This is a genomic window from Rhodococcus sp. LW-XY12, from assembly GCF_019317345.1.
Lineage (GTDB): Bacteria > Actinomycetota > Actinomycetes > Mycobacteriales > Mycobacteriaceae > Rhodococcus > Rhodococcus pyridinivorans.
Genome location: NZ_CP079229.1, coordinates 1 through 57671, shown reverse-complemented (window position 1 = coordinate 57671; position 57671 = coordinate 1). Strand labels below are relative to the sequence as shown.

Sequence of the window (57671 nt, the reverse complement as noted above, 5' to 3'; positions counted from 1 at the left end):
GGCGGGGAGCAGCACGGATCGGGCGACTTGGACGGTGCGGGCCAGTTCCGCCACGAAAGCCTTGTGTCCAGCCTTGTCGAAGAAGCGGAAGGTCAGGGGTCCGGCTTCCACATCGACCCAGTGCACGTGGCGTCGACGCTCGGGGGAGAACGCACCGCCGGGCACGACGCTGGTCTGGGGAACCTGCGACCAGTTCACCGTGACCAGGTGCTCGTCGGAGGCGAACCGGTCGGGGCTGAGCATGAAGTGCTCGGGCAGTGCCATCAAGTAGCCCCCGCTCTGCGGACGGCGCAGCACAGTGATCAGCACGCGGGCCACGGCCGGGTCGGTGAAGACCATGCGCACGGCTCCGAAGGTGACGAACACTGCGGCGCTGGCGGTCAGCGCGCTGGTCACGTCCACGCGGACCTGCTGGTGTTCTCCGGCGATCATGATGGTGCTGCGGGTGGTCAGGCTCGGAAAGATGCTCGGTTTCTGCGACGTCATGGGTGCGCTCCCTGCGCTCGAAGTAAGAACCACCGGCCGGGGCCGGCTGTTCTTGTGCCCTTCTGGCAGGGAGATGACGACCGGCATCAGGGCCGCGGGAGTGCAATCCCTGGGACGAAAAGTTCCGGGGGAGCGCAGCGGGGGAGGAAGTTTTCGGGCCGTCAGGCCGCGGAGCGCCCAGGGGTTGCGCGGAGCGGACCGCCGGTCACAATCGGATGGCCAGAAGGGCACACCATGAGTTCTTGTCCCGGGCGCAGCGCAGCGGAGCTCGATTCGGTGGACACCGAAGGTGGCCCTGACGCGGGGGAGTAGAGGTCGACCTCGCCTGTCGTTGCCGGTACGGAGCTCTCTTTGGTGCTCGGCGTGCTCGACGAGAGGAAAGCCGTTTCGAGGCTTGTCGTCGAGTGCGCGCAGCACTCACCGAGAGAGGTCGGGTCCGGTTTCTCGGGTCGGTCCGGTGTCAGGGGGAGCAGCGGACGTTGAGGGGTTCTCGCCTCGGTTCTTGCTGTTGAGCATCTGCTCGACCGAGCGGGGATGGCCGAGGAGAGCGGCGGCGATGTCGGCGGCCACCGACGCCGGGAGATCGGAGGCAGGATTTTCCTCGCCCTGGGTCGCGGTGGGGTCGGCAAGACTGCTCAGCCAGTTCCGCGCTCGATCGAGGGAGAGGTCCTTGTTCTCGGTGTAGGTCGGTGGCCACTCGATTCCGCTGTCGATGCGGGCGCGGATGTCGGCGGCTCGCACGAGTTGTTCTGCGACCAGGGCGGCGACGAATTCGTAGTCTTTCTCGCGGCCGGCGATCGTTTTCGACACGCACAGATCCACTGGGTCCAGGCACAATCCGGTTCGGCCGTAGAGGGTGGAGGTGTCGTCGTCGACGATGAAGTGGACGAGGCGGTGTTCCCAGTGTCGGGGCAGGACTACGACGTCTTTGTGGATGCCTTCGACGTAGAAGCCGAAGGACATGTGGAAAGGGGAGCCCTCGCCGAGTCGGGCATCGAGGAGCAGCAGCTTGTCTTCGACGGCAGGTGGATCGGTGATCCCACTCAGGGGCAGGATGTCGACTTCTCGCGAGAGGAAGGCGGCCGGAGGCAGGGCGGTGGTGTCGAAGCTGCCGAGGATCGATTGGGAACCGAGCACGATCACGCGAGGTTCGTCGAGGTTGGCGCACGCGGCCCTGATCGCCCGTCCGAGTTCGTCCCGGTTCACCGCTGCGCAGTAGCTTTGAGTCTGGTGCCGAATTCGGTGAGGACGCGGCGACGTTCGTCATCGCTGAGCAGAACCGACAGGGGGGACAGGTTGCGCATTTCCCGGCTGGTGTCGTCGTCCGTCTCGACGATCCGGCGGATGTCATCGATGTCGTTGGTGCGGACGATCATGTCCCATCGGTCCAGGTAGCGCTCCATCAGTGGGCTCCGGTTCACCTGACGGCGGATCGTTTGCAGGCTGCGGCGCACCGGTTCGGTGTCGACCGACAGACCGGTGGTGATGATCTTGTCGAGCACGGCGGACTGCACGAGCTGCTGACGCACAGTCTTCGGTGTGACCACGCTCATCTGTCCACCTCCTCGGCTCGAACCATCTGCGCCCTCTGCACGGATCGCTCTCATGATAGTGCGTGTATACAGCAGTTTCACCCTGTTGTTGCTCGCTGCAACACTTCCGGGTGGTGCTCGGTGATGCACGGCGGGCCAGCGATGACGGTCCACTTTCCTCTGCAGAACCCTGACCGGCAGGCGCGGCGGGGGGTGGATGCACCATGGCGTAGATGCGAGTGTCGGTGGCGATGCTGCGGCACCGCCAACCGCCAACTGCGTATCGGTCTAGAAGTCGAGGTCGAGGGTGGGTCGGCTGCGAGGCGCGTCCACGGGTGGAATCACGGGGTCCGGAGTGGAGGTGTTGGCGGTGAAGTCGTGGACAGAGCGTGGGTGCGCAGACATGGCGGCGGTGATGGCGCGCAGATCGACGCCGTGGTCGATGATCGGGCCGGCGGGATCAGGATCGGCCGCGTCGGTGATCGCCATGTCCAGCACCTCGCCCGTCAGGCGGGTGTCGCCGGTCTGCATGTACTCGAAGCGTCCCCAGACGAACTGCTCACGCAGGTCCCCAACCAGCGGGTTCTGCTTCAGTTCGGCCTTGCTGACGGCCCGGAAACGGTCGGTGTCGAGCCTGTAGCCGGCCTCGGCGGACAGTTGCCGGAAAAAGGAGAATTGAGTACGGGTGTTGCCCTCACGAAATGGATGGACGAAGTTTATCCGCAGCCACACTGTGGCCAGTTCTCCGATGAAGTCGCTGCGGGCAAGTCCGCGCAAATTGTCTTTAACAGCGATGCGGTCGAGAACGACTTTAGCGGCTTGGGGGACTTCGCGGGCCTTGAAATACTTGTGCGGAATTTCGGTGACGCGGTTTTGCCCGTTGCGGATGGCGGCGACGTCCGGCCCCCACTTGACCATCGGCCAGTCCTGCGGGGCAGTGCGCAGTTGCCCGGCCCAAGGGTAGATGTCCTGAAACAGCTGGTAGTGGGTGCGCTGGAAGTGGTCCAGGTCGTAGCGGCCCGGAAGGGGACGGTCGGCGAGTTCTTGCATCCGCGAGTAGCTGACGGCACCTTCGACGCGATGCACGACCTCGGCGTCCGGGATGCCGTGGGGCCACTTTTCCGATCGCAGCAGCAAATTTTTCAGGACGGCGCGGCTGGGGTCGGGCATGTCGTCCGCGTTCCATTCGATCGTCTCGGGAATGAAGTAGTCCAGCCACTCTGGTGAATATCGCGGGGTCATATCAGTCGATGTCGTATCCGGCCTCCCGGGCGATGATTTTGGTGACTTCTTCGACCGTTTTGGTGCCCCGGATCAGCTCGACCAATAATTCCTTGTCGCCGTCGCTCATCTGGCGGCCTTCGATCGCCATGATGGGTTCCATTGCGGCGAGGGCGGCGCGAGCTTCGGATTCGGTCTTGCGTGGTGTCACGGATTCCCCTTGGTCGGTGGTGGCGGTGGGGCAGAGCCTTGGGGCCGGTTCTGCCCCACCGGTGATGTCGAGCCTAAAGGCGAGGTCAGACGGCGCGACCGTCTTCGTATCCGCCGTCGCATCCGGCTTCGTACCGGCGCATCGGATCGGTGTACTGCGGCTGGTCCGGCCCGGTGCGGCGCGGATCGATCGGACGTAGCGGGCGCAGGTCGCCGGCTGCCCGCAGTCCCTTCTCGAGCATCTCGTCGAGCACGAAGGTGTCCTCGGCGAGCGCCACCGTCTCGGTCGGGTCCACGATCGCCTCGTCCGGGTCGATCACCGTCTCGGTCGGCTCGACGACAGCATCGGTGTCCGTTTCGTCACCCACCACTATTTGGTCGTCAACTCCGATTGCCGTGTCGGCAAGTGTTGTGGTTTCCGTCGTGGTGGTGAGACGTTCGCGGCGTTCGATGCCGACCTGGTGGATCGCTTCACGGCCGATGTTCTGCTCGGCGGCGAACTTCTCGACCGCTCGGGTGGCGATGCTGAAGGCTTCGCCGCGGGTGTTCACGGCCTCGCGGTCGATGCCGCCGTTACCGTCCCAGGCTTCGAGGTGCCATTGCCGCTCGTCCCAGCGCACTCGCGCACCGGGCCGGCCGCTGCCCGAGTCGAAGCCGTACTGCCAGATCGCTTCGGTGTCGTCGAGGGCCACCCACGGATCGGCCTTGCGGTTCGCCTCGCGCATCTCGGCGCCGTCGAGCCATGCTTGCCGGGCTGCGGCCATGCGCTCGGGCACCGAGGCGATGAGCTCGGCCTTGCTCATGTTCCGGTGTTCGGCCCACGCATCGGTCGGGTTCAGATCCAGAGTCCACTGCGGGTACTGCCCGTCCGCAGCCCGGCGCTGCTGGTCTTCGCGGACTCGGCGCAACGCCTCGGGGGAGTTCTCGCGGGCGTTGACTTCGAGCCGCAGTTCCTCAGCCCGCAGCTTCGCGGCCTCGAGTTCGGCCGTGTCGGTGAAGTCGAGTTCCGGCTCGGCCTCGGCCTCGGCGAGTCGGCGACGGTTGTGTTCGATCCGCGACTCGATGGTGGTGATGTGCCGGTCGGCGCGATCGGCGATCTTGCGGATCGTGGACAACATTCCCTGGGCGCCGGTGGAGCGTTCGAGGACGTTGAAGAACCGATCCCGCTCGTACCAGGCGGTTTCCTCACCGACGGTGACGGAGAACTGGCCGAGGGTCTGGCTGTAGCCCAGGCTCAGCGGCACCCCGCCGATGACACCGAAAACCTGCTCGTCGTTGCTGCGGGTCACCTCGTCTTTGAGCCGGATCAACGACCCTCGCAGGGCATCGGCCAGCTCCGCCGTCTGCGAGTCGGGGATCGCCTTGTCGGGGAACGCCCACGTGCGCTGGGCACGGTCTTCGATGCCGCTCCAGGCTGCGAGCTTGCCGGCGACCTCACGGACCTCGGGCAGTCGCTTCTCGTCGGCGGTGATCGACCGGCTCAGTGCCCGGATCGCAGCATTGCGGGCCGCGTTGGCGCCCCGCACCGCATCGCGGCGGGCTTCGAGTTCGGCGACCTTCTGGTCGGCTTCGACCTGCTCGACGAACACCGGATCACCTGTGGCTGCGGCCTTGCTCTGCGCCCACGAGACGGTCAGATCTCCACCGAGGTCTTCCATGGTGGGCGGCACATCGGCCTTGCGGATCATCGCCACGAAGTTCGATTTGCGGGCGACGTACTGGTACATCATCGCGTCGTAGGAGCGGCGGGCGACCATGTTGACCACGCTGACGGTCTCGTGGACGTTGCCCTGGCGGATGATGCGGCCGAGGCGTTGTTCCATGTCCGCGGCCGTCCACGCCGGGTCGAGGTTGATCATCTGCTTGAGTGCCCGTTGGACGTTCAGGCCGGTGCCGCCCTTCTTGGTGGAGGTGAGCAGCACCCGGATCCGCCCGTCGGCGCAGGCTTGCACCAGGCGGGCCTTGGCCTTGGGGTTGTCGTAGTCGTGCATGAACGCGATCTCTTCCCGTTTCATGCCTCGGGCCACCAGGGCGTCGCGTAGTTCGGTGTAGAGATTGCGGGCCTTGGGGCCGGCTCCGGCCTTGGGGGTGCCGCGGTCGCAGAACACCAGCTGGAACACCCCGGTCATCTCGGGGCCGTACTTGTCGGCCGGGATGCGCAGGTCGGCGTGGTCGCGGTGGACCTGCCAGATCAGGTCGGCGGCATGCTCGACCCGGCTGTGCTGCGGATCCGGTGCACCCAGGTTCGCCAATGACGGATACATCGTCAGATTCCGCCCGTCGGTGGCGATCTTGAGGCTGTTGTCCAGATCCATCCGATCGCCCTGGATCTGGGACATGCGCACATCGAGGTCGGCCATCGCGTCGATCGAGTCCTGGCCCATGTCGAACTCCACGATCTTCGGGGCTCCGCCGTCGAGGACGGGCAGGCGCACCGGGATCCGATCGGAGGTCACCACGTCCCGGAACTGGTCGAGCATCGCCACCAATTGCGGGACGTTGGCGTATTCGGCCATGCGGGTTTTCATCTGAATGCGGGTGGCGGTGGTGTTCATCTCCGGCACCGACACCGGCTTGGCGAAGGTACCCGCCCAGTTGTCGATCCGTCCCAGGCCGGCCTCGTGCAGCAGGTCCGGGCGCAGGTACTTGGTCATCACCCAGATTTCCGACAGCGAATTGCTGATCGGAGTGCCGGTGGCGAAGGCGATCGCCTTGGCCGGCGCGTGCGCCATCCCCTGCTCGGCGCCCAGGGCGCGGGCCTTCTCCCGCAGGTACTTGGCCTTCATCTCCAGGTCGGTGGCTCGCTGGGAGCCGTTGGTGACCGCCAGATCGGCGCTGTTGGACGGGCGTGTGAGGTTCTTGTAGTCGTGGGCCTCGTCGATGAACAGGAAGTCGGCCCCGGACTGTTCGAAGGTCAGTCCTTCGTCGGTGGCCTTGGCCGCGATGATCTTCTCGACCCTGGCCTCGGCGTTCTTGATCGCCTGCTCGATCTGCTTGACCGTGAACTCCGCGCCTTGGCTGTTGGCGGCGTCGAGGGCGTCGCGCAGCTCACCGAGTTCGCTTTCGAGGTACTCGATCTGCGCTTCGCGGCGCATGGCGATGCGACTGAACACCGACTGCGGCACGATCACCAGGTCCCAGTCCCCGACGGCGCTCTGCCCGACGAAGCGTTGCCGGTCATCGCGCCCGTCCAGGTCGGCGGCGACGAGGATGTTCGCGTTCGGATAGGCGTCGCGGGCCTCGACCGACCACTGTCCGAGCAGGTGATTGGGCACCACGATCCACGGCTGGCGGATCTGCCCGAGCCGTTTGGCTTCCATGCACGAGGCGGTGATCGTCAGGGTCTTGCCGGCCCCGACGACGTGGTCGAGCAGGATCGTCTCGTCGTGCAGGAACCGTGTCACGGCGGCGGCCTGGTAGTCGTACGGCGTGTACTTCGGGTTCATGCCGGGAAACGCCTTGCCGGTCGCGTCGTGGACCGGCTTGACGTAGGAGTTGTAGCGCTCGTTGAAGATGCGGGCCAGGCGCACATAGCGGTCGCCGTCCTCCCACAGCCATTTTTCGAACCGCTCCTGCAGGGCTGCGGCCGAGGCTTGTGCCTGCTCGGTGAGCTTGACGTGGAACCGCGGCTTCGGGGAGCGTTCGAGCTCGTCGCCGGTCTTGTTGACCTGGACCGGTTTGTTGTTGGCGAGCAGCTCGACCATCTTCACGCCCGGCAGCCGGGCACTGCCGTACTTGTCCGGGTAGCCACCGGAGAATTCGTGGCGGCTTTTCTGGTCGGTTTTGATCTGCCAGTTTCCGCTGACCTGATCGTGTTCGACGGTCAGCCGGTCCGGGCGCAGCCCGAACTCCTCGACCAGAAACGCGCGGTAGTCCTCGATCGGCACCCAGGTCGCGCCGATGCGCACCCCGATCTCGGCGGGATCCACATCCGGCGGCACCACCTCTGCCAGTGCCTCCACCAGCGGCGCGTAGCGAGGATCGTCGCCGGCTTTGATCGTCGCCCGCGCCAGCTTGTCTCGCACCTGCCCGGACAGGGCCACGGTGGCCAATTCCCACCGGTCGGCGTCGTGCAGGGACGGATAGATCTTCCCCTGAGCCTGCTCGAGCGCGTCCTCGACGGACATCTTCAGCAGCTCGGCGACTCGCTGCGGCGAGATGTGCCCGAGCTCGTCGAAGCTGATCGCCAGCGCTTCGTCGACATCGGCGGCGCTGGCGGCCTTGTCCTTGAACGGGGTGGTGTCCTCGGTGAAGATCGCCGTCTTGGTCGCCACTGCGTCGCTGCCGTCGAACTTCGACTGGAAGTTCTCGATGGCCAGCACCATGCCCAGGCGTGGATCCCGGGCGATCGCGCCTTGCAGATGCGCGGAATAGCGGCGCGGTTGCGGCTGCTCGGACGCCTTCTCGTACAGCTCCTCGTACACCTCGTCGGGGATCGACCCGGTGTAGGGGCCGGCATCCTTCGGATCCAGCCCGTCGGCGAGGGCCTCCTCGCGACCGGTCTTGATCCGCCACTCGGCGATCGCCTTGTCGAGGCGGGCGGCGATCTTGTCTTCCGACAGCGGGGTCGGTTCGGTGAGCTTGAAGCGGTTCAGCGGCCCCCACGTGCCCACGTAGCGGTCGTAGAGGCCACCGAGGCGGGCGCGGATGACGTCGCGGTCGGCGACGGTGGCGGTGCGCGAGCGGCTGGCCTCGGCCAGCTCCATCACCGTCTCACCGAGACCGGTGATGACCTTCCACTGCTCGGCCAGGTCCTTGCCGCGGCAGCCGACCTCGGCCCAGCCGCGACCGAGGGTGAACTGCTCGAAGCGGTCCTCGGTCTCGTTGAAGCGCATCGCACCGGGCAGCACCTCGTGGGAATCGAGGTCGGCGCCGGTGCGCAGCCCCGGCGTGGTGAACGCTTCGACCTGCGCCGGAGCGGGGGCCGGGGCGGTGAATCCGAGTCCGCGATCGACGGCGTGGTCGATGATCGGGTCGAGCTGCTCGCGCAGCTGCGTCGCCAGCGGCTTTGTGGTGGTGGGGGCAACGCGCAGCGACGATCCGGCGTACATGCCGCCCCCGACCGTCAGGGTGCCCAGCACCCGCTGCGGGTACTTCTTGAAGTATGGGTTGATCCAGGTGTGGGCGGCTTCGCCGGTCTTGGCGTCGATCGGTTCGACCTGGACGGCGGGCTGTGCCCATTCGAGGGTGTCCTCGGTGGGGGTGGCGCCGTCGTCGCGGCGGCGGAATACCAGCACGTCGGTGACCACGTCGGTGCCGGCCTGCCGGTCGAATGCCCCGGTGGGCAGGCGTACCGCCCCGATTAGATCCCCCTTGGCGACGATCGCGGCGCGTTCTTCGGCGCGGCGGGCATCGGAGGTGAACATCGAGGTGACCACCGCGACGTAGCCACCGGGAGCGGTCAACGCCAGTGATTTGGCGATGAAGTGGTTGTGGATGGACAGACCGTCTGCGTTGTGGATCGGGTCGACGGGCGCGAACTTGCCGAACGGTACGTTGCCGATCGCCCCGGTGAAGGTGTTCTCGGGGGCGAAGTTGCGCTCGAAGCCGTGGTTGCGGATCTGCTGCGAGGGATACAGGTAGTGTGCGATTTTCGCGCTGATCGGCTCGATCTCGACGCCGACCATGCGCACCGACTCCGGTGCGGTGCCGACGAAGTGGCCGGCCCCGCAGCCCGGCTCGAGCACCACGGCGCCGTCGGGCAACCCGGCCCGCGCCACCGCCCGCCACAGCTCCGCCACCACCGCGGGGTCGGTGTAGTGCGCGTTCAGGGTGGTCTGACGGGCCTGGGCGAAGCCCTTGTCCCCGAGCAGGTCCAGCAGCTCGGCGTGCTCGTTACCCCACTGCGCGAGGATCTTCGCTCGGTTGTCGAAGATCTCCGGGATCGCTCCCCAGCCGGACCACTGCGCCAGCACCGCCTGCTCGTCGGCGGTGGCCGGTCGCTGCTGCTGGTCGAGGTGCTGCACCAGACGCAGAGCGGCGATGTTCGCCCGTGCCCGGGCCTTCGCCCCGCTGGGGACGAGCACCTCGGTTCCGAGGGCGAAGTCCTGCACCGCCGCGGCTGGGGCGGCAGGGCGGGCCACCGCGGCGTCGGCACCGTGTTCGGCGGCCGGCGCGCTTTCCTCGAGGCCGGTCTCCGCGACCATCTCGGGCGCGGTCGGCTGGTCCGCGGCCGCGGTGGCCGGTAGCTCGCTGCTGGCTGCGGCGGTGTACTTGGCGGCGGCGGTGCGGGAAACCCAGATGTGTGCGCCGGATTTCTTACGGACGCGCACCAGCTGGCGCTTGTCCCGCCACAGGGGACTCGACAGCGGCTCGCCGTACTCGGTCTCGGGAACAACCAGCTCGTCGGTGTCCACAGCCGGGGTCCTGGGCGCCGCCTCATCGGTCGAGGCGGCAGCCTCCGGCTCGACGGTCGCCGCCGGAGGGGTCGCGGCGGGCGCGGCAGGTTCTTCCTGCTCCAGAACCGGCTCGGGGGCCGGATCGGTGATCGGCCTGGCGTGGCCGACCATCAGGTGTTCGGTGAGCACCCACGAGGTTGCGGACGTCTCGAGGGCAGGGTCGGTGACGGTCGGGGTCGACGGCTCGGTGGGAGCGGGGTCGACCTCGTCGAAGATCACCGCGCCTGCGTCGTCGATCGCAGGCGCTACGACTCGGGGGGACGGCGGTTCGGCCTCCTCGCGCTGCGGTTCTGCTCCCGCGTCGACATCGGCCTCGGCCTGTGGGCCGATCTCGGCGGTGTTCTGCGGGTCGAGCTGCTCGCCGTCGTGTTCGGCGGCGAGCACGGTGCGGGCTTCGGCGATCGCGTCCCGCAGGGTCAGCTCGGGTCGGGGCCGGCCGTCGACGGTGGTGATGCGTTCTTTGCTGCCCGGTGTCCGCCCCAAGCGGATCGTCACGTGCCGGCCGTCCGGGTCGCCGATGACCACATCTCCGGCCCCGGCGAAGGTCAGATCGGCCGGGGTGAGGCTGTAGAGGTCGTCCCCGGCTGCCCGAAGCTCGCGCAGAACCTTCGGGTCCACATCGTGTTGAAGGGTCCAGGCCAGGTCGATGCCGTAGCGGTCGAGCAGGGCGGTTTCGGCCGGGAAGTCGCTGCGCAGCTGGTCGATGATGCCGCGCCGCACATCCTTGATGAGTGCGTGGTCGGCAACCGCGGAACCGGATTGGCTGTAGCGCCACAGCAGGTCCGCACTGGCGGCAGCGTGGTAGAACTCGTTGTTGCGGGCGTAGGCGATCGCCCTGGTCAGCACGGTGGCGCGGGCCTGGGCGTAGGGCCGGTAGGCCCGCTCGATCCACTCCGGGAGCGCGATGTTGCGGGCTTCGAGCAGCGCACCGATTGCCGCCCGGGCGTTGCGGCCGCAGGTTACGGAGCTGCTCTCGCCGCCGAGGGTGTAGTCCCAGCCCCGCATCGGGAAGTAGGCGACCTTGCTGTTCGGATGGTCCTTCAACGTCAGGGCGCAGTAGGCCGCCCCGTCCTGGAACTGGGCGGACAGCTCCGACGGGTCGGGTGCGGGCAGGTTCGGGATGATGTTCCCGCGCATCTCCGCAGCCAGACGCTCGGTGGGAATGTCCGCGGTGGCGGCGATCAGATCGGGGCGCTCTTCGGCCATGACCTCGAAGGCGGTCTCGATACCGATCTCGATGATCGGGGTGCGCGGGTACATCGGCAGCCCGACCCACGATCCGAGCAGCGGGTCCCGTCGGGCGTGCATGGTCATCCACGCCGTCCACTGCGCGGCGGTGCCTTGATCCCAGGTCAGCTCGGGACCGTGCACACGTTCCCATTCGGCGTAGGCCCGCTCATACAGCTCGTCCGGCAACCGGTGCTCGAGCAGTACCTTCGCTGCGGCCTGGCGCAGCGGGGGCGCTTCGCGGGCGGCCTCGGCGATCAGGCTCTTGACCTCGGAACGGGTCACGGCCGGCAAGTAGTCCGGGCGCCGGCCTTCGACCTGGGCGATCAGCCGCGGATCGACGGCGACCTCGGCGATCAGAGCCTGCCGTTCGCCAGCAGTGGCCTCGCGACGTGCCTGCTCGACACCGGCGAACCACTGGTGGCGGATCTCATCGCGACCCGTGCGGCTGCGCACCTTGCTGATCGCGGCGGCGACCTTCGGATCGGTGTCCGGCTGCGGCAGCGTCAGCGGATCGGCCGGGTCGTAGGCGGCGCGGCCCCTGTCCCACCACTGATCGGCCTCGACCGTGGCGGCGTGGTCGATCCCGTCCTGCACTGCGGCGACGTGCTCGCCGCGCTGCTCGGCGGTGGCCGGTTCGGCCGGCTCCTGGGTGTCGAGTACAGCCTGGGTGGTGTCGAGGAAGTCCTCGGTGAACGGACGCTCGACGTCGGCGCGGGCCTCGACGATCGCGTCGGCGACCTCGGTGGTGACCGGATGCTGTGTCGGCTCGCCGGTGCGGGCCTGCCAGTACGCCTCGGCAGCGCGGTGCCCGAGCTCGCCCCAGCGTTTCGGGTCGGACAGCATCACTCGGCACACCAGGAACTGCTCGTCGGTCAGCGAGTCGCGATCGGCCATCAGATCCGCGAGGGCGACCTGGGCCTTGACCGTGAAATGCCCGTCGGCCCACGCCAGGAACTGCGCTGCGGTGTTGACCTGCGGGTTGGCGGCAGCGTCGGCCTCGGTGTCCGGTTCGGCGAGGCGTTCGAGCAACCGGCGCTCGACTTCGGCCAGGGGGTCGATCCGCGGCCGCGGCTGCTGAGGCTGCTCGGCCTGCGGTTCTTCGCCCTGAGATGCCTCGGCAGCGGCCGGGGCAGGTGGTGTGGCCGGCTCGGCCGGTGTCGCGGCCGGGATGAACATCGGCCCTGCGGGACGGTCGGTGAACTGGGCGTTCGGCAGGTTGCCGGCCAGCATCGCCGCGATCAGATCGTGCGCTTGACCTTTGGTGATGCCGTCGTCGAGGACGAACGGCACGTTCGCCTCCGCTGCCAGACGCTCGATGGTGCGCAGTTGCCGCTCCGTTGCGGGATGCTCCCGCCAGGCCGGCTGCGCGGCGGCCACCTCGCGCACCGCCTGTTTGGGGACGGCCTCCGGGTTGATGCCCCAGGCGTGCAGCTCGTTGTGCAGCTGGTTCTCCTGCGCCCGCAGCTCACGCCAGCGTCCACGCAGACGGTCGAGCCGTTCGGTCAGCGTGGTGACGCGCTGACTGTTGGTCTCGATGCCACGGTCGAGTCCACGTTCCTGTGCGGTTGCGAGGGCGTTCTTGGCCTTGGCGAGGAGATCACCGAGCTTCTCCCCCTGTGTTTCCAGTTCGACGAGCTGGTCACGGGCCTGCGCCCACTGTGCCTGGATCAGAACGGCAGATCCGGGTCCTCCGGCGGGTTGCGCCGCATCTCGTCCTCGATCAGCTTCGTCAGCTCGTCGGCCAACCGGTCGCGGGAGGTCATCGGTACCGGCTGGTTGTCCTCGATCCGCTGTGCGATCAGGGACTTCGCCAACGTTCGGAACCATCCCGGCCTGTCCAGCCACACTCGTTCGACCACGCGAATTGCCGTCGGGTTCGGCTTCACGTTCCGTGTCCGCCAGCGATCCGGGTCCTGCGCCCTCCGGGCTGCTTCCCAGTCCTTGTCGAGTTCCTGTTCGGCCCACTGCTCGAACTGCTCCCAGTCCTGTCGGATCTCGGGGGTCACCTGCGGATACAGTTCGTTCTCGAGCACCATCTCCCGTGCTGCCCGCCATGCCGTTTCCTTGGCCTGTACCGCGTCCTGGTACGTCGCGTCTGGTGCCGGCGGGTTCGCCTGCTCGAACTGTTCGGCCGCGTCCTCGGTCAGCTGCTGCAGGCGCAGGGCCTCCCGGTCGATCCGTTCCTGCTCGGTCGCCGGATCGACGCCCAGCCACTCGGCCAGAATCCGCCTGGTCTCGGCCGCGATCGTCAGGTCGATCCCCTCGACCTGTGTCGCGAATTCCTCGCTCTGCGCCACTGCCCTGTCCTTCCTGATCTTCGGAACCGAATGCACCCTGCTGGGCGTTTTCGTCTGCCACGCGACCTCCTCGACTGCGCCCTGTCCGGGCGTAGCATCCCCATCCGACGGGACGACTCGTGAGGTCTATTCTACTAGGAACTCCGACATAAAACCACTTCTGACCTGCGGTTTTAGTGTTTTTGTTGGTGCTGGGTCCTACGGCAGTCGGGCGGCGCGAGGAGCAGCCGCGGCGGTCGCCAGAACGAACAGCAGCGGCAGAATCATCAGTCCGCCGAGGCCGGCGAGCACCGCCCGGCCGGTGCTTGCGTGGCGGCGATACGAGCGCCGTGCGCACACGATCGCACTGGCCGTGGCGAGCAGGTTGAACAACATCAGAACCACGAAGAAGTTCACAGCGAATCCTCTCGTCAGCTTGTGTTAGGTGCCGGGTCGGCCTACAGGTCGAACAGTGAGAACTGGCTCTTCGCGGCCTCGGTGTCGGTGTCGCGTTCGTAGCGTTGGGCCATCAATCGGGCGGTTTCCGGTGTGCAGCCGAGTTCCTGACCGATCGCGTGCCAGTCGGCACCCCCGGCGTTCATCTCCCATGCGGCGCGCAGTAGGTCGTCGTCCATGCCGCGTCCCCCTCTATCTCGGCTGGTGTTCAGTGCGTCCATTGTGCAATATTGCTGATTGGCCTACAAGCATGACGGACTCTCAGCTCCGAAAACACCAGCTCGAACATTCTGAGGTGTCTCGAACTGATAAGGAAACTCCCGTACTGGCCCTGTTCTGGCCGTTGGCCTGAGATGCACAAGCAATGCCGTCACAGCAATTCCACAAGTACGTACGCGAAGGATCGACTAGTGCCTGAGTAGGCCGATCACAGCAACGGGACGGGTAACGAGCACGCGAGGATCACTGCGGCAAAGCCTCTTACAAACCAGAAGGGGTCCGACGTGCTTGCCAACAAGGTTGACAGAGGCATCGTTCGGACCCCATACCGCGGTAACGCAGAGCGTCAGAGGCGGTTCCCGCTTAGGTTAACATGCGGCGGTGGAAAGACGCGTTTCGTGGATCTCGCAAGCTCGTTTTGAACCCTTCCTTGCCGCCGCCGACCAGGACGCGGAGCGCGCCTGGGCGCTCTATGAGTGGAACGCTAAGGTAGCTTCCGCCTTGTTCGAGTGCTTCCACCACACAGAAGTGCTTCTCCGTAACGCGATGATGCGCGAACTGGAGAAGACCCATCCTATGAACTACCCGTGGCAACGGGGTCCGAAAGCAATCGCCGATGCAGCAGACAAACGCAAACACCACAAAACCAAGGTGGCCTCACCGGACTCGATCATCTCCGAGTTGATGCTGGGATTCTGGAGAGAACTCCTTGCAGACTCGCCCGAGAACGACGAACTCTGGCGCCAGCACCTTCGTCACGCCTTCCCAGGGTCTTCGGGAACCAGACAATCCGTCTCCAAAGCCGTTTCAGACATGCATCGGCTACGAAACCGCTGCGCACACCAGGACTCACTTCTTGATTTCGATCCAGGTATCGAACTCAAGAAGCTGCTGTCCCTTGCCGAGTGGATCGACCCGGATGCCCGCGCCTGGATCGAGTCCATCGAAAGCGTCTCGAAAATCGCAGCGGCGCGTCCAGTTCCTCCCCGGAACAATGTCGTCATCGTAGGCGCCAGTGCCGAAGATGCGATCGCCATGTATGAGCGCGTCAGCGCCTACGTGTGTCCAGCAGATCGCAACTTCGCACCCATGGAATACATGGGTTTCTATGGAAACAAAAAGATCGAGCCATACTTTCCACGCATCCTAGAGATCATCGTACCTACCGTATGGAACAAGGACGAGCAAAGAAGGCTTTCTAATTCAGAATTCTCTCATGATAAGCATCTCGCTCGCGTCATGGGATATGGATTGAAGAACGGATGGGAGGCAGGAGAACAGTTCCAGGTTTTCCTGCTATCCGATCTCAAATCATCTGACACCATCAAGAGATCAACTCCGATTCAACACCACAAGAATGGACGCGGATCGGCGTTTGTACAGAACAAGCGATACCTTTCCCACACAGCACTTATGGCTGCAATAAACACCGACCATCTGACTTGAGAAGTCATCTAATCACGATCCCGAGCCTGGTTTCCCAGCCGCTCAACGACTTGCCGTGACAGATTCTGTCGTAGGCAATGGCATAGTGGTGCAGTGACCGAGAATCTTCTTCACAGTCTGCGCGAACGCGTACTGGACGAATCCGCACCTGTGGCTGGACTGCTCCGTGCATGCTTGATGCTCGGCGCAGAGACCGGGTCCGTGGACCTGCGACGCTGGGCAAGCAAGGAGCTGCGCGGGTATGACGATGGAGACGTCCCTGCCTATCGAAAGCTGGCACTCCCATTATTCGCCGACAGCGTAAGCGGCAATGTAGTAACAACGGGACAGCTGATATCCATTTTGCACGTTCCTGAGAAATATCGGGACCGCGTCCCTTCCGAGGTGGTCTTTCGCCAGTCAGTGGAAGAGCTCGAAGCTATGGCTACGAATGGCCCTGACACCCAGAAATTTACGAGCGACGTGTTACCCGCTGTCGCGGCAGCTTGGAGTACTGAAATTGGGGCTTTCCAAGAGATCACCAGCCTCTATTGGAAGGTAGGCCGAACTTCCATAGCCGGCATCGTCGGAATGGTTCGGACAACCCTTGTGGAAATGGTGGCAGATATGACGAAGGGCGTACCCATGAACGAGCTTCCCTCAAAGAATCAGGTCGATTCGGCTGTTCAGGTGAATCTCTATGGTTCTCAGGATCAGTACACAACCAACGTCGGCACGAATTCGGGCGTGATCGGCCAGGGTGCAGGGTCGCAGCAGACGCAAATGAACTATGGTGCGGTATCCGCTCAACTTGCCGAGTTGATTGCGCAGATGCGATCCGCCCTCGACGAAGTGCCAGACTCTGACGATCGAGCTGACGTCGAGCAAGCAATCGACGACTTCGAAGATGTCGTCACATCGAACGCCGAACCTGAAAAAGTACAGCGACGGGCACGTGCTCTCCAGCGCGTGGCCTCGGAAGTCGGCAGTGCCGTGCTCTCGGCAGCCGCAACAGAAGGCGCTCAACTCGCACTACAGGCCATAGGACTCGGGTAGGTGTTTCATTGGGCGTTGACTACTCCAGATGGCGGTACAGCGTCGGTGTCAACCCACTTATGTATGTCCATACTTCAATATTGCCGATTGGGCCACAAGGGTGACGGACTATACCGTGATTTCGGTGGGATTTGCTGCGGCTCGGGCACGTGCATGGCTTCGCTGCGCCAAGGACGCCTGGAGTTGTCTCTGGCCTTTCCTAGGATCGACTCGTATGAAACCCGTCAAGATACAGCTGCGCGAGCTGCCTTCCGACACTGAGCATCCTGATCGCAAGATGGCGGCTCACTGGTGGGACAACCTGGGGGAAGAGGAACGGTACAGGCTGATGGGAACCACCCTCATCTTCAGTGCCGCTTTCCAGGACCTGAAGGCACACACGAAGCTCTTGGCTCCGGGGCAATACGGCTGGACCGCGTACGACGAAGAGGCCGACCTCGTGGGCTACATCATCGGTGTGGTGAAAGAGGGAGTCCCGAAGGAGATGGGATTCGACTATCAGGTGGACCCCAGCCGACAAGGAATCGGAATCGGCCCGGCAATACTTCGGGAGATGCTGCGAGACTCGCAGTTCGCCCAGTTCGAGACCTTTTGCTGCACAGTTTTCCCGTGGAATGCGAAGAGTGTTCGGGTTATGGAAAAAGTGGGGTTCGTCCGACAGGAAGGTTCCGATCGGTACTACACCTACACGCGCCAACCGTCCTGACATCACAAAAGTGGCACGCTCGTCGTCGGTCGAGATTCGCCACCGAGTCAGGTGACACGGACAAGAACACGGCTGGCTCGTGCCCGTCGCTCTCTTTCTCGCTCAGCGGAACGAGCAGCAGCGGAACGCCGACGCGAGTCGGCCCTGACCTGGGGATCGACCTGGCGCGCAACGGTCGAGGGGTGCCATCGTCCGCCGCGTTTGGCGGGTATGCCGGCGTCATTGAGTCGGCGGGCGATCGTTCGCACCCCGGCTCCTTCGGCGGCCCATGCCTGCATTTGCCGAAGGACGGCAGCTTCTTCGGGATGCTCGAGGAGTTCCCCATCGACGACTCGCTGCCCGTAGGGGGGCGATCCTGTGGCGTATCCGCCTCTTTCGCTCTTCTGCCGTCGGCCTGATTTCAGGCGTTTGACGATCAATCCGCGTTCGAGCTGGGCAGCAGCTCCCATGACCTGTCGGACGAAGGTGCGCATCGGGTCGTCGTCGTCATCTGGGAGGTGTTCGCCTCGGTCTGCGGTGAAGACGCGCTTTCCGTGCGCCCAAACCACCGACAGGATTGCTTCCTGTTGGGTGAGGTGGCGGGCAAGACGATCGAGGTTGGGAGCGAGCAGAGCGTCGGCCTTCCCCTCAGCGAGTATCTGCAAGGCTTCGGACAGGCCGGGTCGTTCGTCGTCGCCGGCCTTGCCGGTGATCGCTTCGTCGCGGCAGATCTTCACGATGCGCATGTTGTGGACGTGGGCGTAGTTGCGGCAGTCCCGCTCCTGGACGTCGAGGCCGTAGCCCTCGAGTTGCCCTCCGGTGCTGACTCGCACCAGGACGACGACCCGGAGCGGACGCGATTCGAGGGGGGAGGTCACACTCTGAGTGTATCTATCTATAGGTATAGATAGAACAGTGCAGGTAGACAGCCTATGAGCGATTTGCAGGTAATCCTTGCGAATACAGCATGAGCACGTGCCTTTATGGCAAGGCGTTGTCGGAGCCGTCTCCTACACTCCGGGAGTGCTTCCGCATCCGAGAGATCTGCGCGCTCAGACCTGCTTCGAACATGAATGGTTGTCCGAAGACTTCATCGCTGAATCGCGCAGGGTATCGGCCGCAGCTGAAGAATCGGGGAACTCTCCAAGGAAGCATCACTTCGTCCCGAAGATGCATCTGAAGCGCTGGGCAATGAGCGGCAAGGTCCAGCGAACCGAGGTGGAGACACGATACGTGCACAACCCCCAGCCTTATGCGGAGGTCGCGCAGAAACCGAACTTCTATACCCTCCCGAGGACCGGCAGCACGATGGACTTCCCGATGAAGTGGGTCGAAACGCACCTCGGTCGCATCGAAACCGCCTGTACCCGCCATCTCGATGTCCTCGGCAACTGGACCGGAGTGTTCTCGGACGCGGCAGTGAAGCGCGATCTATCCGTCTTTTTGGGGTTACAGGTGACCCGCACGGTCAGCAACCGCAATCGCTACCTCGCTCTGATCCAGGCTCCTTCCCAGCAGAAACGTCGAGTGATGAAGCGCCTACATCCGCAGTTGACGTCTGCGCAACTGGATGAGGCTATGCAGAAGCAGCACTCCGACCCGAAAGAGGAAGCGCTACACCTCCTATTCGAGAACGTTCGATGGCCAGTTGCCCATGGTCTCTATCAGCGCGAATGGGCTGTCTACCGCACTGCCTCACCTATCATCACCTGTGACGATCCGGTGATCTTCGTCGCCGGCCCGCCCTTCGGAAGAGAACATTCCCTGGGAGCCGAAAGTGCAGCAGTGCTCTACCCGGTAGATCCGTTCCACGTGCTGGTGATGTTGCGCCCTGGGTTTTCCCACCGCGGCCCCTACCGCTTGAATCGCTCCGAGACCGAGAGCATCAACATCGAAGTGGTAGCTGGGGCCGATCGAGGAACATTCGAGCGTCCCGGTGACGCAATCGCCTGTGCCATTACCGTTCCTCCTCGACGTCAGCAACAGCTTGACGATGAAGCTGCTGCCTTACTCAGCGACTCCGAGCTCGATCGCTTGTGCATGCAGGACATAAGCCCCCGAAGTCGCTGGACTCAAGGATCCACGGGTCCTGCATGGCCACTTCCACGCTGGTATCGCTAAGTCTTGCTGCGAAGCGCGATCTCGGCCGTCTGAGATCCACGAATCTACTATGAAGACGCCGGGTGGATTCGAGTCTCGCGTTCACGTTGTATCTGCATATAGACCCCGGATCGGCTGAGGCCGAAGCGTTTCTGAAGTTGAGCGACGGACTCGCTGCCGGAGGCGTACAGCTCGTAGAGCTGGCGTCGTTGCTCGGCAGTGAGTTTCGGCTGTCCGCCCGGGTACCGTCCTGCAGCCTTGGCTTGCTCCCGTGGCCCTGTCAGGCGCAGCTCGTAGACCCCGGCCTCAAATGCGGGAAAGACGCTGGTGAACAACTCGAATGCGGTTCGGCCGGCCTCGGTTGCGGGATCGTAGACGGTACCACCGATGTTCAGTCGGGCCTGGCGTTCGCGGATCGTGGTGGTGACGTCCCCCAGCTCTGCGGCGGTGCGGGCGAGGCGTTCGAGGCCGGTGACCGTCACGGTGTCTCCGGGACAAAGGGCGTCGAGCATCGCATCGCGGTTCGGCAGGCGGTGCCGGGTGCCTTGTAGCCCGGTGTCGACGTGGATGTGATCGGATCGAACCCCCAGGGTGGTGAGCTGAGTGCGCTGACCGTCTTCGTCCGCTGTGTCACCGACTCGGGCGTATCCGATCATGCCTCCACTTTAGTTCATTCAGCAATGTTGCTGGCAGGACAGACTGGAGTGCACCACCAGGTAGATCGGAGTGTCCACCCTTCTGCAGTCTGTGCGACGTCGCCCCTACGGTCCGATCGCTATACAGCAGCGATGACGGTACCGGCCAGGCAATGTCAGCCGACGTGACCAGCAACTATTCGATGGCAAGCCGGTGCGGAGTCAGCGGCGCGGCAGCACTGCTCTTCTCCGGGATGCGGGGTCACCCCCTGCCGGGGCTTTCCGTCACACCTGACCGATGGACAGATACGCAAGTTGCGCTCGCAGGTTCTCGGCCGCCGCCTCCAGTTCGTGGACAGTGGCGTGCGTCGTCGAGCCAGCAACATCCGCGCCGGCCAACCGACGGTAGAGATCGTCGATCGCGGTCGATTGCGCTGCGAGCTGCTGGGTGATGCGGAAATCCTCGGCGAGCCGGTGCACACGGTCGAGGGCTAGCTCGATGAGGCGAAGCGCAACGGCCCGCTCGATGAGCGCAACTCGACTGTGTGCGAACGCAACCTGCCGACGATCCCACTCCTGCCGCACATAGGACTCCAGTGCGGCATCGGCCGGCACCTCCGGTGTCAAGCATCGAAGTTGCAGCAACTCATGAGCGGCGATTGCGAAAGTATGCAACTCCATGTGCAGGGCAACAACCGACCGGTAACCGGTGAGAACCGGGTGCTGCCAGGCCGGATGCTCGGCAACCCGATCGACAACTCCCTCAACGATTGCGAGCAACCGTGTCTCGTTGTTGTCGATACTTGTCGGCCACCGCAACTCGGATGCCGCCGACTCGACAACCCGCAGTTCGCCGGTACTCAGGCCGGGAGCGTTCCCACGCCACCAACGGCGTAGCGGGAGCTGGGTGTCGTCGATCGACCTGCTGACGCGGGCGACCTCTTCGAGCCCGCGTTGCACCGAGTGCGGCACCGAATTCCAGTCCAGCACGACCACGGTACGGGGCAGGCGTTGCGGATATCGCAGCTGTTCACCAACCCACTCGCGGGCTGCGTCGTGTGCGGGATCCGTCACAGAAGACCCTCCTCTGCCAGCGTCGCTGCGGGTGTTAGGCCGTAAGGGACTCCGGCTCGGGCACGAACTCTCGCTTCACCAGGCGGATGATGGTGGCCACGTCCCGTCCGGCGTTGAACAGCTCACGCGCCCGATCCCTAACACTTGCGCCGCAATATCCGTCCTCCTCGAGTGTCCAGATCGCGGCCTTGAAGGTGAAGGGGCCGTCGATATCGGACGATCGGCGCGTGCTCGTGGTAGCCGCGGCGGGATCGTCGCGGATGTCCGGCTTGCTGGAGGATCCGGTGGTCTGTGCCGTCTCGGTGCTGGGCTGCGCAGGAGTCGGGGCGCCTTGCAGCGCTCGTTTGATCGACGTGCCGATGAGTTCCTCGGTGGAGATCCCGAACTGTGTGGTTTCCTGTTCGGCCATTGCCTTGAGGAACTTGGTGAACGCACTTCCCCAGCACCGTCGGTTCTGACCAGTTGAGGCCATGGTCTTCCGGAACTGCTCGACCGCGAGGTCGAGGTCTACCCCCAGCTTCTTGGCGGCGGCACGGTTGGCGTTGTTGGGCTGCCACCGCGGATGCAACGGCATGGCCTTCGGGGTCCCCTCGCCGTTGCGGTGTTTCCGCTCGATCAACTTCTCCGAGAATTCATCAATCGGGGCGGCGCCGCCGACCGAGGTCTTTTCCGCAGAGGTCGGTTCAGCAGAGGTATTCAGATTGGTTGTTGGTAGATGGTTATTGGTGGATGGTTCTTGTTCGTCTGCGTTCTGCCGCGCCCCCCCGCTGCGCTGTGGGTCACGCTCCCCCTGCGTTGGAGCGCACCCCGGTCTGACCTGCGGAGATGCGGGTTCCATGTTCACGACGTAGAGGTTCGATGTCTGCGTCGTGTGCACCTCGTCGGGTTCGTCGAGAACCCAGTCCCGCTTGTCGTCGGGGTTGCGGAATCGGGAGCGGACGTCCTGGATGAGGCCGCACTCGCACAGTTCCGTGATGTACCGATCGGCGGACCGGCCCTGTGTCATCCCCAGTCGCGCGGCGAGGGTTTCCTTGCTCGGCCAGCACCGACCCGTCTCGTAGTCGGCGAACTTCTTCAGGTGCGCATACAAAGCCAAGGCTTGTGGACTGAGGTCGTACTCTTCGAGGACGGTGAGGTCGATCAGAACGAACCGCCGCGAGTTCTCCGGAGGAGAGTCGCTGGTCTGGCCCGACCGATCGGGAAAGGTGCTGCCGCTGCTTTCGGACGGGGCGGTGGTCATGTTGGGTCCTCTCGTGGAGGAAGACCGGAGACACGCCCGTCTTGGGATTGGTCCCAAAGTAGTCAGGTGTTCAAAGACCCTGTAGCATTACCGGTGTGTTAGGCCAGGTACGTGCTTCTACCTTGGGATCTCTCCCTTGAGAGTGTGTATCTGATCTTCAATTTGCTGGACCCCTCGGCTGCCAACCGGGGGGTTTCGGCTTTTTCTGGGGCTTAGCTCGCTTTCTGGCGGGTTTCGGCGAGGTAGTTGTCCACTGCCTGGCGGATCAACTTCGACACCGTGAGTCCTGTCTGGCGGGAGAGCGCTTCGAGCTCTTCGTCCACAACATCGGGGAATCGCACCGAACGACGTGGTGATTCGGGCGTTTCACTGTTCGGGTTCAGTCGGAGCTTTCGCTTGGTGTGAGGTGCGTACTTACGTGGCTTCGACTCCGTCGCCATACCTCTCCCCGTCCTCCCCCGACTCGCTGTGTGCGGGCATGACCCTACACCGCTGGGCCACAGTGCGTCGGACACTATTCGGGTTCGGCGTGTCGCGTCGTGCGCGAGATTCCAGCTGACCAGTCGTTGGGCTCCGGGAGGCTGCACCGGGCCAGCCTCGGTGCGCACCGAGGCCGGCCGGGTGGTTCAGACTCGCTCGGTTTCCCGGTTGCGCTCGCTTGCTTCGGCCGTGGGCAACGGTGGCACCGAAAATCCCTCGGCTTCGGCGGCGTCCCGGAACTGCCGCCAGCGGCGGCTGACGGTGGATTTGTCGATCTTCAACCGTTGCGCAACGTCGATCTGCTTCAGTTGCGGCTCGCTCACGAGCATCGACGCCACGATCTTGACGGTTTCGTGGGAGTCCGAATCTTCGAGGAATCGCAGCAACCCGTCCCGGGTCTGCGGATAGCCGTTGCAGGTCGCCCCATCGGAGCGAGGCAGGGTGTCCTCGGCAACGGCAACGGCAACGGCAACGGCGGTTCCTGCCCCGTCTGCATCGTTGCGTTCGGACGCCTTCGTAACCGGCAGGGGCGCAACCGCTTCCTCAGCGGGATGCAACTCCGGACGGCGCACACTCGCGGTAGTGCCGGTCTCGTGGTCCCAAGGGGTACCGAGGGCGGATGCTTCATCCTCGACGTTGACACGGTGTTGCACCGGATCTTCGTCCGTTGCGACGGCCCGGTGCTGGGCGCGTTCGTCGAGGACAACCTGCAACAGCATCGTGAACAGGTGGAACAACGCCAGCCACAACAGCGGGAAGATCGCCGCGATGATTGCCGCGATCCACGGGGTTTGCGGGATGAAACCGAGATCCTCCCCCGCTGCCACGCGGGCGAGGTTGCGATCAGCCATCTGCCACGAGTGGTAGGCGTTGCCGATCACGCTCAGTGCGACGGTGACGATCGCCAGTGCCATGCAGTACAGGCGGGCGTAGTTGTATTTGCCGGACACCCGGAAGATGACATAGCCGGCCGTTGCAGCCGCCTGTGCAACATCGATGGCAACCGGTGCCATCCACGCCCGCCCTGGTTGCACGTTGATCTCGATCGCCAGAGCGCGCAACGCATCAAACGAGAGGGTGAACGCCAGCGCTGCGAGAAACAACGCCATCGCTGCAACTGCTGCGATGGCCAGCATCTTCGAGTGGCTCATCGGCAGATTCCTGCGCAACGGGGCCTGGGACTGGGTTGTATCGTCGGACATGACCTGGGGATCTCCTATCTGGTGGTTTTCCTGGTCAGGGCGTCCTGCGGAGCGGCAATTCCTTGCAGGACGCCCGTCATTCCTGTGAATGCAAGCAAAACAGGCATTGAAAGCGTTGGTTGACTTCAGGTGTCAGCGAGCGGTCGACCGGGAGAAAGGGGCGCATCGACTCCCTCGAACGGTTTCCCGCCGTTGTGCAGTTCGGACCGTCGCCGGACTTCTTCCGCAATGGCCTTCTCGACGAACTGTGACCAGTTGCGGTCGGCTTCGGCTGTGCGTGTGGCGTTGAAGGCGAGGCGGGCCTGGGTGTACACCGTCGGGGCGATGTACACCGTCACCGCCTTGTTGCTCTGCTTCTTCTCGGGTTGCTCAGCAGGTTGCTCGACTGGTTGCGCGGGTGGTGCAACGTTGCGGTGCTTTGCCTGCAACCCGGACAGATCTCCCGTGACCTGTCGTGCGCCGGACGAGACGCGAGGCAGACCTGAGAGCTTCCGGCGCGGCTCGGTCACGATGCTGCCTCCTCGGCTTCTGCTGCGGTCATGCGGCGCACGACCTCTTCGGTGATGCCCACCAAGTCGTCCGCAACGGACGTGGAGGACTGGGGTGCGAGGGCTTGAGCTTGAGCCTCCCCGCGCAGGACCTCGTACCACTTGGGTCCGTTGCGAACCACGTCGTCGAGTTCGTGGACGAGCAGTCCCCGTTCTCGTGTTGCTGCCGCGGTGGCTTCGGAGTGCCGCACCGTCTTGTCGAAGATGGCGTCGGTGCTGCCACCGAATGCCTCAGCGATTGCGTCTCGAGCGTTCTGTTGAACTTTGGTTGCGGACGTGCCGACACCTGTGAGCACAACGCCGAGAAGGTCGAGGTCGGGATTGTCAGCGAGGACCGCATTGAGGCGGTTCATCACGCCGGCCATGCCCTTGCGGCTGGATGCATCGCTCTTGACCGGGATCAGAAGCCATCGTGCTGCGGCCGCAGCTGCCGTCTGCAACGCTTCGTCGCCGGGTGGGCAGTCCAGCAGGATCATGTCGTACTGGTGCGCGATCGGTGCCAAGGCCATTGCAAGGGCGAGTTTCGCTCCTGCTGGGTCTTTGGATGCTCTCGAGGTGAGTGCTGCTGTTGCTGCTTCGAGGTGGTGTCCGCCGGGAGCGACGTCCAGATTTGGCCGGACATCGCGAACCGGCTCGAGTGGGCCGCCGAATGCGAGTGCTTGCGCAAGGTTGCGTCCCTCGTCGTCGAGCTCGGTGTTGGTGTAGCCGAGATCCTCGGCGACGTTACCCTGAGGGTCGAGATCGACGAGTAGAACCTTGTAGTCGGAAGCGGCGAGTAGGCCACCGATATTGGATGCCAGTGTTGTCTTGAACACTCCCCCTTTGCTGTTGATGAGCGCGACGACTCGTCGTAGCGCCGCGGCGTCGCGCTTGAGGGACACCTTCTCGCGTGTGACCACTGCACTTCCCTTCCTGTCGTAGCAATCAATGCAGGTTTTGCTTCTTTTGCCAGCAAAACCGGCATTCCTGGTGAAGTCGGTGCCACCCCGAGGGTTGCAGGCGACTCGTCATTGCTGGCAATGAGGACATTACCAGGTATCACCATAATGCAAGTATTACTTGCATCGGGCAGACTTCGCGGCAATACCAGCATTGCTGGTATTGCGGACCCGCTGCTCAAGGAGGTGGAAAGGTGAGTCGGGGCGATCGCCCCGGCTCGGAGGATCCTGCGTGGTCGAGCAATTGCAAGTATTGATGGCGATGATGTCACTGTCGGCATTGGCGCCTTCCGTGCACGGGCCGGCTACAGCGAAATTGCCTGTAATGCCATTTCGATGGGACCTCCGCATCAATGCCAGTATTGCTGGTCCGGCTGGCCTTGCCGGGGCCTATTCGTGAACCTCGCGGTGGGGGGCGAAGGTGGATACCGGGGGAACCTGCGCATGCGGTGTCGTGCATCACGGGTACGGGGTGGTGTCAGTCGGTACGATACCGGCCGGTCGGGATCTCGGGATCCATCGATGTTCGGTCGGGGGCATCGGCAGTCGAAGCGATTGCTGTGACCGCTCGATTTGATGTATGTGCCGAGTTCTCTGTTGAGCGAATCGAGGTGCCGAGGTGGAGGAGGCGTCTATGGACCCGGTGGCGGGGGCAGTGAGCGAACTGCTTGCACATGCGCGGGGTGATGAAGCGGCCTCCGTTCTCGGTTTGGTGCCGACGATCGAGCGGATGCGCCGTCGTCCACTCGTGGTGACCAGGGACGTGGACCTTGGCCCTGGCGTCTTCGCGCTCTGGCGTAAATATCCCGACTGGGACGAGATTCACTACGCTCCGTGGGTTGCGGACTTGGACCGCGCGATCGGGCACGAGTTCGGCCACATCCTCATGGGGCATGAGGGACGCTCTGTCCACGACACGGCGCGCCGGACTCTTCCACCCGAATGGCACGGTATGGCTCGGATGATGCTTCGCGAGTGTGGACAGGGGAGTTGCTCCGATGAGCGTGTGCGCCGACTGGAGATGGAGGCGGAGGCATTCGGTTCGGAGTTGTGCCGGCGGATCTGGGGTGCCGGCATCGCCAGGTCGGCCCGTATTCGGTCGTTGCTCAATGAGGCGCTGTAGCGGTGTACTCGACGATTGTTCTGTCGGTGTTGTTGTGGTGGGTCGCTTTCACCAGGGTGCGCCGATGGCGTCAATCGCACTCGGTTCTGGCGCTCGGGATCGCGGTGGTCTTCGTCTGCATGGCAGCGCACACGACCGTCAACGTGGGGCCGGTCGATCGGTTCGTCAGCAACGCGATAGGCGTTGCCAATGCCGCATCGGCGGTGAAGCAAGGCCTCTTCCTGGGGATGTGTCTGGGGGCAGCGTTGCTCCTGGTGGCGCTGTGCGTCCATGACGCAGGTGCTCAACGCCGTTGGGTAGGACCCTTATCGCTGGGTACGGTCGGTGCGATTGTTGTGGCTGTGGTCCTGTTTCTCGGCGCAGCTGATGCTCCGCAGGCGAGAGATGGCTACCAGTTCGATCAGCTCTACGGTCATCTGCCGGGCTATGCGGAGTCCGCGGCCTTCGTGATGGTCGTAGCTGCTGTGCTGTGCACGATCATCACGGTGGTGGTGGTGCACGGCTGGGATCTCGGCACTCCCGCCGGACGTGGTCTGGCGATCGTGGCTGTGGGGGTCGCCGTTCTGTCGGTGTATGCGTGGATGCGCGCCGGGTACATCGTTGCTGCCCGTGCGGGGTGGGTTGAACCCTCCACCCACGTGTTCGATGTGTCGACCGAGCTGGCGCTGGTGGGGTCTGTGCTGACGATGCTGGGCTTTACGTGGGCGTCCATCGAGAGGTTCTTCATGGGCCGGTCGCAGCGGAGGGACTTCGCGGAGCTGTACCAGGTGTTGGTGAAGCAGCGCTGGCCCGGAGTCATGCGGGAATCGTGGTCTGCGCTCGTTCCGGCTCGGCAGGTATCGGATCGGGCGAGTGAAGTGCTCGACGCGCTGTCGATGCAGGCCGACGAGGACGGGCTTCCGGAACGGGGCAGGCCGGCGACACCGGAGTCGATCGCGCGATGGGTGTGCACCGGTGAATCCGGGGGCGTCGGGGTCGACGGGCTGCGACCCCCTAGCGGGACCGACACGGTGAAGTGGGTGCGGGCAGTCGGTAAGGCGTTCGAGGTGCTTCGCGCTTCCGGTGAGGTGGAGTTGCAGCGTTGAAGGATGTGGTAGCCAGAGGCTTGACCGAAATCGCTGCGCCCTGGACGGTCAATGTCGCATCGTGCCTGACGCTCGGCATCCTGATCGGACACCCCGGGTGGGGGGCTTTCGTCGCGCTGTTCGCCGGGGTGCTGCCGATGATGCTGATCGTGTGGGGGATGGTGCGCGAGCGCATCGGGAACCATCACGTAACGGAGCATTCGGAACGGCATGGTCTGATCCTCGCGATACTTGCCCTGGTCGTCACAGCTCTCGTGGTGCAGCTCGTCGCGCAGGGCCCGGTCGAGATGATCGCGTTGACGTGTGCGGCCATAGCGACTCTGGTCAGTGTCGCTGTCTGGACGAGCATGGTCGGCATCAAGGCGTCGGTGCACATGGGCGTGTGGTGCGGCGTCGTAGCGATTTTCGCGGTCGGGCTCAGCCCCTGGTGGTGGACAGGGCTTGCTCTCGCGCCGGCCATCGCCTGGTCCCGGATGCAACTGGGGCATCACACGAGCAGGGAGATAGCGGTCGGTGCGGCCACCGGACTGGCTATCGCCCCGTTGACCTACCTCGCGGTCGCGAACCTCGTCTCCTAGGGGCGCTTCGGTTCGTCGGTGCCGACGCCGGTGTCATAGGGGTTGTACGCGCGGGCGGCGGATGCCACGTCGTTCGTTCGTAGCGACTGCACCCAGGAGATGTAGCGCACGGCCTGCTCGAACGAGTCGTCGTCGGCGAAGTACTGGAGCGGGACGTGGAAGAAGTCGGCGAGGTCCTGGGCGACCTTGAGTCCGGGGTTGGGGCGCTGGCCGTTGAGCAGCATGGAGATGTAGCCCTGGGTGATCGAGCCGCCGTTGCGCCGGATGCCATCCACGATCTCGTTCATGGTGAACGGGCCTCGGTCTTTGGGGTGCACATTGTCGATCAGATAGCGGAGCTTTTCGGCGAATGTCGCCACGCCCACCTCCTCATCGGGAATCAACAACGGCCCAGGTGAACCGGGCTCGTCAAATCTACAACCACCCCGGCGGCGATCAGAATCGCCGCCAGGGGACTCCTCCGCGCCCATTGCCTATCACCACGGTAATATTACTATTGTGATAGAGACGTATGGGGGTTTCCGCTTGGTCGGTCAAACGTATGAACGCAGGTAAGGGTGCCGGTGGTGTCAGCGTGATCCGCCCGGTCTGCGGTGAGCGCGCATCCACAGCGACGTCACCTGCTCCTCGCTCGTGTCGAGAATGGTCGCCAACTTCCGCCTCTCGTCACTCGTCGGGGAGCGTTCGCCTCGTTCGAGCCGGGAGTAGGTGGACTTCGACATACCCAGCTCCTGGGCGATGTCGGACTGTGCCAGACCTCTGCGAGTCCGCCAGCTGGCGAGGGTCTGCGCTTGCTCTGGCACGACGGCGAGTTCGTGCACTGTGACTCCGAGGACTTCGGCCACTCGCTCCAGTGTGCTCGGGCTCGGTGCACTCTCACCGGTTTCCCAGTTGCGAACGGTGTTGTAGGTGACCGAGGACAGGCGTCCGAGATCGGAGCGGGACAGGCCCCGTTCGCGGCGCACCTCGGTGAGCCGGGTGGGATCGAACCCGTACAGGGCGCGGCGCGGCACACTCACCTCCGTCTCGGGTCCACTCCGGTAACTCTCACACCAACTTTGCCGCATATGCGCAGCTAGGTGGAAATCACCGCCGACATTCTGTAGGAAATAACTGTGGGAAATAACTTCGATCTGGAGTAAGGTCGTAGCCGTGAAGGAGGGGAATATGAGCGCGTGGCCCAAACGCTTTGCGGCCATATCATTTTCGGCTGCTGTGCTGGCTACTGCCGGCCTGGGTACCGCCCCGGCCTATGCCCAGTCGAGCACGGGCGATGAACCGCACTGGCTCGGTGAGCTGGTCTCGGACTGCCCGGATCTGTACGTGCTCGGGATGCAGGGCACCACCGAGACGTCGCCGGACGCGCCGGTGAAGGTCGATACCGGAATGCTCTCGAACATCATGGGTCCGCTGCTCGATCAGGCCCGTGAGCTGGGCGCGAGCGTCGATCGGGCGTATGTGCCGTATCCCGGTTCGTTCGGTGGCCTGACGCCAGGCGGCACCGAGTCGTATGTCGAGTCGGTGACGGCAGGGGAGGAGAATCTGTCCCTGGCGGCGCAGAAGGTGCTCTCGCAGTGCCCTTCGGCCAAGCTCGCCGTCGTCGGCTTCTCCCAGGGCGCCCATGCCGCGTCGAACTTCCTGCGGTCGGTCGGCAAGGGCACCGGGGTCGTTCCGGCCCGCTCGGTCGCAGCCGGTGCCCTGTTCGGCGCGCCGACCCGCAGCCCCGGATCGGGACTGTTCCCCGGGACCTCGCAGATGGCCCCGTCGCCGGTTCCCGGCACCAGGGGAGAGGCGGTCAAGGCGCTGTCGTCGGTGTCGTTCACCGCCCCCGAAGGAGGTGGCATCGGGCCGGTGGCCGATCTGACCAGCAGCTACGGCAGCCTGTCGGGGCGGGTGTCGTCCTGGTGCCAGGGCGGGGATCTGGCCTGTGATGCGCCGGCGAACGCCCCGGTCGTGCGGGCGGTGGTCAACGTCGCCGGTCAGGTCGAGGTCGGCGGGGATCCGTTCGTCGCGATCTCCACGGTCGGACGGGCGCTGGCGTCGACGGCGTTCAAGACCGCCGTCGATGTGGTCAACCAGGACATTCAGGCTCCGAAGAGCGCGCTGTCGGCGATCTCGGTCCAGCCGAAGAAGACTATCTCGCAGCGTCTGGCCGAGGCATCCGATCCTCGGGCGACGCCGCCGACGGGGCAGGAAGTCACGGCAGCGTTGATGAAGGTCGGGCTGATCGGCATCAATGCGGCGGTCACGGTCGTCAAGAAGGTGCTGACCCCGGAGACGATCGCGGCGGTCGCGGCGGCTGGGCTGGCCAATCCGGCTGCGGCCTTCGGTGTGCTCGCGGCCAAGACGGTCAGTGTGCTGCCCGAGCTGGTCCCGCCGGCGACCTCGCAGCGGTTGGTGCGGCAGGCGTTCCAGGTCGTGCAGAACGAGGTCAAGGCCAACCGGGACGCGTTCGACCTGGTGGCGATGACGACGGTGCGCAATGTCGCCGCCGAACACGGCTCCTACGGGTCGGTCCCGGCTACTGCCAGCGGACAGGCCCCGACCCGGTTCGCTGCCTCCTGGCTCGCTGCGGTGGCATCCGACCTCAGCGCTGCGGCCGACTCCACCACCTCCACGACGGTGACCTCCACCGCGACGACGCCGACCACTACGACGGTCCGGCCGTCGGCGACCACCTCGACCACCCCGTCGTCGCAGACGGCGACGTCCACCACCTCGGAACCGGCCGTGACCACCACGACTGTGGTCGACGCGGGACCGACGGTGCTCGATCAAGGCGGCATCTCGGCCGCCGAACTCAACTGATTCACGCCTCGACAGAAGAGAGAACCACTGATGAGCAAGCATCACAGGCCGTCACGGATCGCCAAGGCGAGCGTCGTGCCTGCCACGGCCGCCGCGATCGTGGCAGCGGGCACCGGTGTGGCCTGGGCAGCTCCGGTCGAGCTGCCCTCGCAGGGCGGGGTGACCACCCCGGCACCGTCCACTCAGGGCGGCACCACCAGCGCGCCGAAGCCGCCGGCCAAGCAGATCTACTGGACCCCGCCGCCGGCGCAGCAGCGCGAGTACGCGCCGCTGCCGGACTACAACTACGACACCAACCGCTATGAGCGGCAGTCCACTCCGGCGCCGATCAACCCGCTGGAGCTGCGTGCCCCGCAGCCGGTCGAGCCGGAACCGATCTACATCGCTCCGCCCGAGAAGATCATGATCGGCGATGTCCACTTCAACCAGCCGAATTGGGTCACCGACGACGACCGGGAGCGCACCAACAACACCGCCGGTCTGATCCGGTCGGACGTGGCGACGTTCTACAAGTCGATCGGTATCGAAGCCAGCCGTGCCGATCGTGTCGCTGCTGCTCAGATCGGCGCGACGGTGGCCGGTGCGGCAGCCGGCGGGGCGGCCGGTGCCGTTCCCGGTGCCCTGATCGGCGGCACCATCGGCGGTATCGCCGGTGCCACCGCCGGTGGTGTGGTGCCGCTGCCGATCCCGGTGCTGCCCGAGGTCACTACCGGTGTCGCCGGTACCGCAGCCGGAGCAGCGATCGGCGCTGCGGTCGGCGCGGTTCCCGGCGCAGTGCTCGGTGGCGCGGCCGGTCTGGCTGCCGGAACCGCCTTCGGTGCCGGTGACGACGAAGGTCAGCCCATCGAGGTGGAACTGCCGGACGTAGGGGAGGACGTGCTCACCGAGCAGGCCGACTCCACGGTCGAGCAGTGGCAGTCCTCCGGCCCGGTCGGACAGGCCGCCGCCGACGCAGTCCGCAACGTCGTGCAGACCGCTCCGCAGGTCGATTCCCAGGTCCGTGAGTGGGTCAAGGTCCAACCCGGTGGTGAAGGCGTGATCGCCGGTGTGGACAACGCACTGGACACCTTCTTCGGCGGTTCGGCCGGCACTGCCGCCGAGATGATCTCCACCGCGATCGGCGACGGCATCGTGCCGGCCTGACCTGCTCGACCAGCTTTCGGTGGGGGCGGGCACGCCCCGCCCCCACCACCCGACGACGGAGGACACTTTGTCGACCGACAATCGAGGAACACTCTTCCCGGACGTGACCGAGCACTACGGGCCGCAGCCGACTCCGACCGAGACCGTTGCGACCGGATCGCTGCACTTCCCGATCCCGGACGAGACCATCGCCGACGCGGTGGTGGCATCGGACCTCGAACCGGTCGATGCCGACGTGGTGATCCAGACCGAACTCGAACCGATTCTCACCGCCGACACCACCGGCGAGCCCGATCCCGACGTACCTTCTCTCCCCGATCCCGGGGCCCACGACCCTGCCGACAACGGCGATGCCGCAACCGAGGTCGATCCCTATGCCGATGCCCCGGACTGGGTGCACGTCCACATTCCGCGAGGTCCGCTGGTGATCTCGCAGCGCAGCCGTGGGGGTCTCAAGTCCGCGATCGGCCGTGCCCGCCCTCCCCGGCCGACTCCGGCCCCCGAGTCGGCCGAGGCCCCCACCAGCGCCCCCGCCGTGCCGGTCACCGACACCGCTGCCGCTGCTCCCGCGAAGCCGGGCGGCGATCGGTCCCGCACCTGGATGCTCGTCGGCGGCGGTGTCGCCGTGCTGGCGGTGGTCTCCGCTGCGGTGGTGACCGCGATGACCGGCAGCACCGACGAACCACAGGCGCCGCCGCTGCCGTCCTCCTCGGTAGTGGCCTCGCCCTCGACCACCCCCTCGACGACCGCGACCGCGGCGCCGCCGCTGTGGTGCGCCCCGGTCGACGAACCCGACCGGATCGTCGGCAACGGCCCCGGTGGACGCGATTCCGGCCCGGCGGTGATCCAGGCATTCGAGCACGCCTACTACGTCCAGCGGGACGGCCAGGCCGTCGCAGAGCTGATGGTCCTGCCCGGCAGCGATATTCAGAGCTTCATCGACGCCGTTCCGGCCGGGACCGAGCATTGCGTGACCGTGCTGCCGACCGAGGACCCCAACCGCTGGTCGGTCGATGTGCTCCTGAAATTCCCGCCCGTGGGAGACGAAGGCATCCACAAGCAGTGGATCACCACCATGCCCGCCGACGGCGGCATGAAGATCGCGAACGTGGAGAACCGATGAACAACGTTGTTGCATTTCGCCGTAGCCCGAAAATCGAGCAACCCGAACACCTCTCGGCCATCGTGGTGGCCGGCTCCGGGGGAGCGGCCGCGACCACGACCTGCCTCGGCCTGGCCACCGCCCTGCGCCTGGGAACCGATGCACAGGTCGCGGCGATCGACGGCACCTTCGGCGGCGGAAACCTGCTCGACCGCGCCGGGGTCGAACCGATCGATTCTGCGCGGGCGATCCGCCAGCTCGGCTCCCGTATGGCCCTCAGCACGGCCGGTGCCGTGGTCGTCGGACACGGCGAATCCTCGGATTCGGTGCTGGTGGACAGCCTTCTCGCCGATCGGCATCTCGCCCGCATCCACGATGTCGGAACGGCGTTGCGCTCGCGCCGTCTGGCTCCGCTGATCGACGCCGGTGCCGCGATCGTCGTCGTCGCCCCGGCCCGATCCGAGCCGCTGAGCCGGATGCGCGACGGCCTCGAATGGCTGATGCGCACCTACGGATCGGACGTGCTCTCCCGCACGGTGGTGTCGATCTCGCACCAGCTTCCGCAGCGCCTGGTCGATCTGACCCCGATCCGGCAGGCGTTGGCCCCGCTGACCGCCGGGTTCGTCGAAGTGCCCTTCGATGCGAGCCTGGCTCGCCCCGGCACCGTCGACCACCGGCACCTGTCGGTCGACTCGATCGACGCCTGGACCGACGTGCTCGACGCCCTCGGCCGAGTCGAGGCCGGCCACCACGACACCGACCACCGGGCCGGGACCGAGGAGCTGGCATGAGCAGCAGAGAACGCATCAGCGTCGAGGTGCGGGTCGATCCGTACCCGGTGGCTGCGCCCGGGCCGGCGGTGTGGCTGCTCGGCGCGCACGGCGGGGCCGGGGTCTCCACCCTCGCCCGGTACTGGGACTTCGCCGAGGATGCGCGGCATCGGTGGCCGTGCGGTGACGCCCGGGAGACCGAATCGCCGTATGTGGTGGTGGTCTGCCGGGAAACCATCCAGGGCCTGTCCAGTGCCCACGATCTGATCCTCGAGCACCGCAACCGCGGGTTGGCGTGCGAGCTGCTCGGCCTGGTCACCGTGGCGAACGCGCCCGGTCAGCCCCCGAAGGAGGTGCGTCAGCTGCGCTCGATCGTCACCGGCGCGGTGGCTGCGCACTGGGCGATCGGCTGGCACCGCTTCCTGGCCTCGGCGGCCCGATCGAGCCTGCCCACCTGGCGCGCCCTCGACGGCGTGCCCATCCAGACCAAGGGAGCAGTCATCGACGTTCCCGAGGACGTGATCGCTGCCGGCGTCGGCATCATCACGGCAATCCAATCCAGCCTGCCCGCCTTGTGGTCGGGGCAGTAAGACACGGAGGACACGTCATGCTTCAGACCGTCGTGGACGTTGCGTATCTCGCACAAGGTTCGGTCAACTTCGACATCAACCCGGAGGTGCCGCCGGGCGCGAACGGCCTGCTCAAGCTGCTGAACTGGCTGCTGTGGGGCGTCACGCTCGCGTGCGTTGCGGCCCTTATCTTCTCGGGCGGCAAGTTCGCATGGGAGAAGTGGCAGCACGGCTCCGGGGACTCGCCGAAGATGCTCGTCGGATCGCTGGTCGGCGCGATCGTCGCCATCTCCGCCAACCAGATCCTCAGCGCCGTCACCAGCGCGGCATAGAGGCGGGGCGATCGATGCAGGTGTTCGCACAGGGCGTGGTCAGCCCGCCCCCCGACGTCCTCGACGGTCTCCAGACTCTCCTGGGCTACGCGGCCGGGATCGTCTTCATCCTGTGCGTGGCCAAAGTGATCTTCGTCGGCGGACGGCTGGCCTGGGACCACAAGCACGGGGCCGGCCTCGAATCCCCCACCGCCGCGGAGTTCCTGGCGGCGAACATCGGCGCGATCCTCGCCGGCGGCGTGGCCGCCACCCTCGCCACGATCCTGCTGGCCACCGCCCAAGGGCCCCAAGCCCACCAGGTCGGAGGCGGCCATTCCCCGACCGTCATCGAGCAGCTCGAACAGATGCAGCAGCAACAGCAACAGCAATCCGGCAACGAGGAGAACGAACGATGAGGCGTCGATGGGCGCGAGCAGCAGTGGTCGCGGTGGCGCTGGTGGCCACCAGCTGCGGAGGATCGCACACCCCCGAGTCCGAGCTGTCGATCACCGATCCACCGCAGATCAACCGGTGGATCACCGTCGGCGGGATCGAAGTGCCGATCGGCACCACCGACGGACCGCGAGGCGGCGAATGGGAACCCTTCGCCGGATTCAGCCACACCCCACAGGGAGCGGCGCTGGCGGCGATCACCCAGTCGGTGCAGCTGGCCACCGCCTCCGACCGCACCTGGCCCCAGGTCCTGGCCGGTGTAGCCGCACCCGGCGAAGGCCGCGACCTGTACGCCGCCCACCGCGCCCTGGTGGAGATGTCGGGAACCGACCCCGAGATGGTGCCGACCATCGTCGGCTACACCATCGCCGACTACAGCGACACCGCAGCCACCGTCGGTGTCGTGCAGCGGTTCTCCGACAACTCGCTCGCCTCCGCGACCACCCAGGTGGTGTGGATCGACGACGACTGGCGGCTGAACCTGCCCAGCGAGACCGCCGCCACCATCACCGCTCTCGACGGCGTGCCGTCGGAGCTGGTCGATCTCGAGGAGACCCGCAAGTGACCGAGCAGAACACCACCGACTCGACCAACGAGAAGAACACTCCCTCATTCGAAGCCGAGAACGAACGCGCATCGTCGGCAACCAAACTCACCATCGGATTGGCGGCCGTGGCCGTCATCGTCGTCGTCGGTGTCGTGGTCAGCCTCGTGATGGTCTTCCGAGGCGAGGACGCCGAACCGCTGGTTTCTCTCGATCCGACCACCGGCAGTGGCGCCACCGCTCAGGTCGAGGGCGGTCTGTTCGAGCCGGACCCGGTGTTCGACCGGTTCGAGCGCGTTGTCTACGTGCCGCTCGACCCGAACGGGGTGATCTTGTCCGAGACCCTCGCAAGCGGGAACCGGCCTGCCGATCAGGCACCGAGCGGGGTGATGCTCGAGCGCATCCACGGCAACATGGATCTTCCGTTCTCGACCTCCGACGGTCCTACCGGGTTCACCGGCAACGGCGTGGCCACCGGCTTCGCGCGCACGGCGCAGGGAGCAGCACTGGCCGCAACCCACTACCTCTCCTACCTCCTCAGTGGAGACAACCGCGCCGAGATGGTCGCGGAAGCAGGTCACTCGTCGGACCCGACCCTGCTACTGGAGGGCGTGAGAGTGCCCGACAACACGGGGGTCTCGGCGGCGCCAATGGTCAAGGTCAATTTCAACCCAGACCTGTCGCTGGTCAAGTTCGGTGTCACCGTCGAGCGGTCCAACGGAGCGACCGAGATTCAGGTGACGAAGATTCCGATGGTGTGGCGTGAAGGCACCGGATGGGTTGTCCAGCTGGATTCTCCGGCCTTCAGCAGCGATTTCGAGCCGCTGTCCTCCGAGGGGTGGGAGCAGTGGTGGTGAACCGCGGCGTGCTCGCCGGTGTGTTCCGGCTGCTCGCCGTGCTCTGCACCGTCGCAGTGGTCGGCATCGGCGCAGCGGGCGTGGCCCTGGCACAAGAAACGGCTCCACCGGGGGACTCGTCCAGCGGCAACTTCGACAGCACCGAAGCCACAGGCGAGAGCGAGAACAATTCTGGGTTTGCCTGGGAAGAAACCCTTCTCGGGGGCGCTGCCTGTGCCAACCCTCTTGCGGCTGCCGCCAGCGGAGCACTCAATGCCTTCACAGACGCAGACGTCCCGAGTTGCGCGGATGCAGCCGGCAACATCGTCGATGCCGGAACAGGGGCGATCGCGGACGGCATCAATGATGCGGCTGCGGGCGCGGTCGAGAAGACGGCGCTGTGGATCGGCAACGCGGGTGTTGCGGTCTTGAAGTTCGCGCTCGGATGGTGGATCACCAGCACCGAGATGGACGGAGACACCTTCCAGAGGACCGTGGCGACGGTCAACGACTACACCTTCTACATCCAGGTCGCGGCCCTGTCGTTGTCGCTGATCCTGCTCGGGGGCCGGCTGGCACTGGCCCGATCCGGCGCGATCCGCGACACCTCAGAAGAGGGCCTCAGACAGATGGCCCGTGCGGCGGTGCTCGCCGGGGGAGCATCGACGCTGATCGTGCTCGGCACCGAACTGTCCGACCAGATTTCGGCCTGGTTCATGGACAGTGCGGTCGGCTCCGATCCGTCCCGCCTGGCCGAAGCGATGGTGTCGATCTACCTGTACTCCGGTCCGGCCGGTGTGGGCCTGCTGTTCCTGATCGGCATCATCGGCATGCTCGGCGGGTTGATGATGGCGTTCTTGATGCTGCTGCGCACCGGCATCCTCGTGCTCATGGCAGCGGCGCTGCCGATCGCGGGCGCGGCCGGAGGCACTAAGGTCGGCAGCCAGGCATACGAGAAGATGCTGGCCTGGACGATCGCGTTCCTGCTGGTCAAACCGGTCGGAGCGTTCGTGATCGGGGTCTCGGCGATCCTGTTCCTCGAAGCCACCCCGACCATCACCGACCCCGAGAACGGCGACGGGTTCATGGCCCTGTCCGGGGTCATCACCTTGTGCGCTGCGGCGCTGGTGCTGCCCGCACTGATGCGACTGATCGTCCCGAACGTCGGCGCACTCGGAGGCGGCGGCAGCGGCCTGGCCGCAGCCGCCGGCGCGGCCGCAGTCGGCGCGAAGGTCGGCGGAATGATCGCCACCGGCGGTGCCAGCGGCGCAGCATCCGGCGCGGCGACCACCAGCACCACCTCATCGAGCATCTCGAATTCTCCGAGTGGGGCTACCCCGTCGGGTTTCGGGGCCGCAGGGGGTGCCGGGGGTGGACAGGCAGGCGGCAATCAGAACGGAACTCCGTCCGCCAGTGATGGCAGCGCCGCCGTCGGCAGCGGTGGCCCGCAGGGCAACGACTCGGGCACCCCCGGCGCCGCTGCGTCCGGCAGCTCCGGCGCGGGCGGTTCCGGTCACTCCGGCTCCGATGCGCCTGTGGCGACAGGGGCCGGCCACCAGTTCAACCGAGGGGGCTTCGAACAGTGAGCAACGAGCCGACATTCAACACCTACGGCAACTGGCGCCGGCCCCGCAGCACCGGCCTGCTCGGAGCCACCTTCGGCACCTCGATCGCCGGGATCGCCGCCGCAGCTGTCGTCATCATCGCGGGCCTGTTCTTCGGCATGACGGTCGCATTGCTGCTGGCCATCCCGGTGATCGTCTGCTTCATTCCCCTGGTCATCTCCCGTGACGGCCGCTCCGGCTACGAAAGGGCACTGATGCGACTGCAGTTCTGGCGTGGCCGCCGCCGCGGTGAGCACGCCTACGCGTCGGGCACGTTCTCCCGCGTTCCCGGGCGGGCCTACCGACTTCCCGGCGTGCTCGGCGAGACCGAGCTCTACGAAGGCATCGACTCCGACGGGCGCACCTTCGGCATGATCCACATGCCCAGCCGGGGCGCCTACACCGTCGTCTTCGACGCCTATCCCCAAGGCGCCGAAGCCGTCGACCAGGACGTGATCGACCACTATGTCGGCAACTGGGCACAGTTTTTGTCCGGGGCCGGTGAGACCTCGGACATCCTCGCGGTGGTCACCACCGTCGAGACGCTGCCCGAGACCGGCATCGAGCTGTACGAGACGGTGCACCAGAACACCCGCGCCGACGCCCCGCAGCTGGCCCGCGATGCGGCCTACCAGCTCGCCACCGGCTTGACCTCCGGCGGTATCCGCCTCGCAGCGAGGATCGCGATCACCTTCGAGGCCAAGACCACCGAACGCAAACAGGACCCTTCCGAGCAGTCTGTCGAACTCGGCCGGCGTCTGCCCGGTCTGACGGCGTCGGCAGCACGCTCCGGTGTGCCCTGCTCGCCGATGGATGCCGACGACATCATGGCGTTCGTGCGCCGCTCCTACGACCCGGCCTCGCTCGTCGATGTCGAAGCCGGCGTGTACTCCGGCGAGGGCACGGGGTTGACCTGGGAGGACTGCGGTCCGCGGACCGCGCTGGAGAGCGCCGATGGCGGCAAATACGTCCACGACGGTGCGGTGTCGGTGACCTGGGAGATGCGTGAAGCCCCCAAGGGAGCGGTGACCGAACGGGTGCTCCAGCGCCTGTTGGCCCCGAACGAGGCGGTGCCGCTCAAGCGGGTCTCGGTGATCTACCGCCCGCATTCGGCCGGGGAAGCCACCGACATCGCCGACAGCGACTACCGCAACGCGATGGCCGAAGCGCACGGTGGGTCGCTCAAGAACGGATCGATCGGTTCGGCGAAGTCGCAGATCGAGCTGGCAGCTACGGCCCAGGCCCGCATGGAACAGGCCCGCGGTGCCGGGATGGTGCGCTTCGGCGTGCTGGTGACCGTGACCGAACCGGCCGGAAGCTCCGATGTGCCGAAGATCGACGCCCTGGTCGAGGACCTCTCGCGCCAGAGCCGGCTGACGATCCGCCGCTCGTGGTGCTGGCAGGCCGCCGCGTTCGCGGCCTCCCTCGGCGTGGGAGTCATCGCCCCCGACCACACCACCATTCCCAGCTTCCTCAGCAACTGACACGCAAAGGGCACATCCATGAGTGCACGCAACGCCACGAGATCGTCGCGGCTGCTCACAGCGGAGAAGATCGCCAAGACTCTGCTGTCGGACGACGAGTTGTCCCGTCTCGAAGAGCAGGCCGCCACCGCAACCGGGCTCACGAAGGCATGGAAGAAAAGCCTGGTCAATCGCCAGTACAGTCGCCGGGCGACGGTCGAGCGGTTGACCCGGATCACCTCCGACGGCTTCGACCGACCGCTCGCCGATCTCGACGCCCGCGGATTCGACGGTGCCGGTGGGGGCCGGATGTCCACGGTGATGCCCCCGGTCGAATACCGGGGCACCTCGGTTCAGGTCGCTGGGATCTACCCGTGGATCGTCGGGGCGAAGGCCCCGCTGCTGGGTACCCCGCTGGGTCGGCATCTGACCACCGGCGCGGCCGTGGGTTTCGATCCGCTCTACGCCTGGAAGATGAAGGCGATCACCGCCCCGTCGTGTTTCATCTGCGCGCTCAACGGTTTCGGCAAGTCGACGCTGCTGCGCCGGATCGCCCTCGGCGATATTGCGCGAGGCACGTTGGTGCTCGTGCCCGGTGACGTCAAGCCGGATCTGCGGGTGCTTACCGAGCAGGTCGGCGGGCAGGTCAGCGAGGTCGGCTACGGCACCGGCGCGATCAACCCGCTCGATCGCGGCCCGATCGGCGATGCGATCGAGCAACTGCCCGCCGGTTCCCTCGAACGGGAGAAGGCCGAGTTCGCGCTGCACGCTCGCCAGCTGAACATGATCTGTGCGCTGCTCGAGATCGTCCGCCGCGGCCCCCTGAAGGACTTCGAGGAAACCCTGCTCGCCTCAGCGATCCGGTTGCTCTACGCCCCGGGCTCACGGTTCGACAACGACCATGCAGCCCGCCTCGAGGACCTGCTGGCACTGATCTCGACCGGCCCCGAGGAGCTGAGGGACGACGCGGTGGCCGACACCGACGACGAATACCGCGGTCAGATCAAGCCGCTGCTGCGCTCGCTGCGCGCGCTGGTCAAGGGCCGGTTCGGGGAGACCTTCAATCGGCACAGCACCGTGCGGATCGATATCACCAAGCCGATGGTGGACCTGGACATGTCCTCGGTCCCGCCCGGCGACGAGTTGATGCGGGCCGCTGTGCTTCTCGCCGGCTGGAACGAAGCGTTCGCGGCGGTGGAGGCGGCGCACATCCTGGCCGACAACAAGGTGCCCGGTGCCAAGGCTCTGGCGGCGCACATCATCTTGGACGAAGTCTGGCAGGTGATCCAGACCGGCAGCTCGGCCGTGGCCCGGCTCGATGCGGTGCAACGGTTGCAGCGGTCGATGGGTGTGGCGATGACGATGGTCACCCACTCGCTCGCCGACTTCGAAAAAGTCGGGGCGCTGGGCATGATCGAACGCTCCCGCGCCCGCATCATCGGCCCGGTCCCCGAGGCCGAACTCGACCGGCTCGGCCGGTTCATGAAGTTCTCTCGCGCTGAGCGGGCGATGGTCACCGGCTGGGCCAACGACAGCACCTCCTCGGTGGAGGAGAAGAAGGCGCTGCGCCAAGCACGCCGCAAGGTCACCGGAGACGGCGATGGCACCGTCTCGGCGGGCAGTAAGCGCACCGCCGCCGGTGTCGGACATTTCCTGCTCAAGCTCGGTGAAGGCGCGACACCGGGCACCCCGTTCAAGGTGTGGGTGCCCCAGGCAGAAAAGGATTCCGGGATTCACGACACCGATGCCCGTCTGCGGGCGGCCGACGAGGACCGAGCCACGGGGCGTGCAGCGTGAGCCGGCGGGAGCGTCGCGGCCGTCGCCGGTACACCCTGGTCGATGACCTCACCCGTGAGGCCGCGATCGAGACGGTCCTGGGGCGCATGCAGGCCGGGGTCAGCTTCACCGCCGCTACGCGAGCCGCCGCTACGCAGCTCGACGTCGCGGAGACGACGGTGCGGGGCTGGGTCAACCGCTCCGGCCGGCGCCCTCGCCGCACCCCGCAGGAAGTCGCCGCGTTGGAAGCTGAGCTCGCACTGGCACAGGAGCTGAACCGGGCGTTGGCACGCAAGCACGGCATCGCCGCCGAGGATCTGAGCCTGCGGTGAACGACAAGGGGGGTACCGGCCTGATCGCGCTCATCCTGGCGCTCACACTCATTCCGTTCTTCCTGCTCCTCGTCCTCGTGATGGGGATCCAGGACGAACAAGACCGCCGCGTCGGCACGAGCTGCCTCGGACCCGGCTCCGGCCTCGGATCCGGCGACAAGCTCGCACCGACGGGCTCGTTCATCAAGCCGGTCGATCCCTCCACCGTCACCTTCACCTCCGGATTCGGCCCGCGCTGGGGCACCGAGCATCAGGGCATCGACCTGGCCGGAGCCATCGGCACCCCGATCTACGCCTCGGCCGACGGGGTGGTGCGAGGTGCCGGTCCCGCCAGCGGGTTCGGGCAGTGGGTGGTGCTCGATCATGTGATCGGCGGTCAGCTCGTGTCCACCGTGTACGGGCACATCGACACCTACACCGTCGCCGTCGGCGAGCAGGTCCGCGCCGGTCAGCAGATCGCCACCGTGGGCAATCGCGGGGAATCGACAGGTCCGCATCTGCACTGGGAAGTCTGGCCCGGCGGCTGGGGCACCGCGGCGGTGGACCCGCTGCCGTACTACGACTCCGCTCCCGCACCGGGACAGACCCCGGCCGGGCCGCCCACCGCGGTGCCGTCCGCCCCGCCGGAAGGGAATCTGGCGCAGCCGTTGCCGCCGTCGGTCGGCTCCGAGCAGGGCTTGCAGGTCGATGCCAAGAAGGTCGCCCGCGCCCTGCACCTGCGCTTCGGCGACCGCATTTCGAGCATCGGCGGGTGGCGCGCCGACGGCGGCTACGCCAGCGATCACACCGAAGGTCGGGCTGTGGATGCGATGATCGCGAACTATCGCTCCGGTGACGGGGTGGCTCTCGGGGACGAGATCACCGATTACGTGCTGGCCAATGCGGAATTCTTCAATGTCGAGTACGTGATCTGGCGACAGACCTACTACCCCGTCGGCGGTGCCCCGAGTCTGATGGAAGACCGCGGCAGCGAAACCGAGAACCACTACGACCACGTGCACATCAGCGTCCACGGTCAGGGCACCGACGAGAGGGTGGTGTCGTGGGGATCGCTGCCCGGGGGCAGCGGCAACGCCACCACGATGGCGGCGGACTGCCTCATCTCCGGGGAAGGGGTGGGCGACTACCTCGCCGACGGCACCGTGCCACCGGAGTTCGTTCCGTGGATCGAGCGGGCCGGGTCGATCTGCCCGCAGATCACACCGTCGCTGCTCGCCGCCCAGCTCGCCGCCGAGAACGGCTTCCGCCACGGAGACTCCGCTCCGGTATCGGTGACCGGAGCGATGGGACCGGCGCAGTTCATGCCGGGCACCTGGGCGAGCTACGGCCGCGACTACGACGGTGACGGCCGGGTCGATGTGAACAGCATCGGCGACGCCGTCATGGCCCAAGGCCACTACATGTGCACCATCGCCGACACCATCGACGGCTGGATCGACGACGGGGTGGTCAGCGCACCGAATGGGCGTACCGAGCTGTATCTGGCCGGCTACAACGCCGGCGAAGGCGCCGTCCTGAACTCCGGGGGATTCCCTACCGGGCACACCGACTACGTGGTCCAGACCCGCCCCTATGCCGACAAGATCATCGCCTCCGAACCGCAGTACCGGGCGATGAGCAACCAGTGAAAGAAGGCAAACCCGTGAGGATCACACGAGTCACCGCCGCGGCGGTATGCACCGCGGCCGCCGTCGCTGTGGCGGGCTGCGGCAGCAGCGACCCCGCAGGTGAGCAGCACGTCCATGAGGGCAGCGACGACCATCACGTGATCGAACCGCTCTCACCCCAGCAGATCGACGCCGACGACACCGCGATCACCGCGATGCAGATGATCCTGTCCTGGCAGCCCGCGATCGACGAGAGCAAGGCCGACGCCCTGATCCGAGCCACACCGTATCTCGGTGGGGACCTGCTCACCGTCGCCGAATCCGGCAGCCGTGCCGACGTCCGGCCCGATGCCGACTGGCAGCAGTGGGCGGCGGCGAAAGACGCGGTCACTGCGGTCTGCGCTCACTCGGACACCACCCCGGCGGCCCCGGCCGGAATGCGCACCGTGGTCATCGACGTGATCTGCACCCAGACGGTGCTGCACGCCAGCGGGCGCAGCACCCGCCTGACCCCGCAACTGTGGCGCACCACCACCGTCCGCACCGACGACGGCTGGCGACTGACCGACTACCGATTCCAGCAGTAGAAGGGGGCGCACACACGATGGCACACACCAGACGCGAGCGACCACGCAGCTCCTCGGCCGCCGACGAGGTGTTCCTCAAAGCGTTCCCCGCCCTCGTGGTGGCGGCCTATCTGCCGACGATCGCCTACAACACCGGTGGGGGCCAAGATCCCACCTGGAATCCGCTCGGCTTGTTCTTCGCCCTGGGGTTCGGATCGACGAGCTGGCCGTCCGGCGCGACGATCATCCTGGTCCTCGAACTGGTCCTGCTCGCCGCTCTCGCCGGGGCCGGATGGTGCGCGCTGCGCCGGTTCGGGGTCATCGACACGGTCCGGGGCAAGCAGTTCGAAAAACGCATCGACGCCCTCGCCCGCACGATGGTCGATCCGCGAGAAGTCGACGAGGCCGACCCGAAATACCTCGCCGCCTCCACCGACCGGCTCGCCCCCGCCATCTCGCAGACCCATCCCGGCTACCTCGGCATCCCCCTCGGACACACCGTGGTCGGGGATCGCACCCTGCGCATGACCTGGGAATTCGTAGCGATCGCCTTCGCCGGCGCCCGCATGGGCAAGTCCGCCTCGTTCGCTATTCCCGCGATCTGCCACGCCCCCGGAGCGGCGCTGGTGGCCTCGAACCGCGGCGATGTGTACTCGCACACCGTCGGTATCCGCCGCGAAACAGGACGGGTATGGGTATTCGACCTGCAAGGCGTGTCTACCGGCAACCGACAAGAACGTGCGAGCTTCTGGTTCAACCCGCTGCGCACCGTCACCGACCTGCCTTCTGCCGCGGCGGTATGCGGCTACTTCATCTCCGCTGCCACCGACGCCGGTGCCCGTGTCGATGCCTACTTCGACGGCAACGCCCGCGATCTGTTCGCCTCCTACATGCTCGCCGCCGCCCTGGCCGGCGGAGACATCCGGCATGTGGTCGAGTGGCTGACCAACACCCAGTCGCAGATTCCCCCGGCCGTGCTCGAGCAGTACGGCTACCCGGAGCTGGCCCGCACGATGCGCGGTAAGCAGGCCGTCAACGCCAAGCAGCGTGACGGCTTCTACGACATGGCCCGGCGCTTCTTGTCCCCGTTGGACGAGCCTCGCTATGCCGAAGCGGTTCTGCCGAACCGCCGGGTCGTCATCGGCACTGATCAGTCCGGCAGGGTCACCGTCACAGAAGGGGAGCACGTCCACGACCTACCGGAGTTCATCTCCGCCGAGTTCGTCACCCGCACCGACACGATGTATGCGCTGTCCAAAGACGGTCCTGGTTCATCCTCGGCGATCTCCAGTGCCCTGGTCGGGCAGATCCTCACCTGCGCCGAGGAATACTCCGAGCAGCAGGAATCGGAACGGATGCCGATCCCGTTCACTGCGGTGCTCGACGAGGCCGCCAATATCTGCAAGATCGAGGACCTGCCCCGCTGGTACTCGCACTTCGGTGGCCGCGGCATCATCCTCATCACCTTCTTCCAGTCCCCCTCCCAGGGAGAAAAGGTCTGGGGCCGCGAAGCCTTCAAGTCCATGGTCGATGCGTGCAGTGTCGTCTGGTACGGCGGCAATGTCGAAGACGATGCGTTCCTGTCGGGTCTGGTCGATGCCGTCGGCACCCACTACGTCGATACCGAGTCCCGCAGCCGCCCTACCGGCTTCTTCTCCAGCGGTCAGGCGAGTGTGTCGAGCAGCTGGCAGAAGGAAACCATCTTCGAAAAGCGGGACTTGCGGGCGCTGCCGAAAACCCGGGCGCTGGTGACGATCGGTGGCTCCACCCCGATCCTGGTCCGCAAGGCGTTCTGGGGGAACTCGCCGTTCGCCGAGGCGATCCGTCAGTCGACGAAGGACAGCAAGCAGCTCGGCCCTGCCCAACAAAAAGCGCTGCCGATGGGGGAGTCCGATCGCCTAGGCAGTGAGGGTCCGCAGCAACCACGCGTCGTGGACGCGCCTGTCGTGGAGTCCTCCCGCACCACTGCCCTGTTTACGTCCGAGTTCATGTCGAAGGAATGAACATGGTGAATCTGCCCCGCACGACCGATGATCGCTGGGACACCGGCAACGAGTCCGGAGACGGCACCGCCGACGAGTGGAACCCGGAACAGGCCGCAGTAGTCGGCTCCACTCCGGAACCGCAGGAGAAGAAAGAGCCGAAGTACGCGAATGTCATCGACTGGGTGAACGGTTTCTTCCTGCCGGTGATCCGCCGGCGGATCAGTGACAACGACGGCGGCCTGTCCTGGGATGCGAGGTGGTGGGCATACCCGGAGGTCGTGGCCCGACTGACCGCGCTACACCAGGCATGGGAGGAAGCACGAGCGTCGGATTCGATGTCCGCGGTGTCCGCGTGGTGGATTCAGCACCTCGAGCCGCATCTGAAGGTCATCCTCGACGGCGACACCGGACCGATGGCCAACGCCAAAGCCGACCGCAGCTTCATGGGCTGGCCCGCCCTGCCTGCCGACCCGGTTCCGTCCAACGTTCTTGACGAAATCCTCGACCAATACAACTAGGAGACAGCGATTGATCCTCCAGACCGTCGCGCCCGCCCTTGTGCCCATCGACCCTGTCCTCCCGCCGCCCGGACCACCGGCGTACCCCGTCATCGGTTTCATGCTGGGGGCAGTCCTGCTGCTCGCACCGACCGTCCTGCTGGTGAAGCTTGGGGTCGTTGCCCTGCGCGTAGTCCGGTGTCAGGAAACCGTCGGCGAACACTACATCCGTGATCGACAGCTCGCCCCGACGACGCTTTCGATCGTGTGCGGGCTGATCGGGCTGGGAGGCGTGTCCATGATTCCGGACCTAAGTCAGACCCTGATATTCCGCACCGTCCCCCCGACGGTGTTCGTCAGCGTAATCGTTGCTCCGCTGGTGGCGACCCTGGTGCTCGACGCGATCGCGTCGATGGTTCGTAGACGAACAGGCCGGTTCGTGGATGGTTCGAGCGCCCGAGCCGAACAACGGGAGACACAGATCATCAGCGAGCACAGCTAAGAGACAGCAGTAATCCGAGCGACGACACGACGACCCTGGGCCGGGACGGTCCGGGACGAGACATGGGAAGAAATGGCATGAAACTGACTTTGCCCAAGCCGGATCTGACACCGGCCGGTGACCAGTGGCGTCAGATGATCCGTGACGAACAGCAGCGATGGCTCGACGAGTGGGAAGTGTCGTTGAGCGACGATCAACGGGAGCTGGCGTTCTATCAGGCTGCGGCCGCGATCGAGGAACTACGCGAGCGTGATCCTCGAGTGCCCGCCCTTCACGTGCAGGGCAGAGCATTCGATGCACTGTCCCGCTATGCACCTCGCAGCCGGTGGTGGTGGGTCCGGTACGCGGCCCCGACCCTGGTGTTCATCGTGGTGGCCGGCTGGTTCTATCTCGACCGGGACCTGGTGGTCCTGTGGGATTACGTCCCGGCAGGCGACACCACCGACCTGGTGGCGCAAGCCGTGGGATACGGGCGGTGGGCCACCGTGGTAGCGGTGGGCGCGGTACTGGTGTCCGTCTTCGGCCTTGCTGGGGTGATGTGGTTCAGCGGCTTCAAGGAAAAAGCCGCCCAATACTGGCTGACGGCCCTCGCAATGGCGCTGTGTGCTCTGGGCACCGGCGTGTTCGTCCTCGCTGCCACGATCTGCGTGCTGTACACCTACTCCAGCTGATCGAAAGACACCTGTGGGGGCCACCGTCCGGTGGTCCCCACAGTGCTGTCTTCGGTCAGTACCCGAGCGTTGCTTCGTGACTGTGTTCGACGCCGGTGTCAGGGACGAACGCGGCCTCGTTGGTGTGGTCGGGCGTGCGTTCGATGTTGAGCATCTCGGTCACCGACCGGGGATGACTGCTCATCGCAGCACCGACCGCATCGAGTAGTTCCTGACTGAGCTGGTTCAGGTTGACGGGTGACAGGGGAGGAGCGACCTCGTCGTCACCGTTGACCGGGCCGACTGCGGCGGCCAGACCCCGGCCGGCGGACTCGAGGGCAGCTCCGATCTTGCCCAGGTCACCACTGCTCGTCGGTGCCGTCTCTGCGATCCGTTCGAGCTGGTCGGACACATCCGCTTCGTTTTCTTCTTCGACTGCGTCGGCCGGGTCGGGCTGCGGGGCACGGTCGCTGGACGCGTCCGGGTTGGTCTCGGACTTGTCGACGTTCATCTCTACGGTGTCGGAGTCGGCGGTGTGTTCGTCGGTGGTGGGGGCGAGGGGTTCGGTCACCGCTGCCGGGACTTTCTCGGTGGGTTCGGCCACTGCGAGGTGCTGTTCGGACAGTTCGGCGAGCTTGTCGAACGACGGCACACTTCGGGCGGCGACGTAGGTCAATGCGACGGCGGCGGCGGCGTCGAAGACGCGGTTGTCGGCGTCCCGGTCGGTGGCCTGCCGCTCGGCGAGGCGGCGGGCGATCTCGTCCGGGGGCATCTGCACCTGCACATATCGCTGCTGCTCTTGCCGGTACTGCTGTGCTCGCAGTGCGTCCAGTCGTGCCGCATTCTCCTGCGCGAGCTGCTCCCATTTGCGGGTGATCTGTGCCTGCGCGCCCACATGCCGGGCTGTTGCTGCTGCTGCCAGAATCTGGACCGTGGTCTGCTCGGCGGGCTGTCCCCGGAATGCGCCGAGAACCTCGGTTCGGTTCTTCGGTGCCGGGGCCGGATGCCCTTGAGCGCGGCGGCCGTCGACTTGGCGAAGAAAGCCGACGAGGTCGGTCACGTCCTGGCTGGCTTGCGCCCTGGCCGGTCGGGGTTGCGGTCTCGCCTGGGCACCGGCCGAGGGCCCGTCGGGCGAGTTCGGTGCACTCGCCGCCTCGGTGGGGTGAGCTGCTCGTCCCCGATTGCGCAGGAACCGCCGCTTCTGGTCGTTGTCCGCCATAGTCCTTCTCCTTGTGCCATCGGGGGCGGGGGTCGCCGCGTCCGGGCCTACAGGTCCCGTTCCGGTCCGGTGTCGTGGTCGAGGGGGTCGAGACCGAACTGGACGTTCGCCCCCGAATCGGTGCGTGTCTGTCGCGTCGACGTGCCGGTGGTGTAGTCGGGTCCGCCGGCCTTGCGTCGGGCGAGTTCGGCGTCGATCTGGCCGAGGATGGTGCGTTCGGCGGCGATCGATTCCTCGAGTCGGGTGATGCGGTCGGTGATCCGCCCGATGGTCTGATCGTCGGTGGCGCGGGCGCGGGCCTTGGCGGCTTCGGCGGCGCGGTAGTGCTGTGCACCGCGTTCGATCACCGCCCAGCGTCGCTCGGGCGGCGCTGCCTGTTCGGCGGCGGTCACAGCGGCGCGGGCAGCGGCGATCTGGTGTTCGGTCACGTGCGGGGACCGGGTCAGGGCATCGAGTCGGGTGCGGGCAGCACGCACCACCGCGATGTTGCGTTCGTCGATTTCGACCTGTGCGAGGGACCGCTCCACGCCCGAGAGGGCGGACATCTCCCCTCGTGCCCGCTCGAGTTCGTCGCGGGCCAGCGACAGCAGCATCGCATCTTCGGTGAGCCGTCCCCGGCTGACACCTTGCGCGGACACCAGCTCGGCGTCGCTGTAGCGGGCGTAGGGTCCGGCCACCTCGCCGCGGGTGTCCTCGGGTCGGCGCAACCGCTCGATGTTCGTCTCGACCGCACCCTGGCGTGCCTGCCGGATGTGCGCCATCGGATCGGTCTCGTCGGCGGGGGCGTCGGCGAGCACCCGCGAGACCGCGATTTCCCGCACCGTGGACTCCCACAGCCGCACCCGCCGAGGGTCGGTTCCCCGCTGGCCGATGGCGGTGATCCACGGCGCGCTGCATTCGAGGGCGGTGGTGGTGTAGGAGTCGATGAACGCGTGCATCTGCTGCTCGCACGAGCGGGCGTAGGCGGCGAGGATGGGATCGGTTGCGGCCGCGGCGTCGGTCAGTGCTGGCACGCGGTAGGCGGCTACCGCGTCGGTGCGGCGGCGTGGCAGTTGCGCTCCGTCGGAGTTGTCGATGCGGTTCTTCAGGGCGCGGGCGATGACCTGGCCGGGGGAGTTGGTCTCGGTGTCGATCCGGCCGGCTCTGCCTTCGGAGCTCATCACGGCGGCGGCCTCGCGCAGCAGAGTCTCGGTGTCCCAGCCGAAGGTTTCCGATTGGGCGACGTAGGTGACGATCTGATCCCACCCGCCGAGGCTGTGCACCCAGCCGAACTGCTCGTCGGTGAGAATCCGGCCCAGGAGCTGTTCGGTGTAGTCCTCGTACAGCTCCCCGACGGCCAGCATGTAGATATCGACGATCTTCGACCAGGACGCGGCCTTGCGCTGTTCGTCCTCGATCATCTGGTGCACGGTGCGCTGGGAACCGTCGCGGGCGATGATCTTCGCGAGCAGACCGATCGCGCCGGGATGCTCATCCGGGCGATGTTCGAAGTCCCAGTCGGGCAGCTCGTCGTTGGCAGCGTAGACGATATTGGCGTGCTTGCCGCGGGTGAGCGCGACGTACAACGACTGGCGATCCATGTTCGCCCCGGCGAGCACATGGCAACTTCCCACCGTCATGCCCTGCGAGCGGTGCACGGTGGTCGCGTAGCCGAGTTGCACGTTGTCGGTGATGTAGTCGGCGGCGACGGTGACCTGACCGCCGCTGATGTTGTTGCGCAGCCGCAGCGATCCGTCGTCGCCGATGGCAGCGACGGTCCACAGGTCGCCGTTCTTCACCCGGCCCGAGGTGTTGCCGTCGGAGTCCTCGACGACATACTTCGAATTGTTCTTCCGGGTGACCACCACATCCCCGACAGCGGCCTCGAGACCGTCGGCCAGGACGATGCCGGGTCCGGTGACGGTGCCGCCTGTGCGGTAGTAGGCGGCGGCTTTCTCGTTGAGCTCGCGCACCAGATCGTTGGTGGGGGCGACCATCAACGCGACCTGCCCGGCCTCGACGTCGGCGACGTAGGCGTCGAAGACCAGATCGGCCAGCTCGTGTGCCATGCCCTGCCGGATGCGATCGTTCTGCTCGTACCACTCGAGCACCGTCACATCACCCTTGCGCAAGTGCAGGCTCGCCTCGGCCTCACCGTCGGTGGCGAAACGGTGGACCTTGCGCAGGAACGGGGCGTTGGTGCGATCGGCCAGATCGCGCAGAACGCCACCGGCTTCGACGGAGGCGAGCTGCTGTGGATCGCCCAGCAACCGCACCACCGCCCCGGCTTCGGTGGCGATGCGGGTCAGGTCGGCCAGGTCGCGGGCCGAGGCCATGCCCGCCTCGTCCACCAGCAACAGATCACCCTTGCCGATGCCGGTTGCGATGCCGACGCGGTGGCGGGTGAGCACGTCGGCAATGGTGCGGCCCTGCACCGAAATTTCCTCACCGAGCACTTCGGCGGCACGGGCCGACGGCCCCAGGGCGATGACGTTTCCGTTGACCGCTTCCCAGGCCCGGGCGATCACCGTCGCGGCGGTGGTCTTGCCGGCACCGGCCGCACCGACCGCCACGGCGACCCGTTTGCCGGCGGTGAGGAAGTGGGTGATCATCGCGAGCTGATCGGCACCGAGCTCGTGGCCGTTCGCCTCCTCGACGGCGCGGATCTTGCGGCGAATGATCCGGTCTTCCACAGTGTGCTCGTCGTCCATCTGGGCCTGCTGACGCATGAAGTCCTCGGCGTCGAGAACCGATTGAGCGGTGTAGCGCATCTGCGCGCGATCGACCAGCAGACTGCGCCGGCGTCCGCGTTCGACGCGGTCGCTGATCCGCTCGGGCAGGTGGTATTCCTCGATGTCGATGGGCAGGCAGTAGTCGCGCAGTGCGAGTTCGAGTGCATCATCGTGGATGGCGCGTAGCTGCTCGTCGTCGGCGAAACTGAACTCTCGCAGGCGCCTTTCGATCTCGGCGGTCACCGAGAACACCGTCCACGAACCGACCTTGTGCGAGAGCGTGTCGACGACCTCGTCGACGAGAGCCGGCACCTGCTCGGGAGTCAACACCGGACGGCGGTCACGTTCCCCGCGGACAGCGTCGACCAGTTCTGCGGGATTGTTCCCGGCGAGAATCGCTTCGGCGCGCTCGCGCCATTCGGCCCGTAACTCGGCTAGTGAACGTGGGGGGTTCTTCGCGTTGCGGGTGTCCAAGGTGGCCTGTTGCGCCTGGGCGTACTGCACCTTCTTCGGGGGATTCTTGCCGTAGCGAGTCTTGTAGTCGCGGGCCAGCTCTTCCTGGCGTGCCTCGATGGCGGCGCGGCGGGAGAACTCCTCGATGAGCGACAACGGGATGCCTTCGACCTCGTAGACCGGTTGCTTGCCGACCGGCATATCCGGCCTCGGAGCGAAGGTGACACCGAGCTTGCGGGCCACCAGATCGGCCACGCGGGTGTTGTACTTCTCCGACGCCGACACGTTCGCCTTGTAGAGAATGGACCCGTCGATGGTGGTCCATCGGCCTTCGGCATAGACACGATTGAGCACGGCGCTGTGGGTGTGCAGGTTCGGGTCCGCAGCGCGATTGTCGAAGTGATCGAACCGGGCGATCAACAGCCCTTCGGCCTTGACCTTGCGCTCCCCGCCCTTGCCGCGGCGGGTGTAGATCACGTGATCTTCGATCCACTCCAGCGCTTCGTCCACGGCCTGCTTGTGGGCTTCTTCAACTGCGGCCTTGACCTGATCGTCGCCCAGGCCCCACAGCAACGAGATGGACTTCATCGGGGTGAACACCAGGTCGTAGCCGGCCACCGGCTGCCGCGTCTTGCTGTACTGCTCGGTGATGAACTTCCACACACTTTCATCGCTGAGCAGCCCGGCCTGCTCAGCACTTTCGCGGCTCAGGTGCTTGCGGGCGGTGGCGAACTGGATGTCCCTCTTGGTCTGAGTGTCGGGGTACTCACCGTGCTGGGCCTTGTAGGCGGTGCACAGTTCCTCGACGTCGTGGACGTACTCCTGACTGTTCTGAAACCACGAAAACGCCCGTCCGAGGGCGGTGCTCTGGGACCAGTTCAGGTGCTCTTCGACCGAGGCTTCGGGTCCGGGCTTGGTGTCCAACGCAGTCGGAGTACGCGCAGCACCGAACACCGACCGCATCGCGGATTCGGTGACTTCGGTGCCGACCTCGACACCGACCTTCTCGGCCAGTTTCCCGCACCACACGCCGGGCGGGGTGCCCTTGGCGACGTAGTAGTCGACCGCATCGGGCTTGCGGGACTCGGTGGCGTCGCCCTTGGCGACGTGCTTGGTGAGATAGACATAGCCGTCCCCAGCGTTGAGCTTGTGGACGGTCATCACGGCGCCGATTATGCCATGTCGCACCTTTAGTGCATGAGGTGTGTAGAGATTCTTGGGGCGAACGGAGTTCGATCCAAGGTCTGACAGGACCTCGATGGTCCTGTCAGAGCAGCGGAGCTGCGTGTGTTAGGCGCATGAGCGTCATGGTTGGTCGGTGGGGTGACCGGATCTGGACGACAGTCGAGTGTCTTCGGTTCCGGTCGTCGGCCTCCCCGCGACGGGCGCGAGCCGTTACACTTCCGGCCTATGGCCTCGACTTCGCAATCGGCATCTCGCCGCTCACTTCGTCCGCACACGACGCCGAACGTTCGGGAAAACGCCCGCCGTCAGCGGGAGCGACTGCTCGCTCGTCAGGCGGAACTGGAAGCGTTGGCCGGCCCCATCCATGAAGCGACGGACAAGCTGTCCAAGCTCGAAGCAGCGGTCGCCTCGCGGGCACAGGCTCGGCTGAAGAAGATCGAGCGGCTTGAGCAGACCCGGGATCGTCGCATCAAGAAGATCCAAGAGGAATACGCGGCGAAGATCGCCGAGATCCAGCGGGAGATGAAAGCCAGCACGGAGACGTTGACTCCGCAAGAGCGCGAGCAGGAATCGTCGCTGCTGCGCGAGTACGCGGAAGCGATCGTGACGTTCAGTCGCAGTGCCTCGGCGTCGGAGCTGGCACCGTTGCTCGGCGTGAGCACCCGCGAGGCGAAGACGCTCATCCTGCAAGCCAAGGCGGATCTCGGTGCCGCCGATGTCGCCGGGTCGGATGCACCGTCGTCCGACGATCAGCAGACGGTGCCTGCGGCGTCGTGATGCTGCGGTCATGACTGACGATGTGGAACCCGCGCTCGACATCGGGTTCCCGGATCTCGACGTCGAGTTCGTTGCTGAGGAGTCGGAGGAACGGCCGCGGCGGGTCCGGGTGGTGGACAACTCGTTGCGGCCGTCGAAGGCGAACATCGCGGCGTTCTGGTCGAAGGTCGTCAAGTCCCCGACGTGTTGGTACTGGGTCGGCGCGATCAGTGCGCCCGACGGGTACGGGCGGTTCAACTTCCAATGTGAGAACCGGCAACGCACGATGCTTGCGCATCGTTTCTCGGTGGAGCTGGTGCACGGGCCTCTGACACCGGATGTGGTGTGCGAGCACAAGTGCAACGAGCCACTGTGCGTGCGCGTCGGGACGGGACACCTCGTGGAGTCCACGCACAGTGAGAACGTGCGTTACGCGATCGCCCAGGGAAGACTTTCTGGTCATGCGTTGCTCGACGGTCAAGGGCGCTCACGCTACGAGCGATCTGTCGCTATCCGTGAAGCACTGCGCAACGGCTACGACGAAGCTGCGTTGTTCCATGCCAAGACCAATCCGGGTGATTGTCAAGGCACCTTGTTCTGAGGCGATCAGCAGTGCTGCATGGGTGCGACCTCATCTTTTCCGCAGCACTACTACGATTTCGTGGTGGACATACCCGCTATCGCTTCTGTCATCAGTGCACTGGGCATTGGCTCGTTTATCGGCCAGTACCTCATCGGCGCACAGCAACGTCGCCAGCTGAGAAGCGAGGTGCTGAAGCACTTGGCGCAGACCGAGACCGTGCGGTGGGCGAGTACGACCACAATCGGTCCAGGGTTCCGCGAGAGCATCCGTGAACTGGAAGCTGCCGCCTTGGTCTCCCAAATTCCGCAGCGGGTTGTCGAGCAATACACGATTTTCGCCTACACCGCTTGGTGGGAGAGCAACGAAAACTGGGAGGCAGGCGGCGGGGACGAGGAGGATGCAGGGATCGATCGTCGGTTGGCCGATCTTGTCCAGGAGGCGGCAATCGAACTGAGCGCAGCAGCCTGGTCGCCTTGGACCTCCAAGTTTCGTCGAGGTAGCCGACTAAAGAAGAGAATCAGTCGCGCGGAGAACATCGACGATCCGCGCGTGACAGGAAGCTTGGCTCGTGCGCAGAAACGCGCGAGCAGCCTGTAGAACACAGATACGGGTCGGAACCAGTGACCCGACCTCCGCATCCCGACGCGCAGGAGCAGACTCCAGGCCGGCAGGAGGGTCAACATGGTGGAACGGTCACACGTAGAAAAGCAGTTGTACGACGCGATCAAGCACGACATCCGTCCGAGTGAGAGCGAGCTCAAAGCGATCGTGAGCGGTGAGAGTGTGTCCCGGTCGCAACCGTCGGCGGTCGATTTCGTGTTCCCCGACGATGCGGAGCGCGACGGTCTCTGACGGCGTGCGCGTGGTTATGCTGTGCGCTGTAGGACGTGCGCTAGCGTCGGTCAGGCTCGATGCCTGACCGACGCTCCAGCGCAACGGGCGAGGCCCCCGGAACTAGGGATTCCGGGGGCCTCGCCCGTGTTGTGCTGTCAGATCCAGTCGCCGCTGGGCGCGGGGAGCTCGACGCGGAACTTCTCGCGGGCGATACGGACTCCGGTGCCTGCGAGCTTGCGAATCATTGTCGGGTACAGCCCTGCGGTGAGGGCTTGCTCGAGCAGTCCGAGCATCCGGGTGTCGCACAGCGGGTGCTGGGTCGCTTCCTCTCGGGCGGCGGTGAACGCGCTTCCGGCGGCCGGTCCCTGGAAGTTCACGTAGGCGAAGAACCCGGCGACGGTCAACGCTGCCACACGCTCGCGGGTGCGCAGCTTGCTGGCGATCGCTTCCATCGTTTCGGAGGCGACGTTCGGGTCGATCACCGCCAGTCCCAAGATGGCGTCACGGGCGTGGATGTCGGTGGTGAGCAGCAGTCCGACTCGTGCGGCGAGAGCGGAGTCGGGGGTGGTGCGGGTGCTTACCAGCTCGGCCAGCTCGCGGATGATGCTGCTCGCGAACTCCTCTCCCATCGTCTCTTTCGCGGCGCGGGCGCGTCGGCGATCGGTGACGGTCACTGAGTCCTTGCGGCGGTAGCGGGCGGTGAGCTCGGAGCGGTCGCGGGCGGTGAGCTCGGAGCGGTCGCGGGCGATGGTGCGGCCGTTGAGTACGGTCGCGGCGCCCACCTCGGTGGTGGCGGGGTCGGGGACCGTGCCGGTCTCGAACAGCCCACGCATGTCGGTCCAGGTCTCGCTGCCGCGGATGCTCGGGGTGTAGAAGCTGCCCCACACATCGGCTCCGGCGCCGAGCAGCATGGCGATCACCCGCTCGGACTCGTCGAGCACCTCGTGGAAGGTGCGGCTTTCGGCGACCACGATGACGTACACGCTCTCGGTGTCATTGGAGCGGTTGATCGTGGCGGTGACGAGCGGATGGTCCATCTCGCCGAAGTCCATCCGGGCGATGTGGGACAGCCGGTTGCCCGCGAGGAAGACCAGCACGACCGACTGCGACGGCACGAAGCCCAGCATGGCGGGGATGGCAGCGATCATCTCGCCGGTGTTGTCAATCTTGATGGGCTCGGTCATGAGCCGCCTCCTCAGTGTCGGGGCGGACCTGCTCGGCCCGCCTGTTCTTGGTGCCCTTCTGGCAAGGAGATGACGACCTGCACAGGGCCGCGGGAGTGCAACCCCCGGACGGAAAAATCTTTCGAGGAGCGAAGCGGGGGAAAGAGTTTTCCGGGCCACCAGGCCGCGCAGCGCCGGGGGTTGTGCGAAGCGGACCGCAGGTCAAAATCGGATGGCCAGAAGGGCACCTTCTCGGGGTTGTTGTGCAGGGCGGCGCGTCAGCGACGCTCGTTTCGGTGGACACCGAAGGTGGCCCGTGCCCGGCATCGAGGTGCTGGACACTGCCACAGGATGGGGGAGTGATGGGGGTGTACAGAAGATGCTGCTCGGTCGTGCGGGATTCGGTACCTGTCTGCTCTTGGCGGTGCTCGACGCATTGTTGGCGGCGTGGTTTCTTGCGGCTGGCTCACCCGGCCCAGGTCTCGGTTTGCGGCGATCGCATCACTGTTCGTCCTGGCCGCGGTTCTGCGGCGTCCGCGAGCGGCACGCACGTCCTCGTGCGCGGACTCGGATCGGCCGGCCTCTGAATCTGGTGCTGCCGCGCCACCGCTGCGCGCCGGCTTGCCCTCGAATGACCGGGTCGGGGATGGGACCGGAGCCCGCTCGGTGGCCCGTAGAGGCGGCGCGGCGGAGGTGGCCCAACAACACCGAAGTCCCACCCTTCGTGATCATGGTCGGTGGTGTCTGGTGGATGCGCTACAGTCCCGTCCAGCGAGTCCGGGGGGCCGCTACTGCCCAACTCTCGGTCCGAAGATCCCTCGCGGGGCCTCGGCCCGAACTCGGTGACCTGGGGGATCACCGGGTTCGAGCAGTCGCGGCCCCTTCGACGCCGTGACTCTAGCTGCGGACGGCGTAGGTGTGGGCGTCGGCGACGGTGTAGCCCTTGTCGGTGTAGATCCGGTCGTCGCGGGCTCCGAGGCGTTTGAGGGCCGTGCGTTGGGCTCGCAGATCTTGGCCCGCGGTGCTGCATCGGGCATATCCGATCAGGATTC

At 65.8% G+C, this 57671-nt stretch carries 53 protein-coding genes and 1 pseudogene (1 of these 54 running past the window's edge); 31 read left to right on the top strand and 23 right to left on the bottom strand.

What is annotated here, in order from left to right; all coding sequences use genetic code 11:
• The 9 genes from KXC42_RS26875 to KXC42_RS26835 form a co-directional block, all read right to left on the bottom strand.
• Nucleotides 1-486, bottom strand: partial view of a hypothetical protein gene (locus KXC42_RS26875; protein ID WP_033098730.1) — the 5' portion only. The gene continues 36 nt to the left of window position 1, outside the view; the window shows 486 of its 522 coding nt (coding positions 1-486); the start codon lies at nt 484-486; the stop codon falls past the left edge of the window.
• Nucleotides 487-903: 417 nt separating this feature from the next.
• On the bottom strand, nt 904-1692 hold the full coding sequence (locus KXC42_RS26870; protein ID WP_219130689.1) for a hypothetical protein: 789 nt from the start codon (nt 1690-1692) through the stop codon (nt 904-906).
• Nucleotides 1689-2039, bottom strand: a complete 351-nt coding sequence (locus KXC42_RS26865; RefSeq protein ID WP_219130688.1) for a hypothetical protein — start codon at nt 2037-2039, stop codon at nt 1689-1691. Before KXC42_RS26865 ends, KXC42_RS26870 begins: the two co-directional genes overlap by 4 nt.
• 267 nt (nt 2040-2306) lie before the next feature.
• Complete coding sequence (locus KXC42_RS26860) at nt 2307-3260, bottom strand: Fic family protein (RefSeq protein WP_219130687.1); 954 nt, start codon at nt 3258-3260, stop codon at nt 2307-2309.
• A gap of 1 nt (nt 3261) precedes the next feature.
• Nucleotides 3262-3450: a hypothetical protein gene (locus KXC42_RS26855; RefSeq protein WP_006554218.1), complete on the bottom strand. Its 189-nt coding sequence runs from the start codon at nt 3448-3450 to the stop codon at nt 3262-3264.
• 85 nt (nt 3451-3535) lie between these two features.
• Nucleotides 3536-12583 carry a helicase-related protein gene (locus KXC42_RS26850; protein ID WP_219130725.1) on the bottom strand — a complete coding sequence of 3016 codons (9048 nt, stop codon included), beginning with the start codon at nt 12581-12583 and terminating at the stop codon, nt 3536-3538.
• 161 nt (nt 12584-12744) lie between these two features.
• Nucleotides 12745-13374: a hypothetical protein gene (locus KXC42_RS26845; protein WP_219130686.1), complete on the bottom strand. Its 630-nt coding sequence runs from the start codon at nt 13372-13374 to the stop codon at nt 12745-12747.
• Between the two features lie 198 nt (nt 13375-13572).
• Nucleotides 13573-13770 carry a hypothetical protein gene (locus tag KXC42_RS26840; RefSeq protein ID WP_019288858.1) on the bottom strand — a complete coding sequence of 66 codons (198 nt, stop codon included), beginning with the start codon at nt 13768-13770 and terminating at the stop codon, nt 13573-13575.
• Between the two features lie 41 nt (nt 13771-13811).
• Nucleotides 13812-14030: a hypothetical protein gene (locus tag KXC42_RS26835; RefSeq protein ID WP_219130728.1), complete on the bottom strand. Its 219-nt coding sequence runs from the start codon at nt 14028-14030 to the stop codon at nt 13812-13814.
• A gap of 379 nt (nt 14031-14409) precedes the next feature.
• Here KXC42_RS26835 and KXC42_RS26830 point away from each other — a divergent pair, with 379 nt between their 5' ends.
• The 3 genes from KXC42_RS26830 (at nt 14410) to KXC42_RS26820 (ending at nt 17215) form a co-directional block, all read left to right on the top strand.
• Entirely contained in the window at nt 14410-15474 is a 1065-nt protein-coding gene (locus KXC42_RS26830; protein ID WP_219130685.1) for an Abi family protein, read from the top strand.
• A 93-nt stretch (nt 15475-15567) separates the two neighbouring features.
• The gene (locus tag KXC42_RS26825) at nt 15568-16509 is read left to right on the top strand and encodes a hypothetical protein (RefSeq protein ID WP_219130684.1); all 942 of its coding nucleotides are present in this window, start codon (nt 15568-15570) and stop codon (nt 16507-16509) included.
• Between the two features lie 214 nt (nt 16510-16723).
• Nucleotides 16724-17215, top strand: a complete 492-nt coding sequence (locus tag KXC42_RS26820) for a GNAT family N-acetyltransferase (protein WP_219130683.1) — start codon at nt 16724-16726, stop codon at nt 17213-17215.
• 47 nt (nt 17216-17262) lie between these two features.
• On the opposite strand, the gene KXC42_RS26815 is transcribed toward KXC42_RS26820, so the two are convergent.
• Nucleotides 17263-18072 (bottom strand): recombinase family protein, encoded by an 810-nt coding sequence (locus KXC42_RS26815; protein ID WP_257606269.1) that lies wholly within the window; start codon nt 18070-18072, stop codon nt 17263-17265.
• Nucleotides 18073-18217: 145 nt separating this feature from the next.
• Here KXC42_RS26815 and KXC42_RS26810 point away from each other — a divergent pair, with 145 nt between their 5' ends.
• Entirely contained in the window at nt 18218-19315 is a 1098-nt protein-coding gene (locus KXC42_RS26810) for a DUF4238 domain-containing protein (RefSeq protein ID WP_219130720.1), read from the top strand.
• Nucleotides 19316-19362: 47 nt separating this feature from the next.
• Here the strand turns inward: KXC42_RS26810 and KXC42_RS26805 are convergent, their stop codons facing one another.
• The 7 genes from KXC42_RS26805 to KXC42_RS26775 form a co-directional block, all read right to left on the bottom strand.
• Nucleotides 19363-19950 (bottom strand): recombinase family protein, encoded by a 588-nt coding sequence (locus KXC42_RS26805; protein WP_257606268.1) that lies wholly within the window; start codon nt 19948-19950, stop codon nt 19363-19365.
• Between the two features lie 264 nt (nt 19951-20214).
• On the bottom strand, nt 20215-21003 hold the full coding sequence (locus KXC42_RS26800; RefSeq protein WP_219130719.1) for a hypothetical protein: 789 nt from the start codon (nt 21001-21003) through the stop codon (nt 20215-20217).
• A gap of 34 nt (nt 21004-21037) precedes the next feature.
• Entirely contained in the window at nt 21038-22243 is a 1206-nt protein-coding gene (locus KXC42_RS26795; protein ID WP_219130718.1) for a helix-turn-helix domain-containing protein, read from the bottom strand.
• A 212-nt stretch (nt 22244-22455) separates the two neighbouring features.
• The gene (locus tag KXC42_RS26790) at nt 22456-22683 is read right to left on the bottom strand and encodes a ribbon-helix-helix domain-containing protein (protein ID WP_083583905.1); all 228 of its coding nucleotides are present in this window, start codon (nt 22681-22683) and stop codon (nt 22456-22458) included.
• Between the two features lie 186 nt (nt 22684-22869).
• Nucleotides 22870-23874 carry a hypothetical protein gene (locus KXC42_RS26785; RefSeq protein ID WP_219130717.1) on the bottom strand — a complete coding sequence of 335 codons (1005 nt, stop codon included), beginning with the start codon at nt 23872-23874 and terminating at the stop codon, nt 22870-22872.
• Nucleotides 23875-24050: 176 nt separating this feature from the next.
• On the bottom strand, nt 24051-24434 hold the full coding sequence (locus tag KXC42_RS26780) for a hypothetical protein (protein ID WP_083583903.1): 384 nt from the start codon (nt 24432-24434) through the stop codon (nt 24051-24053).
• Nucleotides 24431-25372, bottom strand: a complete 942-nt coding sequence (locus tag KXC42_RS26775; RefSeq protein ID WP_072815209.1) for a ParA family protein — start codon at nt 25370-25372, stop codon at nt 24431-24433. Before KXC42_RS26775 ends, KXC42_RS26780 begins: the two co-directional genes overlap by 4 nt.
• 271 nt (nt 25373-25643) lie before the next feature.
• Between KXC42_RS26775 and KXC42_RS26770 the strand changes: the two genes are divergently transcribed.
• The 4 genes from KXC42_RS26770 to KXC42_RS26755 all read left to right on the top strand — a co-directional run bounded on the left by KXC42_RS26770 (nt 25644) and on the right by KXC42_RS26755 (nt 28197).
• Nucleotides 25644-25811, top strand: coding sequence for a hypothetical protein (locus KXC42_RS26770; RefSeq protein WP_169918109.1), 168 nt, complete (start codon nt 25644-25646; stop codon nt 25809-25811).
• Nucleotides 25812-26066: 255 nt separating this feature from the next.
• On the top strand, nt 26067-26534 hold the full coding sequence (locus KXC42_RS26765) for a hypothetical protein (RefSeq protein WP_219130716.1): 468 nt from the start codon (nt 26067-26069) through the stop codon (nt 26532-26534).
• Nucleotides 26535-26677: 143 nt separating this feature from the next.
• The gene (locus KXC42_RS26760) at nt 26678-27619 is read left to right on the top strand and encodes a hypothetical protein (RefSeq protein ID WP_219130715.1); all 942 of its coding nucleotides are present in this window, start codon (nt 26678-26680) and stop codon (nt 27617-27619) included.
• Nucleotides 27620-27624: 5 nt separating this feature from the next.
• Complete coding sequence (locus tag KXC42_RS26755; RefSeq protein WP_083583900.1) at nt 27625-28197, top strand: hypothetical protein; 573 nt, start codon at nt 27625-27627, stop codon at nt 28195-28197.
• Here the strand turns inward: KXC42_RS26755 and KXC42_RS26750 are convergent.
• Entirely contained in the window at nt 28194-28556 is a 363-nt protein-coding gene (locus KXC42_RS26750; RefSeq protein ID WP_072815229.1) for a helix-turn-helix transcriptional regulator, read from the bottom strand. The genes KXC42_RS26755 and KXC42_RS26750 overlap by 4 nt on opposite strands.
• Before the next feature lie 210 nt (nt 28557-28766).
• Complete coding sequence (locus KXC42_RS26745; RefSeq protein ID WP_219130714.1) at nt 28767-29216, bottom strand: helix-turn-helix transcriptional regulator; 450 nt, start codon at nt 29214-29216, stop codon at nt 28767-28769.
• 148 nt (nt 29217-29364) lie between these two features.
• Here KXC42_RS26745 and KXC42_RS26740 point away from each other — a divergent pair, with 148 nt between their 5' ends.
• The 19 genes from KXC42_RS26740 (at nt 29365) to KXC42_RS26650 (ending at nt 47736) form a co-directional block, all read left to right on the top strand.
• Nucleotides 29365-31005 carry a cutinase family protein gene (locus KXC42_RS26740; protein WP_072815204.1) on the top strand — a complete coding sequence of 547 codons (1641 nt, stop codon included), beginning with the start codon at nt 29365-29367 and terminating at the stop codon, nt 31003-31005.
• 30 nt (nt 31006-31035) lie between these two features.
• A complete protein-coding gene (locus KXC42_RS26735) occupies nt 31036-32148 on the top strand; it encodes an insoluble domain protein (protein ID WP_219130713.1) in 1113 nt (370 codons plus the stop codon).
• A 103-nt stretch (nt 32149-32251) separates the two neighbouring features.
• The gene (locus tag KXC42_RS26730) at nt 32252-33271 is read left to right on the top strand and encodes a hypothetical protein (protein ID WP_072815203.1); all 1020 of its coding nucleotides are present in this window, start codon (nt 32252-32254) and stop codon (nt 33269-33271) included.
• A complete protein-coding gene (locus KXC42_RS26725; protein ID WP_161997139.1) occupies nt 33268-34041 on the top strand; it encodes a hypothetical protein in 774 nt (257 codons plus the stop codon). The genes KXC42_RS26730 and KXC42_RS26725 overlap by 4 nt, the downstream gene beginning before the upstream one ends.
• Nucleotides 34038-34610 (top strand): DUF6668 family protein, encoded by a 573-nt coding sequence (locus KXC42_RS26720; protein WP_161997140.1) that lies wholly within the window; start codon nt 34038-34040, stop codon nt 34608-34610. Before KXC42_RS26725 ends, KXC42_RS26720 begins: the two co-directional genes overlap by 4 nt.
• 17 nt (nt 34611-34627) lie before the next feature.
• Nucleotides 34628-34921 carry a hypothetical protein gene (locus KXC42_RS26715; RefSeq protein ID WP_140189217.1) on the top strand — a complete coding sequence of 98 codons (294 nt, stop codon included), beginning with the start codon at nt 34628-34630 and terminating at the stop codon, nt 34919-34921.
• 14 nt (nt 34922-34935) lie between these two features.
• Entirely contained in the window at nt 34936-35316 is a 381-nt protein-coding gene (locus KXC42_RS26710) for a hypothetical protein (RefSeq protein ID WP_219130712.1), read from the top strand.
• Nucleotides 35313-35918: a hypothetical protein gene (locus tag KXC42_RS26705; protein ID WP_219130711.1), complete on the top strand. Its 606-nt coding sequence runs from the start codon at nt 35313-35315 to the stop codon at nt 35916-35918. The genes KXC42_RS26710 and KXC42_RS26705 overlap by 4 nt, the downstream gene beginning before the upstream one ends.
• A complete protein-coding gene (locus KXC42_RS26700; RefSeq protein ID WP_017681384.1) occupies nt 35915-36754 on the top strand; it encodes a hypothetical protein in 840 nt (279 codons plus the stop codon). Before KXC42_RS26705 ends, KXC42_RS26700 begins: the two co-directional genes overlap by 4 nt.
• A complete protein-coding gene (locus KXC42_RS26695; protein ID WP_219130722.1) occupies nt 36745-38319 on the top strand; it encodes a hypothetical protein in 1575 nt (524 codons plus the stop codon). The genes KXC42_RS26700 and KXC42_RS26695 overlap by 10 nt, the downstream gene beginning before the upstream one ends.
• Nucleotides 38316-39821: an SCO6880 family protein gene (locus KXC42_RS26690; RefSeq protein ID WP_219130710.1), complete on the top strand. Its 1506-nt coding sequence runs from the start codon at nt 38316-38318 to the stop codon at nt 39819-39821. The genes KXC42_RS26695 and KXC42_RS26690 overlap by 4 nt, the downstream gene beginning before the upstream one ends.
• An 18-nt stretch (nt 39822-39839) precedes the next feature.
• Nucleotides 39840-41597 carry an ATP-binding protein gene (locus KXC42_RS26685; RefSeq protein WP_219130709.1) on the top strand — a complete coding sequence of 586 codons (1758 nt, stop codon included), beginning with the start codon at nt 39840-39842 and terminating at the stop codon, nt 41595-41597.
• Nucleotides 41594-41908, top strand: coding sequence for a hypothetical protein (locus KXC42_RS26680; protein ID WP_219130708.1), 315 nt, complete (start codon nt 41594-41596; stop codon nt 41906-41908). The genes KXC42_RS26685 and KXC42_RS26680 overlap by 4 nt, the downstream gene beginning before the upstream one ends.
• The gene (locus KXC42_RS26675) at nt 41905-43536 is read left to right on the top strand and encodes a M23 family metallopeptidase (protein WP_219130707.1); all 1632 of its coding nucleotides are present in this window, start codon (nt 41905-41907) and stop codon (nt 43534-43536) included. Before KXC42_RS26680 ends, KXC42_RS26675 begins: the two co-directional genes overlap by 4 nt.
• A gap of 14 nt (nt 43537-43550) precedes the next feature.
• Nucleotides 43551-44102 (top strand): hypothetical protein, encoded by a 552-nt coding sequence (locus KXC42_RS26670; protein ID WP_219130706.1) that lies wholly within the window; start codon nt 43551-43553, stop codon nt 44100-44102.
• A gap of 17 nt (nt 44103-44119) precedes the next feature.
• Entirely contained in the window at nt 44120-46084 is a 1965-nt protein-coding gene (locus KXC42_RS26665) for a type IV secretory system conjugative DNA transfer family protein (RefSeq protein ID WP_219130705.1), read from the top strand.
• Nucleotides 46085-46086: 2 nt separating this feature from the next.
• Complete coding sequence (locus tag KXC42_RS26660) at nt 46087-46584, top strand: DUF4913 domain-containing protein (protein ID WP_219130704.1); 498 nt, start codon at nt 46087-46089, stop codon at nt 46582-46584.
• A 10-nt stretch (nt 46585-46594) separates the two neighbouring features.
• A complete protein-coding gene (locus KXC42_RS26655) occupies nt 46595-47065 on the top strand; it encodes a hypothetical protein (protein ID WP_219130703.1) in 471 nt (156 codons plus the stop codon).
• A gap of 77 nt (nt 47066-47142) precedes the next feature.
• Nucleotides 47143-47736 (top strand): hypothetical protein, encoded by a 594-nt coding sequence (locus tag KXC42_RS26650; protein WP_219130702.1) that lies wholly within the window; start codon nt 47143-47145, stop codon nt 47734-47736.
• A gap of 55 nt (nt 47737-47791) precedes the next feature.
• Here the strand turns inward: KXC42_RS26650 and KXC42_RS26645 are convergent, their stop codons facing one another.
• Nucleotides 47792-48934: a hypothetical protein gene (locus KXC42_RS26645; protein WP_219130701.1), complete on the bottom strand. Its 1143-nt coding sequence runs from the start codon at nt 48932-48934 to the stop codon at nt 47792-47794.
• Nucleotides 48935-48981: 47 nt separating this feature from the next.
• Nucleotides 48982-53259 (bottom strand): MobF family relaxase, encoded by a 4278-nt coding sequence (mobF, locus tag KXC42_RS26640; RefSeq protein WP_219130721.1) that lies wholly within the window; start codon nt 53257-53259, stop codon nt 48982-48984.
• Nucleotides 53260-53508: 249 nt separating this feature from the next.
• Here mobF and KXC42_RS26635 point away from each other — a divergent pair, with 249 nt between their 5' ends.
• The 4 genes from KXC42_RS26635 (at nt 53509) to KXC42_RS26620 (ending at nt 55474) form a co-directional block, all read left to right on the top strand.
• Nucleotides 53509-54060, top strand: coding sequence for a hypothetical protein (locus KXC42_RS26635; protein ID WP_219130700.1), 552 nt, complete (start codon nt 53509-53511; stop codon nt 54058-54060).
• Between the two features lie 10 nt (nt 54061-54070).
• Nucleotides 54071-54640, top strand: a complete 570-nt coding sequence (locus KXC42_RS26630) for an HNH endonuclease (RefSeq protein WP_219130699.1) — start codon at nt 54071-54073, stop codon at nt 54638-54640.
• A gap of 18 nt (nt 54641-54658) precedes the next feature.
• Nucleotides 54659-55219, top strand: a complete 561-nt coding sequence (locus KXC42_RS26625; RefSeq protein WP_019288674.1) for a hypothetical protein — start codon at nt 54659-54661, stop codon at nt 55217-55219.
• An 84-nt stretch (nt 55220-55303) separates the two neighbouring features.
• Nucleotides 55304-55474, top strand: a complete 171-nt coding sequence (locus KXC42_RS26620) for a hypothetical protein (protein WP_019288673.1) — start codon at nt 55304-55306, stop codon at nt 55472-55474.
• Nucleotides 55475-55611: 137 nt separating this feature from the next.
• Here the strand turns inward: KXC42_RS26620 and KXC42_RS26615 are convergent, their stop codons facing one another.
• The gene (locus KXC42_RS26615; protein ID WP_219130698.1) at nt 55612-56640 is read right to left on the bottom strand and encodes a DUF4192 domain-containing protein; all 1029 of its coding nucleotides are present in this window, start codon (nt 56638-56640) and stop codon (nt 55612-55614) included.
• Nucleotides 56641-57552: 912 nt separating this feature from the next.
• A pseudogene (locus tag KXC42_RS26610) lies at nt 57553-57669 on the bottom strand (recombinase family protein); the annotation flags it as partial.
• Nucleotides 57670-57671 lie beyond the last annotated feature (2 nt).

Bases quoted from the DNA above. Each gene is read 5' to 3' on its own strand.
- KXC42_RS26625 (WP_019288674.1), top strand. From the start codon at position 54,659: ATGGGTGCGACCTCATCTTTTCCGCAGCACTACTACGATTTCGTGGTG.
- KXC42_RS26620 (WP_019288673.1), top strand. From the start codon at position 55,304: ATGGTGGAACGGTCACACGTAGAAAAGCAGTTGTACGACGCGATCAAG.
- KXC42_RS26630 (WP_219130699.1), top strand. From the start codon at position 54,071: ATGACTGACGATGTGGAACCCGCGCTCGACATCGGGTTCCCGGATCTC.
- KXC42_RS26835 (WP_219130728.1), bottom strand. From the start codon at position 14,030: ATGGACGCACTGAACACCAGCCGAGATAGAGGGGGACGCGGCATGGAC.
- mobF (WP_219130721.1), bottom strand. From the start codon at position 53,259: ATGACCGTCCACAAGCTCAACGCTGGGGACGGCTATGTCTATCTCACC.
- KXC42_RS26865 (WP_219130688.1), bottom strand. From the start codon at position 2,039: ATGAGCGTGGTCACACCGAAGACTGTGCGTCAGCAGCTCGTGCAGTCC.
- KXC42_RS26660 (WP_219130704.1), top strand. From the start codon at position 46,087: ATGGTGAATCTGCCCCGCACGACCGATGATCGCTGGGACACCGGCAAC.
- KXC42_RS26725 (WP_161997139.1), top strand. From the start codon at position 33,268: ATGAACAACGTTGTTGCATTTCGCCGTAGCCCGAAAATCGAGCAACCC.
- KXC42_RS26685 (WP_219130709.1), top strand. From the start codon at position 39,840: ATGAGTGCACGCAACGCCACGAGATCGTCGCGGCTGCTCACAGCGGAG.
- KXC42_RS26665 (WP_219130705.1), top strand. From the start codon at position 44,120: ATGGCACACACCAGACGCGAGCGACCACGCAGCTCCTCGGCCGCCGAC.
- KXC42_RS26615 (WP_219130698.1), bottom strand. From the start codon at position 56,640: ATGACCGAGCCCATCAAGATTGACAACACCGGCGAGATGATCGCTGCC.
- KXC42_RS26805 (WP_257606268.1), bottom strand. From the start codon at position 19,950: ATGATCGGATACGCCCGAGTCGGTGACACAGCGGACGAAGACGGTCAG.
- KXC42_RS26710 (WP_219130712.1), top strand. From the start codon at position 34,936: ATGCAGGTGTTCGCACAGGGCGTGGTCAGCCCGCCCCCCGACGTCCTC.
- KXC42_RS26720 (WP_161997140.1), top strand. From the start codon at position 34,038: ATGAGCAGCAGAGAACGCATCAGCGTCGAGGTGCGGGTCGATCCGTAC.
- KXC42_RS26735 (WP_219130713.1), top strand. From the start codon at position 31,036: ATGAGCAAGCATCACAGGCCGTCACGGATCGCCAAGGCGAGCGTCGTG.
- KXC42_RS26785 (WP_219130717.1), bottom strand. From the start codon at position 23,874: ATGAGCCACTCGAAGATGCTGGCCATCGCAGCAGTTGCAGCGATGGCG.
- KXC42_RS26795 (WP_219130718.1), bottom strand. From the start codon at position 22,243: ATGACCACCGCCCCGTCCGAAAGCAGCGGCAGCACCTTTCCCGATCGG.
- KXC42_RS26705 (WP_219130711.1), top strand. From the start codon at position 35,313: ATGAGGCGTCGATGGGCGCGAGCAGCAGTGGTCGCGGTGGCGCTGGTG.
- KXC42_RS26820 (WP_219130683.1), top strand. From the start codon at position 16,724: ATGAAACCCGTCAAGATACAGCTGCGCGAGCTGCCTTCCGACACTGAG.
- KXC42_RS26740 (WP_072815204.1), top strand. From the start codon at position 29,365: ATGAGCGCGTGGCCCAAACGCTTTGCGGCCATATCATTTTCGGCTGCT.
- KXC42_RS26645 (WP_219130701.1), bottom strand. From the start codon at position 48,934: ATGGCGGACAACGACCAGAAGCGGCGGTTCCTGCGCAATCGGGGACGA.
- KXC42_RS26790 (WP_083583905.1), bottom strand. From the start codon at position 22,683: ATGGCGACGGAGTCGAAGCCACGTAAGTACGCACCTCACACCAAGCGA.
- KXC42_RS26715 (WP_140189217.1), top strand. From the start codon at position 34,628: ATGCTTCAGACCGTCGTGGACGTTGCGTATCTCGCACAAGGTTCGGTC.
- KXC42_RS26635 (WP_219130700.1), top strand. From the start codon at position 53,509: ATGGCCTCGACTTCGCAATCGGCATCTCGCCGCTCACTTCGTCCGCAC.
- KXC42_RS26650 (WP_219130702.1), top strand. From the start codon at position 47,143: ATGAAACTGACTTTGCCCAAGCCGGATCTGACACCGGCCGGTGACCAG.
- KXC42_RS26860 (WP_219130687.1), bottom strand. From the start codon at position 3,260: ATGACCCCGCGATATTCACCAGAGTGGCTGGACTACTTCATTCCCGAG.